The 56,013-nt window shown below is 63.9% G+C and carries 57 protein-coding genes and 1 pseudogene (1 of these 58 only partly in view); 35 read left to right on the forward strand and 23 right to left on the reverse strand.

The annotated features are described in order from the left end of the window. Positions 1-802 precede the first annotated feature (802 nt). Entirely contained in the window at positions 803-2,395 is a 1,593-nt protein-coding gene (locus JKL45_RS11750; RefSeq protein ID WP_201861321.1) for an alpha-amylase family glycosyl hydrolase, read from the forward strand. Between the two features lie 73 nt (positions 2,396-2,468). Further along, complete coding sequence (locus JKL45_RS11755; RefSeq protein WP_201861322.1) at positions 2,469-2,696, forward strand: hypothetical protein; 228 nt, start codon at positions 2,469-2,471, stop codon at positions 2,694-2,696. Between the two features lie 34 nt (positions 2,697-2,730). Here JKL45_RS11755 and JKL45_RS11760 read toward each other — a convergent pair whose 3' ends face one another. The 5 genes from JKL45_RS11760 to coxB form a co-directional block, all read right to left on the reverse strand. Further along, on the reverse strand, positions 2,731-4,371 hold the full coding sequence (locus JKL45_RS11760; protein ID WP_201861323.1) for an alpha-amylase family protein: 1,641 nt from the start codon (positions 4,369-4,371) through the stop codon (positions 2,731-2,733). Between the two features lie 10 nt (positions 4,372-4,381). Further along, positions 4,382-5,491 (reverse strand): SDR family oxidoreductase, encoded by a 1,110-nt coding sequence (locus JKL45_RS11765; RefSeq protein ID WP_201861324.1) that lies wholly within the window; start codon positions 5,489-5,491, stop codon positions 4,382-4,384. 104 nt (positions 5,492-5,595) lie between these two features. Continuing rightward, entirely contained in the window at positions 5,596-5,955 is a 360-nt protein-coding gene (locus JKL45_RS11770; protein WP_201861325.1) for a hypothetical protein, read from the reverse strand. Position 5,956: 1 nt separating this feature from the next. Then, on the reverse strand, positions 5,957-8,524 hold the full coding sequence (locus JKL45_RS11775) for a cbb3-type cytochrome c oxidase subunit I (protein WP_201861326.1): 2,568 nt from the start codon (positions 8,522-8,524) through the stop codon (positions 5,957-5,959). After that, on the reverse strand, positions 8,521-9,549 hold the full coding sequence (gene coxB, locus JKL45_RS11780) for a cytochrome c oxidase subunit II (RefSeq protein WP_201861327.1): 1,029 nt from the start codon (positions 9,547-9,549) through the stop codon (positions 8,521-8,523). The genes JKL45_RS11775 and coxB overlap by 4 nt, the downstream gene beginning before the upstream one ends. A gap of 45 nt (positions 9,550-9,594) precedes the next feature. Between coxB and JKL45_RS11785 the strand changes: the two genes are divergently transcribed. After that, positions 9,595-10,575, forward strand: coding sequence for a cytochrome c oxidase assembly protein (locus tag JKL45_RS11785; RefSeq protein ID WP_201861328.1), 981 nt, complete (start codon positions 9,595-9,597; stop codon positions 10,573-10,575). Then, positions 10,572-11,105, forward strand: coding sequence for a c-type cytochrome (locus tag JKL45_RS11790; RefSeq protein WP_201861329.1), 534 nt, complete (start codon positions 10,572-10,574; stop codon positions 11,103-11,105). Before JKL45_RS11785 ends, JKL45_RS11790 begins: the two co-directional genes overlap by 4 nt. Here JKL45_RS11790 and JKL45_RS11795 read toward each other — a convergent pair. Genes JKL45_RS11795 through JKL45_RS11820 form a run of 6 tightly spaced genes read right to left on the reverse strand, consistent with a single transcriptional unit; the run spans position 11,102 to position 17,947 of the window. Continuing rightward, complete coding sequence (locus tag JKL45_RS11795) at positions 11,102-12,052, reverse strand: hypothetical protein (protein WP_201861330.1); 951 nt, start codon at positions 12,050-12,052, stop codon at positions 11,102-11,104. The genes JKL45_RS11790 and JKL45_RS11795 overlap by 4 nt on opposite strands. Continuing rightward, entirely contained in the window at positions 12,049-12,546 is a 498-nt protein-coding gene (locus tag JKL45_RS30645; protein WP_201861331.1) for a c-type cytochrome, read from the reverse strand. Before JKL45_RS30645 ends, JKL45_RS11795 begins: the two co-directional genes overlap by 4 nt. Beyond that, positions 12,537-13,076, reverse strand: a complete 540-nt coding sequence (locus JKL45_RS11805) for a DUF3341 domain-containing protein (protein ID WP_201861332.1) — start codon at positions 13,074-13,076, stop codon at positions 12,537-12,539. The genes JKL45_RS30645 and JKL45_RS11805 overlap by 10 nt, the downstream gene beginning before the upstream one ends. Further along, positions 13,073-14,386 (reverse strand): NrfD/PsrC family molybdoenzyme membrane anchor subunit, encoded by a 1,314-nt coding sequence (nrfD, locus tag JKL45_RS11810; protein ID WP_201861333.1) that lies wholly within the window; start codon positions 14,384-14,386, stop codon positions 13,073-13,075. The genes JKL45_RS11805 and nrfD overlap by 4 nt, the downstream gene beginning before the upstream one ends. Positions 14,387-14,390: 4 nt before the next feature. Continuing rightward, the gene (locus JKL45_RS11815; protein ID WP_201861334.1) at positions 14,391-17,291 is read right to left on the reverse strand and encodes a TAT-variant-translocated molybdopterin oxidoreductase; all 2,901 of its coding nucleotides are present in this window, start codon (positions 17,289-17,291) and stop codon (positions 14,391-14,393) included. A gap of 5 nt (positions 17,292-17,296) precedes the next feature. Beyond that, a complete protein-coding gene (locus JKL45_RS11820; protein WP_201861335.1) occupies positions 17,297-17,947 on the reverse strand; it encodes a cytochrome c3 family protein in 651 nt (216 codons plus the stop codon). A gap of 511 nt (positions 17,948-18,458) precedes the next feature. Here JKL45_RS11820 and JKL45_RS11825 point away from each other — a divergent pair. After that, the gene (locus JKL45_RS11825) at positions 18,459-19,502 is read left to right on the forward strand and encodes an integrase arm-type DNA-binding domain-containing protein (protein WP_281401758.1); all 1,044 of its coding nucleotides are present in this window, start codon (positions 18,459-18,461) and stop codon (positions 19,500-19,502) included. Then, entirely contained in the window at positions 19,499-19,927 is a 429-nt protein-coding gene (locus JKL45_RS11830) for a site-specific integrase (protein WP_201861337.1), read from the forward strand. Before JKL45_RS11825 ends, JKL45_RS11830 begins: the two co-directional genes overlap by 4 nt. A 456-nt stretch (positions 19,928-20,383) precedes the next feature. On the opposite strand, the gene JKL45_RS11835 is transcribed toward JKL45_RS11830, so the two are convergent. Both JKL45_RS11835 and JKL45_RS11840 read right to left on the reverse strand, forming a co-directional pair. Beyond that, entirely contained in the window at positions 20,384-22,435 is a 2,052-nt protein-coding gene (locus JKL45_RS11835) for a CHASE domain-containing protein (protein WP_201861338.1), read from the reverse strand. Between the two features lie 173 nt (positions 22,436-22,608). Beyond that, entirely contained in the window at positions 22,609-22,767 is a 159-nt protein-coding gene (locus JKL45_RS11840; RefSeq protein WP_201861339.1) for a hypothetical protein, read from the reverse strand. 124 nt (positions 22,768-22,891) lie between these two features. On the opposite strand from JKL45_RS11840, the gene JKL45_RS11845 reads away from it, so the two are divergent. Next, positions 22,892-23,626 carry a type 1 glutamine amidotransferase domain-containing protein gene (locus JKL45_RS11845; RefSeq protein WP_201861340.1) on the forward strand — a complete coding sequence of 245 codons (735 nt, stop codon included), beginning with the start codon at positions 22,892-22,894 and terminating at the stop codon, positions 23,624-23,626. Further along, complete coding sequence (locus JKL45_RS11850) at positions 23,627-24,271, forward strand: Rossmann-fold NAD(P)-binding domain-containing protein (protein WP_201861341.1); 645 nt, start codon at positions 23,627-23,629, stop codon at positions 24,269-24,271. It abuts the gene before it with no gap. 53 nt (positions 24,272-24,324) lie between these two features. Here JKL45_RS11850 and JKL45_RS11855 read toward each other — a convergent pair whose 3' ends face one another. The 3 genes from JKL45_RS11855 to JKL45_RS11865 are packed head-to-tail and all read right to left on the reverse strand — an operon-like array spanning position 24,325 to position 27,291. Then, on the reverse strand, positions 24,325-25,164 hold the full coding sequence (locus JKL45_RS11855) for an EcsC family protein (protein WP_201861342.1): 840 nt from the start codon (positions 25,162-25,164) through the stop codon (positions 24,325-24,327). Positions 25,165-25,200: 36 nt separating this feature from the next. Next, positions 25,201-27,105 carry an ATP-dependent zinc metalloprotease FtsH gene (ftsH, locus tag JKL45_RS11860; RefSeq protein WP_201861343.1) on the reverse strand — a complete coding sequence of 635 codons (1,905 nt, stop codon included), beginning with the start codon at positions 27,103-27,105 and terminating at the stop codon, positions 25,201-25,203. Positions 27,106-27,144: 39 nt separating this feature from the next. Further along, positions 27,145-27,291 carry a hypothetical protein gene (locus JKL45_RS11865; RefSeq protein WP_201861344.1) on the reverse strand — a complete coding sequence of 49 codons (147 nt, stop codon included), beginning with the start codon at positions 27,289-27,291 and terminating at the stop codon, positions 27,145-27,147. A 229-nt stretch (positions 27,292-27,520) separates the two neighbouring features. Here JKL45_RS11865 and JKL45_RS11870 point away from each other — a divergent pair, with 229 nt between their 5' ends. The 7 genes from JKL45_RS11870 (at position 27,521) to JKL45_RS11900 (ending at position 31,065) form a co-directional block, all read left to right on the forward strand. Continuing rightward, positions 27,521-28,015, forward strand: coding sequence for an Hsp20 family protein (locus tag JKL45_RS11870; protein WP_201861345.1), 495 nt, complete (start codon positions 27,521-27,523; stop codon positions 28,013-28,015). 96 nt (positions 28,016-28,111) lie between these two features. Then, positions 28,112-28,636, forward strand: a complete 525-nt coding sequence (locus JKL45_RS11875) for an Hsp20/alpha crystallin family protein (protein ID WP_201861346.1) — start codon at positions 28,112-28,114, stop codon at positions 28,634-28,636. Positions 28,637-28,709: 73 nt separating this feature from the next. After that, positions 28,710-29,102 carry a hypothetical protein gene (locus JKL45_RS11880; RefSeq protein ID WP_201861347.1) on the forward strand — a complete coding sequence of 131 codons (393 nt, stop codon included), beginning with the start codon at positions 28,710-28,712 and terminating at the stop codon, positions 29,100-29,102. Continuing rightward, a complete protein-coding gene (locus JKL45_RS11885; RefSeq protein ID WP_201861348.1) occupies positions 29,099-29,485 on the forward strand; it encodes a hypothetical protein in 387 nt (128 codons plus the stop codon). Before JKL45_RS11880 ends, JKL45_RS11885 begins: the two co-directional genes overlap by 4 nt. A gap of 15 nt (positions 29,486-29,500) precedes the next feature. Then, entirely contained in the window at positions 29,501-29,833 is a 333-nt protein-coding gene (locus tag JKL45_RS11890; protein WP_201861349.1) for a hypothetical protein, read from the forward strand. 12 nt (positions 29,834-29,845) lie between these two features. Then, positions 29,846-30,616: an NADH dehydrogenase ubiquinone Fe-S protein 4 gene (locus JKL45_RS11895; RefSeq protein ID WP_246498496.1), complete on the forward strand. Its 771-nt coding sequence runs from the start codon at positions 29,846-29,848 to the stop codon at positions 30,614-30,616. A gap of 227 nt (positions 30,617-30,843) precedes the next feature. Further along, positions 30,844-31,065 (forward strand): DUF2934 domain-containing protein, encoded by a 222-nt coding sequence (locus tag JKL45_RS11900; protein ID WP_201861453.1) that lies wholly within the window; start codon positions 30,844-30,846, stop codon positions 31,063-31,065. Between the two features lie 519 nt (positions 31,066-31,584). On the opposite strand, the gene JKL45_RS11905 is transcribed toward JKL45_RS11900, so the two are convergent. Continuing rightward, the gene (locus tag JKL45_RS11905; RefSeq protein WP_201861350.1) at positions 31,585-33,297 is read right to left on the reverse strand and encodes an adenylate/guanylate cyclase domain-containing protein; all 1,713 of its coding nucleotides are present in this window, start codon (positions 33,295-33,297) and stop codon (positions 31,585-31,587) included. 259 nt (positions 33,298-33,556) lie between these two features. Then, on the reverse strand, positions 33,557-34,348 hold the full coding sequence (locus JKL45_RS11910) for a class I SAM-dependent methyltransferase (RefSeq protein ID WP_201861351.1): 792 nt from the start codon (positions 34,346-34,348) through the stop codon (positions 33,557-33,559). Between the two features lie 195 nt (positions 34,349-34,543). Between JKL45_RS11910 and JKL45_RS11915 the strand changes: the two genes are divergently transcribed. Further along, the gene (locus tag JKL45_RS11915; RefSeq protein WP_201861352.1) at positions 34,544-34,828 is read left to right on the forward strand and encodes a hypothetical protein; all 285 of its coding nucleotides are present in this window, start codon (positions 34,544-34,546) and stop codon (positions 34,826-34,828) included. Between the two features lie 240 nt (positions 34,829-35,068). Here JKL45_RS11915 and JKL45_RS11920 read toward each other — a convergent pair whose 3' ends face one another. Then, the gene (locus JKL45_RS11920) at positions 35,069-35,686 is read right to left on the reverse strand and encodes a L,D-transpeptidase (protein ID WP_201861353.1); all 618 of its coding nucleotides are present in this window, start codon (positions 35,684-35,686) and stop codon (positions 35,069-35,071) included. Between the two features lie 350 nt (positions 35,687-36,036). Between JKL45_RS11920 and JKL45_RS11925 the strand changes: the two genes are divergently transcribed. The 4 genes from JKL45_RS11925 (at position 36,037) to JKL45_RS30650 (ending at position 38,314) form a co-directional block, all read left to right on the forward strand. Beyond that, the gene (locus JKL45_RS11925; protein WP_201861354.1) at positions 36,037-36,768 is read left to right on the forward strand and encodes a Crp/Fnr family transcriptional regulator; all 732 of its coding nucleotides are present in this window, start codon (positions 36,037-36,039) and stop codon (positions 36,766-36,768) included. A 244-nt stretch (positions 36,769-37,012) separates the two neighbouring features. After that, a complete protein-coding gene (locus JKL45_RS11930) occupies positions 37,013-37,249 on the forward strand; it encodes a hypothetical protein (protein ID WP_201861355.1) in 237 nt (78 codons plus the stop codon). A gap of 164 nt (positions 37,250-37,413) precedes the next feature. Continuing rightward, positions 37,414-38,061 (forward strand): PAQR family membrane homeostasis protein TrhA, encoded by a 648-nt coding sequence (trhA, locus tag JKL45_RS11935; RefSeq protein WP_201861356.1) that lies wholly within the window; start codon positions 37,414-37,416, stop codon positions 38,059-38,061. 28 nt (positions 38,062-38,089) lie between these two features. Continuing rightward, a complete protein-coding gene (locus tag JKL45_RS30650) occupies positions 38,090-38,314 on the forward strand; it encodes a hypothetical protein (protein ID WP_312896950.1) in 225 nt (74 codons plus the stop codon). A 151-nt stretch (positions 38,315-38,465) separates the two neighbouring features. Here the strand turns inward: JKL45_RS30650 and JKL45_RS11945 are convergent, their stop codons facing one another. Continuing rightward, positions 38,466-38,654 (reverse strand): hypothetical protein, encoded by a 189-nt coding sequence (locus JKL45_RS11945; RefSeq protein WP_201861357.1) that lies wholly within the window; start codon positions 38,652-38,654, stop codon positions 38,466-38,468. A 146-nt stretch (positions 38,655-38,800) separates the two neighbouring features. Here JKL45_RS11945 and JKL45_RS11950 point away from each other — a divergent pair, with 146 nt between their 5' ends. Further along, complete coding sequence (locus JKL45_RS11950; protein WP_246498497.1) at positions 38,801-39,865, forward strand: MBL fold metallo-hydrolase; 1,065 nt, start codon at positions 38,801-38,803, stop codon at positions 39,863-39,865. Between the two features lie 344 nt (positions 39,866-40,209). Further along, positions 40,210-41,295, forward strand: coding sequence for an NAD(P)H-dependent flavin oxidoreductase (locus JKL45_RS11955; RefSeq protein ID WP_201861358.1), 1,086 nt, complete (start codon positions 40,210-40,212; stop codon positions 41,293-41,295). Between the two features lie 83 nt (positions 41,296-41,378). Here the strand turns inward: JKL45_RS11955 and JKL45_RS11960 are convergent, their stop codons facing one another. Beyond that, entirely contained in the window at positions 41,379-41,996 is a 618-nt protein-coding gene (locus JKL45_RS11960; RefSeq protein ID WP_201861359.1) for a TetR/AcrR family transcriptional regulator, read from the reverse strand. 94 nt (positions 41,997-42,090) lie between these two features. On the opposite strand from JKL45_RS11960, the gene JKL45_RS11965 reads away from it, so the two are divergent. Continuing rightward, positions 42,091-42,561, forward strand: coding sequence for a cupin domain-containing protein (locus JKL45_RS11965; RefSeq protein ID WP_201861360.1), 471 nt, complete (start codon positions 42,091-42,093; stop codon positions 42,559-42,561). 154 nt (positions 42,562-42,715) lie between these two features. On the opposite strand, the gene JKL45_RS11970 is transcribed toward JKL45_RS11965, so the two are convergent. Then, positions 42,716-44,455: a hypothetical protein gene (locus JKL45_RS11970; protein ID WP_201861361.1), complete on the reverse strand. Its 1,740-nt coding sequence runs from the start codon at positions 44,453-44,455 to the stop codon at positions 42,716-42,718. Positions 44,456-44,754: 299 nt separating this feature from the next. Between JKL45_RS11970 and JKL45_RS11975 the strand changes: the two genes are divergently transcribed. The 5 genes from JKL45_RS11975 (at position 44,755) to JKL45_RS11995 (ending at position 49,000) form a co-directional block, all read left to right on the forward strand. Then, complete coding sequence (locus JKL45_RS11975; protein ID WP_201861362.1) at positions 44,755-45,354, forward strand: DUF2231 domain-containing protein; 600 nt, start codon at positions 44,755-44,757, stop codon at positions 45,352-45,354. Between the two features lie 125 nt (positions 45,355-45,479). Continuing rightward, on the forward strand, positions 45,480-47,033 hold the full coding sequence (locus tag JKL45_RS30655; protein WP_201861363.1) for a sensor histidine kinase: 1,554 nt from the start codon (positions 45,480-45,482) through the stop codon (positions 47,031-47,033). Then, a complete protein-coding gene (locus JKL45_RS11985) occupies positions 47,030-47,653 on the forward strand; it encodes a response regulator transcription factor (protein WP_201861364.1) in 624 nt (207 codons plus the stop codon). The genes JKL45_RS30655 and JKL45_RS11985 overlap by 4 nt, the downstream gene beginning before the upstream one ends. A 110-nt stretch (positions 47,654-47,763) precedes the next feature. Then, entirely contained in the window at positions 47,764-48,252 is a 489-nt protein-coding gene (locus tag JKL45_RS11990; protein WP_201861365.1) for a GlcG/HbpS family heme-binding protein, read from the forward strand. A gap of 52 nt (positions 48,253-48,304) precedes the next feature. After that, positions 48,305-49,000 carry an ankyrin repeat domain-containing protein gene (locus JKL45_RS11995; RefSeq protein WP_201861366.1) on the forward strand — a complete coding sequence of 232 codons (696 nt, stop codon included), beginning with the start codon at positions 48,305-48,307 and terminating at the stop codon, positions 48,998-49,000. Positions 49,001-49,085: 85 nt separating this feature from the next. On the opposite strand, the pseudogene ctaD reads toward JKL45_RS11995, so the two are convergent. Next, positions 49,086-50,711, reverse strand: a pseudogene (ctaD, locus tag JKL45_RS12000) (cytochrome c oxidase subunit I). A 293-nt stretch (positions 50,712-51,004) separates the two neighbouring features. Between ctaD and JKL45_RS30475 the strand changes: the two are divergent. The 7 genes from JKL45_RS30475 to JKL45_RS12030 all read left to right on the forward strand — a co-directional run. Continuing rightward, on the forward strand, positions 51,005-51,130 hold the full coding sequence (locus JKL45_RS30475) for a hypothetical protein (RefSeq protein ID WP_281401757.1): 126 nt from the start codon (positions 51,005-51,007) through the stop codon (positions 51,128-51,130). 37 nt (positions 51,131-51,167) lie between these two features. Further along, a complete protein-coding gene (locus tag JKL45_RS12005) occupies positions 51,168-51,500 on the forward strand; it encodes a hypothetical protein (protein WP_201861367.1) in 333 nt (110 codons plus the stop codon). Positions 51,501-51,605: 105 nt separating this feature from the next. After that, entirely contained in the window at positions 51,606-51,938 is a 333-nt protein-coding gene (locus JKL45_RS12010; RefSeq protein WP_201861368.1) for a carboxymuconolactone decarboxylase family protein, read from the forward strand. A 155-nt stretch (positions 51,939-52,093) separates the two neighbouring features. Continuing rightward, entirely contained in the window at positions 52,094-52,786 is a 693-nt protein-coding gene (locus JKL45_RS12015) for a CBS domain-containing protein (RefSeq protein WP_201861369.1), read from the forward strand. Positions 52,787-53,050: 264 nt separating this feature from the next. After that, the gene (locus JKL45_RS12020) at positions 53,051-53,383 is read left to right on the forward strand and encodes a hypothetical protein (RefSeq protein ID WP_201861370.1); all 333 of its coding nucleotides are present in this window, start codon (positions 53,051-53,053) and stop codon (positions 53,381-53,383) included. A 30-nt stretch (positions 53,384-53,413) separates the two neighbouring features. Next, positions 53,414-55,900: a vitamin K epoxide reductase family protein gene (locus JKL45_RS12025; RefSeq protein ID WP_201861371.1), complete on the forward strand. Its 2,487-nt coding sequence runs from the start codon at positions 53,414-53,416 to the stop codon at positions 55,898-55,900. A 112-nt stretch (positions 55,901-56,012) separates the two neighbouring features. Further along, a protein-coding gene (locus tag JKL45_RS12030) for a DUF5602 domain-containing protein (RefSeq protein ID WP_201861372.1) crosses the window boundary here: on the forward strand, position 56,013 shows a 1-nt sliver of it. It continues 419 nt past the right edge of the window; a 1-nt sliver of its 420-nt coding sequence is all that appears in the window; the start codon is cut by the window's right edge — 1 of its three bases falls inside, at position 56,013; its stop codon lies off the right edge, out of view.

Genomic DNA, 56,013 nt, shown 5'->3' on the forward strand with positions numbered 1-56,013 from the left:
ACAGCGATTGTCTCCAATCGCCCGCAAGGACACCGCCGCCTACGCTTCTCTTCCCCTCTCAACAATGTCAAAGAGCATGCATCCCGAAAGACACAGAAGAACCCCTGCCGCCCAAACCACCCTTGCGGGCAACCCAGGATCGCGGGGCCTCCAAACCGGCGCCACATCAGTGCCGCCGTCGATGAAGATGTTCTATCCGAACCCCTTCCTTAGGTCAACATCTTTTTCGAAGATTTTTCGAAATCGATGCTGTCCGGCGCCGCTACTCAGTATTTAGGCAAGCTTCAGCATTCGCAGAGAACGCAATTGTCTCTGCGTTTACTTGATCCAGATCAATGACATCGATCCGAAATCTTCTCGCTTTTCGTCAGAGGAGCCATTGAGGACCGCCATGTACTGGCTCTCTTGGCTCATGCCGCAGATCGGAACTTTGAGAAGCCCTCGATCAAGACCCGAACGAATGGTGAGATCCGGAGACCTCGGCAGCGTCGGTATCGCTTGAGATTGAAGCTCGCCCGAACTGAATTCCGGCGGGGCTGCGGATATGTCGATTCCCGTCTGCTTTGTCAACACCCGTCAGTGGCGCCCCAAAGGCTTTTCTCCCCCGCTCGACCGGTAAGGTAAATGTAAGTGCTCTGCTGCTGACTTTCTGGCCTCGGGCAGGGCAGCCGAGAGACCTGACAATAGCAGCTGGGGAGCTTCACCCCCCTTTCTATCTCGAGCAGCGGAACTCAGATGGAGGCTACCGAATTCGCCTACCGTTCCCCTTCGGCCCGATCCTTCCAACAGCGGAGCGACCTTTATGCCTGAGACCACATGGTGGAAGCGCGGGATTGTCTATCAGATCTATCCTCGCTCGTTTCAGGACAGCAATGGCGACGGCATCGGTGATCTGAACGGGATTCGTCAGCGGCTGGACTATCTCGCCTGGCTCGGCGTCCATGCAATCTGGATTTCGCCGATCTACACCTCGCCCATGGCCGATTTCGGCTATGACGTGGCCGATTACTGCGGGATCGATCCGCTCTTCGGCACCTTGGAGCACTTCGAGCGCCTTGTTGCGGAAGCGCACGCCAGAGGCCTCAAGGTCATCCTCGACTTCGTCCCCAACCACACGTCCGATCAACATCCCTGGTTCAAGGAGAGCCGCTCATCACGCACCAACCCGAAGCGGGATTGGTATATCTGGCGCGATGCCAAGCCGGACGGATCTCCCCCCAACAACTGGATCAGCAATTTCGGCGGGCCTGCCTGGGCGTGGGACGAAGCCACGGGGCAGTATTACTACCATGCCTTCCTGAAGGAGCAGCCTGATCTCAACTGGCGCAACGCGGAGGTGCGCAAGGCTATGTACGATGCCTTGCGGTTCTGGCTCGATCGCGGCGTCGACGGCTTCCGGGTCGATGTGATCTGGCACCTGATCAAGGATGCCGAATTCCGGGACAACCCGCCGAACCCTGCGTTCCAGGCCAATCAGGCAGAGATCAACCGTTTCATCCAGGTGTATTCCGCCGACCAGCCCGAGGTGCATGAGGTGGTGAGCGAGATGCGCCGCGTCCTGGAGGAGTATCGCGAGCGGGTGCTCATCGGAGAGATCTACCTGCCGCTGGAGCGTCTCGTCACTTACTACGGCAAGGATCTGTCCGGCGCCCATCTGCCCTTCAACTTCCAGCTCATTCAGACGGCCTGGAACGCCCGGACGATCGCAGCGCTCATCAACGAATACGAGGCCGCACTGCCCGAAGGCGGTTGGCCCAACTGGGTGCTCGGCAACCATGACCAGCCGCGCATCGGCGCCCGGATCGGCCCGCAGCAGGCGCGCGTGGCCGCCATGCTGCTTCTGACGCTCAGGGGCACCCCCACCATGTATTACGGCGACGAGATCGGGATCGGCAAAGTCGAGATCCCGCCGGAGGCGGCTCAGGATCCCTGGGAAAGGAACGAGCCGGGCTTAGGCCTCGGGCGCGACCCTGAGCGCACGCCCATGCACTGGGACGGTTCCGCCCAAGGCGGGTTCACGAGCGGCGAGCCCTGGCTGCCCCTCGATCCGCAGTTCCGATCCAGTCATGTGGAAGGATTGCGGAACGATCTGGATTCCATCCTGACGCTCTATCGGCGCCTGATCGAGCTGCGGCGCCAGCACCTGGCCCTGAGCGTCGGCGGCTACACGCAGGTCACGGCTGAAGGAGATGTTCTGGCTTATGAACGGCAGCATGGGCCGGAGCGCTTCCTGGTGGCTTTGAACCTGGGGCACGAGCCGCACACCCTCCCCCTCCCCTATGGAACGAGAGGACGCGTGATGCTCTCGACGCTCTCGGGGCGGAGCGAGGAAAGTGTCGGACCGCAGGTTGTCCTGCAGGCCGATGAGGGCCTCATCATTGCGCTTGAGGTGTGAAGGCCGGCCTTGAGGCGGAACCCGCCGGTGTGAGGGGGATTGCCCCTACAAGACAACGTGGAGCGTTCCCCGCATGCCGATCCCTCTGCCGAACCAGCCCTATCCGGATCCAACCCCGGCCGACCCCAATCCGGCGCCGGTCAGCCCGCCCACGCCTCCCGAGACGCCGCAGCCGGAACCAATCGGCGTGCCTCCAGCGACACCGGGCGATATTCCGCCTCCGGGAGAACCCGTGGGCGTGCCTCCGACGACCCCGCAGGAGATTCCCGCCACGCCGACAACACCGCAGCCGACTGCATGAGATGCATCACGGGAGGAGCGGCGCTTCCTCCCGTCTATCGCCGCTCGCCTTGCGCCCGGAACCAGCGATAGCCGTAGGCATTGAGGGAAATCGGATCGGAGGCATCGCGCATGGCCCGATCATCCTGATCGCAGGAGAGCGGCCGCAATCGGTCGATCCCGTCGAGCGACATCTTCACGTCGACGGCTTGATCGGCAAGATTGTGAAGGATCAGGATGGTCTCTCCCTGCCAGTCGTATCGCAGAGCGAGAACACCGGTTTCACCAGTCTCAACAACCTCACACCGGCCCCAGCCGACCTCCGGGCAGGCGCGTCGTGTCCGAACCAGCCGCTGCAGCGTGCTCATCAGCGAGCCATCGAGATCGCGCTGGGCCGCAACGTTGACGCGCCTGTAGTCGAACGCTCCTTTTGAGACGACGGGCCGCACGAGACGCTCGGCAGGACCAGCCGAGAACCCCGCATTGGGCTCATCCGCCCATTGCATCGGTGTTCTGACCGAGTTGCGCTCCTTGAGGGAAAGATCCTCTCCCATGCCGATCTCATCGCCGTACCAGAGCACCGGGGTTCCGGGCAGGGCGAACATGAGGCTGAAGGCCAGTTTGATCTTTCGCTCATCGCCATCGAGCATGGGAGCCAGGCGTCGTCGGATGCCGCGCTCATAAGCCTGCATTTCAGGCGTGGGACCAAAGGCGGCGAAAACCTCGCCGCGCTCTGCATCCGACAATCGACCAAGATCGAGTTCGTCGTGATTGCGCAGGAAGCTCGCCCATTGGCTTTTGGGAGGTATGGCCGGCGTCTTCGCCATCACACGGCGGATCGGCTCGGCGTCGTTGCGGGAGAGCGCCAGGAACAGGTGCTGGTTCAGCATGAAGTTGAAGATCATATGGAGCCGGTCCCCCGAAGGCCCGAAATACTCGTCCACCTGATCCATGGTGATGTTGGCCTCGGCCAGGAGCATGGCCTCTGCGCGACGCCATGACAGGAAGTCACGCATTCTGGCGAGATGCTCGTGCGGGTCTTCCTTCGGCCGCTCCTCGGCGGGAACCCCGCGATACTCGATCAGGAACGGAACCGCATCGAGCCGGAACCCCGAGACGCCGAGTTGCAGCCAGAAGCCCATCACTTTCTCAAGCTCCTCGCGCACCTCCGGATTTGCGATGTTGAGATCCGCCTGATGCTTGTAGAAGCGGTGCATGTACCAGGCCTGCGCGACCTCATCGTAAGTCCAGGTCGTGTCCTGCACGCCGGGAAAGACAACACCCTCATGGATGTTCTCGGGCTTCTCCTTCGACCACACATACCAGTCGCGATACCGCGAGTTCGGATCCTGCCGTGCCGCCTGAAACCAGGGATGATCGATTGACGTGTGGTTTGCCACGAGGTCGATGATGACCCGCAGGCCCCGGTCATGGGCCGCATGGGTGAAGGCGACGAAATCACCGAGCGTGCCAAGCCGCGGGTCGACGCCATAGAAGTCGGTTACGTCATAGCCGTTGTCGCGGTTCGGCGTCGGGTAGAACGGCAGAAGCCAGATGCAGGTTGCGCCGAGCGCTTCGATATGATCGAGCCGGTCGGCAAGCCCACCGAAATCACCGACTCCGTCGCCGTTCGAATCCATGAAGGTTTCGACATCGACGCAGTAGATGACAGCGTTCTTGTACCAGAGGTCGAGCATTGAACCTTACCTAGCTGATCATACGGGCAGCACGCTCCCTGTCCGACAGTCGACCGCGCTTCGTCACGGTGCCATTCGCTCCCAAACGCCACGCCGCCGCGACCGCTCCGGCCACGCAACCGAGAGCAACCACCGCCAGCACACCACGGGCCGTTGTCCCGGAGACCGAGACAACGCGTTGTCGGGATCGGGATCCGAAGCGTCCGTGTGCTCCGGGATCGCCGGCCGGGGCCTCGAAGAGGTTGCCCTCGCGAGGTTTCTCAGGCGCTCCCGTCATCTGGCCCTCCCAGGCCCGCCGCGCCATCATGCGGTCAAGAAGACCTGGGGCCACCATGGTGCCGAGGATCGCCTGGATCGTGGGGCTGCCGATCCACAGCTCGCGGGGCGCCGTTCGGGTTGCCCGCACGATGGCCTCCGCCACAGCCTCCGGCGCATGGATCGGCGGGACGGGCTGCAACTCCTCCGGGAGATGACTGCGCGCCCAATCGAATTGCGGTGTATCGACGGCGGGCAGCTGCACCATCGTGAGCCTGATGCGGCTGCCCTCATGATGCAGCTCGCTGCGCAGCGAATCCGTGAAGCCGCGCACGGCGAACTTCGCTGCGCAATAGGCGGATTGCAGGGGGATGGACCGGTAGCTCAAAGCCGATCCGATCTGGACAATCGTTCCTTCATTCCTCTTCCGCATATGGTGCAGAGCCGCCAGAGTGCCGTGAACCTGTCCCAGATAGGTGACTTCCGTGACCCGGCGGACTTCATCGGGCCTCATGGATGTGACGGGGCCAAAAACGGTCGCCATGGCATTGTTGATCCAGACGTCGATGCGTCCCCATGCGGCGGTCACCTGCGCGGCCGCAGCGTCGATTGCGCCTGCATCGGCAACATCGGCCGGAAGCACCAGGGCGCTGCCGCCCGCCTCTTCCACCTCACGAGCAGCACTCTCGAGCCGTTCGCGGCCACGGGCAATCAAGGCCACGTGCCAGCCTTCCCGCCCGAATGCCACGGCAACCGCTCGACCGACGCCGGCCGATGCTCCCGTGACCACAACGACCTGGGAGCCGAACTCTCTGTCCTGTGCCCCGGCATCAGCCCGACGTTTTTCGCTACGATTTCCAGTCACGTCGGGCCCTTTTGCAACGGTTAGAGGACAACTCCTACAGATAAGAACCGCCAGCTAGGCCGGTTCCCGGCCGTGATCATGTCCTGGAGCCTGCGCCATCCGCTCTACGCGCAGGCTGGCAGGATGAAGGCCGGGACGCCATTCCAGAGGATCGCGATCAGTGAGAGGCCGTTGATGAGCACACCTGTCTGGCTCAAGAAGGCGTCCGCCGTCGAAGATGGTTGATCCCGCCATCGCCGCTCTTCACGAAACGAGACGATCAGCAGGATGGCAGCAGCCACGAGCGTTACGAGGGTGGTTGAGAGGATCGCGAATGGAACGACCCCGATGGCGAGAAGCGTCGCATCCGCCCATCCACGGCCGCACAGGGTCGATGTCGCCCCGTAGATGAGCGCGAACTGCACCGCCCATGCGAACATGCCGCCAAGTGCCAGAAGAACCTGCGCCGTCCGCCGCCCCGTCACGCTAGATCCCCCCTGTCAGGCGCGGGAAGCCGTGCACCACCAGGAGGCCGACCAATCCCTGGCCCACGGTGTAGAACCAGAACAGCATGGTGTTGTCGAAGGTCGTCCGGCGCACGCTGTCGAGCTTGCCGGCAAGCCAGCGAGCGATGGTGTAGGGACCCATGATGAGCGTTGTCAGCACGAAGAAGATCTGCAGGGACACGATGGCGTAGACGGCCGCTCCATAGGCATGAGCCGACGGGCTCAGAGCCGTCTGCCATTGCGCCCAGAGATCCACCGCCGACGCCCCGCTCACGAGCAGGAGCGCCACGCCGATCAGGATCGGTACCGAGCGTGGCTTGCGTCGATCCTCGCCGCGCAAGTGCCGGCTCGCCACAGCGATCAAGGCCGCGCTGGCGCAATAAAGGAAGCCGGAAAGCGCGGGCCAGATCCAGTCGGGGATCCGAACCGCTTGCGGCGGCCATGCGCCAGGGTTCACGAGCCAGAGGAAGAGGTAGGAGAAGATCAGGCATGTGAAGATCATGCCGCACACCACCATGAGGACGATCATCGCCCACCAGGAATGGTTCACCGGGCCCGTGGCATAGACCGGGACCACGATGCCGCCGCCGATATCGGCGGGAGGCCGCACCGGTCCGGGATCGGTCTCCCAGAGCCACCAGATCACGAATCCAACGGCGAGAACCCCGCAGATGATCGACGTAAAGATGAATTTGACAGTCAGAAGCAAGAAGAACGCCGCCGTGAACACCGCGGCGAGCACCGGCTGCCAGCCGGGGCCTGGAACCTGCAGAATATATTGGGGCCGCGCATCGAAGGGGCTCGTCACCAGCGCCTCGCGCCCGCCGGTGGCGGTTCCGGGCAGATAATAGCGGCCGTCCTCCACGTCCTTCGACAGATTGGGCTGATCCCAGAGGGGATCGCGGCTGACCACGATGGGAATGCTGCGCGTGTTGTAGTTGCCGTTCGGCAACCATTCGAGCGTGCTGGCATTCCAGACGTTTCCGGCATTGTTCTCACCCGCAAACCTGAAGTTTCGGGCGAAATCGAGCAGGAAGAGTGCGACGCCGGCGGCAATCATGAAGGCACCGATGGTAGACACGAGATTGAGCGCGTCCCACCCCATGCCGACCGGATAGGTATAGACCCGCCGGGGCATGCCGATGAGCCCGGTGATGTGCATCGGCAGGAACGTCACGTTGACCCCGAGGAACATGAGGCCGAACACCCAGCGCCCGACGCGCTCGGAGAGCGTTCGTTTGCTCGCTACGGGAACCCAGTAATAGATGGCGGCGAAGAGTGGGAACACCATGCCGCCGATCAGCACGTAGTGCAGGTGCGCCACGATGAAGTAGCTGTCATGCGCCTGCCAGTCGAAGGGCGCCATGGCGACCATCACGCCGGTGAGACCGCCGAGGGTGAAGATGAACAGGAAGCCGATGACGAACAGCGACGGCGTGGTCAGCTTCATGCGCCCGGACGCGATGGTGGCGATCCAGGCGAAGACCTGGATGCCGCTCGGCACCGCCACCGCCGTGCTGGCGGCCGAAAAGAAGCTCAGGGACATCTTCGGCAGGCCGGTGGCGAACATGTGGTGCACCCACAGGCCGAAGGAGAGAAAGCCCGTCGCGATGAGGGCGAGCACCACGAGCCGGTATCCCACGAGCGGCGTCTGCGCCATGGTCGGCACGATCATCGACACCATGCCGGTGGCCGGCAGGAAGATGATGTAGACCTCCGGGTGGCCGAAGAACCAGAACAGGTGCTGCCACAGGAGCGGGTCCCCTCCCCTTTCGGCGATGAAGAACGGCCAGTCGAAAGCACGCTCCATCTCGAGCAGCAACGTGCCAAGGATGATCGCCGGAAAGCCGATCACGATCATGACGGCAAAGACCAGCATGGCCCAGGAATAGACCGGCAGCTTATCGAGGCTCATGCCGACCGCGCGGGTCTTCATGACGCCGACGATAATCTCGATAGCACCGGCGATTGCCGAAATCTCGATGAAGCCGATGCCGAGGAGCCACCAATCGGCATTTTCGGCGGGCGAGTATTTGGTGCTGGTGAGCGGCGGATACATGAACCAGCCGCCATCCGGCGACAGGCCGAAGAAGATCGTGCCGAAGAACACGAGGCCGCCGACGAAGTAGGCCCAGAACGCATAGGCCGACAGGCGCGGGAACGGCAGGTCCCGCGCGGCCTGCATGTTCGGCAGGAGATAGACGCTTGCCGCCTCCACGGCCGGCACCGCGAAGAGGAACATCATCACCGTGCCGTGCATGGTGAAGAGCTGGTTGTAGAGATTGTGGCTGACGAGATCGTTCTCCGGCACTGCCAGCTGAGTGCGCATGATTAGCGAGAGAATCCCGGCCAGGATGAAGAACAGGAAGGCCGTGCCCACATACCACAGGCCCACATAGGTGTTGTTGACGGCCGTGACGAAGCTGATCCAGCGCGGCGGCTCCCAGGCCTTCTTGAGGGCATCGAACTCCCCCTCCGGTCGCGGCAGCGGGTTGGGGAGCTCGGCCTCCCGGCGCTCGAAGGATTTCGGGAGCTCGGGTGCGTTCATTTCAAGCTCTCCAGATATCCGGCTATCGCCCGCAGGTCCTCGCCGGTGAGCGAACCATAGGAGGGCATCTTCGCTCCCGGCTTGATCTGTTGCACGTTGGCGATCCAGCCCGCCAGCGTGCCGACATTGTTCGGGAACTGCCCAGCCCCGATGGTGCGCCGGCTGCCCACATGGGTCAGATCCGGGCCGAGCTGCCCGTTGGCTTCGGTGCCGCGTACCACATGGCAGGAGCCGCAGCCCCCGCTGCGGAACAGGTCGCGGCCCCTGGCCAGGAACGGAATCGCCGGCTCCGGAGCAGGCTGCGCCTGTGTTCTTCGCCAAGCGTCGAACTCGGCGGGCTCCAGCGCCATCACGTCGAAGGCCATGCGCGCATGCTGGGCGCCGCAGAACTCGGCGCAGATGCCGCGATAGATGCCGGGCCGTTCCGCCGTGAAGTTGAAGCGGTTGATCCGACCCGGGATCATGTCGATCTTGCCGCCGAAATTCGGGATCCAGAAGCTGTGGATCACGTCGGCCGCCGTCACCGACACGGTGATCGGCCTGCCTATGGGAATGACGAGCTCGTTTGCGGTCGAGAACTCCGCCTGCTCACCCTCGGCCGGGTAGCGCACCCGCCACCAGTACTGCTCACCGATCACCTCGATCTGCAGCGCGCCGGGCTGCGGGGCATCCACATCCCGCATGACGATGAGACCATAGGGAAGAAGCAGCGAGAGGGTCACGATGGGAAAGGCCAGACCGCCATAGACAATGGTTCTGCGGGTTCCGAGCCAGGCGCGACGCTCCGGCGGCGCAAAGACGGCGTAGAGCAGAAGGGCCGTCACGAAGACGAAGATGAGGGTTGCCCCCACCGTCATGACGATGGTGAGCCAGTAGAGGTCCCACGCATCGCCCCCGGCCGGATCGAGGGCCGACTGCACGCCGCTGCAGCCTGCAAGCGGAAACGCCCACAGAAGCCCGCCCCCGCACCTCAGGACGGGGTCAATCCGCCCTCGGAGGCGCGTCAGGGTCGTTTCAAAGTCCATCCGCCCTAGATCGTTTCTGCATGCATTGAACGGAAAAGCTTGGCCGTGAGACTTGGTTCCCGAAAGGCATTCCCGAGAAGGTCCCTCAGGACCGAACTAGGTCTCGCGGCGGGATTCGCCACCATCCTGTGCGACTTCCCGGCCCTGGCTCATGGGGCGGCACTGCACGACGCCGGCAATCTCTGGCATGCATGGCATGCGGATCCGCTGATCTCGGTGCCGTTGCTCGCATCGTGCCTGCTCTTCATCCGAGGCGTCCGACATCTGCGGCGGGACCTGGGGCGGTTTCCTCCCGGCTTCGGCCCACGGCAGATCGCTTGCTTCGCCTCGGGAGCGATCCTGCTCGTCATCGCGCTGCTCTCGCCGCTCGAGGCGCTGTCCTCGGCCCTGCTCTCGGCTCACATGGTGCAGCACATCCTGCTGATCGCCATCGCTCCACCGCTTCTCGTTCTCGGCAAGCCGGAAGTTGCGTGGCTCTGGGCGCTGCCGGTGCACTGGCGGCGCGGCGTGGCGCGCCACGGCCCGCTGCGGTCCCTGCTCGCGATCCTGTCGCCCTGCGCAAGGCCCATTCCGGCGGCCCTGATCCACATGGCGACCCTGTGGGTCTGGCACAGCCCCATGCTGTTCGATGCAGCGGTTGCCTCGGACAGGCTGCACTGGCTGGAGCATGTCATGTTCTTCGGCACGGCGCTGCTGTTCTGGCGGGCCGTGATCAAGGCCCATTCCGGCCGGGAAGCCGCCGCTGCCGCGCTGATCGCCAGCTTTATTACCCTGCTTCAGAGCGGCCTCCTGAGCGCCCTTCTCAGCTTCGCCCGCGAAGCCCTGTATCATGCGCCGGACACGATGGACTGGGGTTTGACAGCTCTGGAAGATCAACAACTGGCAGGAGCCATCATGTCCCTTCCCATGTGCGCGATCTATCTTGCGGCAGGGCTCATCATGGCGCTCCGGCTCCTGACGCCCGGAACGGAACGGACACGACGCTCGCCGGTTGCCCCGACAGACGTCCTGAAGCCGAGCCGATGATCCCTCGCCCGATCTTCCTAACCCTGATGGTCCTGACGGGACTTGCCGCCTGCAGCGACTCGCAGGATCCCTCCTCGCGCCTCGCGATTGCAGGCGGCGAGCCCGAGCAGGGGCATGCCCTCATTCAGGCCTATGGCTGCGGCACCTGTCATACGATCGAGAACGTCCGTGGCGCGCGGGGCAAGGTGGGACCGCGCCTGGAGCAGTATGCGCAGCAGCATCTCCTCGCCGGCTTCCTGCCGAACACGCCGCAGAACCTGATCGCCTGGCTGATGGACCCTGTGGCCTTGAAACCCGCAACCGGCATGCCTGCGCAGGGTGTGAGCGAGGCAGAGGCCCGGCACATGGCCGCTTATCTCTATTCATTGGGTCGCGATGAGATGCAGGTCTACCCGCCCGATCCGCCTCTCCCGCTCCGTGCCGAGGATAAGGTGGCAGCGGACATCCCGAACCCTCCGGGCGTTCCCTTAGAAACCGATGTTCGGACGCGCCGGATCGTGCCGAAGCCCGATGCAGCACCCAAGAGCTAAGGCTCCTCCGTTGCCTCCTCGATGTAGGTCGGGCGAACACGCATGACGGCCGCATAGACGCCGACCCAGAGAGCGGCAACCATGAGGATCAGCCCGAGCGCAAACCAGGAAAGGCCTCCGCGCGGCTGCAGCACCCAGAGCATGTGCGTGATGTGATGCAGGAGCGCCAGAACGCTGCCGATCAGCATCGCCATGCGGCTCACACCGGAGGGCACGAGGATGACGATGGCGGCAATCATCAGCCCATAGGACGTTCCGAGAAGGGACAGATTGCCATCGTCGGATCGCTCCAGATACCACGCGACCTCATGCGGCACGTTGGCGAGCCAGACGATCAGGAACTGGGCGAACCACGTCCAGGCTGTTAGCAACAGCAGGGTCAGCAATGCACGCTCGAGGCTCGCCATGCGCTGGGGAGAGGCAGGTTCCTTCTTGAGGAGCGTGATCAGGATGGCGCTCGCAAGGGCCGCGAGAACCTGCCCCAAACCAAAGGCAAAGCCGAACAGGCTCGACCACCATTGGGGATCCCGCGAGAGCACCCAATCGTAGGCCGAGAAGGTCATGACCGGCGTCAGAAACGCAAGACCGATGGCGCTGGCGCGCCGCAGGTGACGGGTGTGCGTCAGCCAAAAGGCAAACCCTATGCAGATCAGAAGATAAGCGGCGCTCCGGATCATGAAGAAGCCGGGGCTTAGATAAGTCGCCCGCGCGGAAGGCAGATCGAGCGGATACGCAGCCCAAGGGAAAAGCTCACCGAGACCGAAGGCCAGCACGAGGCCCAGCAGCAGAAGCACGGGAAGCGTCAGGGCGGCAGCCTCCGCCTCGGCACGCACCGGCGCGAGCCAGTCCTCGTTCATGAGATGCCCGATCATCAGCACCACGAGGCTTCCCATTGCGATCCCTGCGAGGGCCACGAAAACGACGTAGAGGGCTTCCATGGCGCTCATGGTCGGGCGCCCTCCTGCCCTGACGCAGCCCCGATGCCGCGGGCCTGCAGCTCCTTCACGTAATGCGCAATCGCCCAACGGTCTTCAGGGGGAACTCGGTCGGCATAGGGGAACATTCGTCCCCTGCCCTGGGTGATCACCTGCACGATCTGCTCGGGCGCTAGCGCCTGGAGGCGCTCCTCATGGTAGGAGGGGGGCGGCGCGAAACCTTTTGAGACAACCGGGCCGTCGCCGCGGCCGCTCACGCCGTGACAGGGGGTGCAGAAAACCTTGAACCGCTCCTCACCCCGGGCGAGCAGAGCCGGCGTGCGCTCCGGCCCTGGAGGTGCGAGGGCGGCAGCCTGCGCGGACGCTCCTCGCGCGACGGTGCCGGGAGGCACGGGCACGTAGCCCCGCTGGACCGTGCGCGTCGAGGCTACGGCATCCCGCTCCTCCGTACCGGTATCGCAGGCGGCCAGCAGAACGAGGATCGCGATGGCCGCCGCTAGCCGCACGCCGGAACCTCCCGGATGGCAAGAGGCGAGAGCGCTGCGAAGAACTCGTGAACGGCTTCGTTCTCGAACATCGGATCGTCCCGCATGATGCAGAGGAAGAACCTGTCTTCCGAGGCACGCTCAAAGCCCGGGAACGCGAAGACCGGATGATGCAGGCGCGGCAGCCGCAGGATCAGGAGCAGTCCGATCAGGGTTGCGGCACCGGCCCAGAGGATGGCGACGATCAACGAGGCGGGAATGAAGGCCGGCCAGCTGTGAAGGGGCCGCCCGCCCACGTTCAACGGATAATTGACGGCATTCATCCAGTATTGCGAGCCATACTGAATAACCGCCCCGATCAGCCCAGCGGCAAACGCAATCCACGGGATCACGCTTGTGCGGACGCCGAGCTCCTTGGCGAGATCCGACAACGGGAATGGGCTGAATGCGTCGAGCTTTGTAAAGCCCGCGCGCTTGGCCGCTCTGACAGCCTCCATGAGGGTTTCGGGCGTCTTGAACTCCGCCATGATGCCGTAGGGCTGCTGCGTCATGAGGATTTTTCCTCATGTTCGTCATGGCGCGTCTCGAACATGGAGATCACGGGCAGGAAGCGCACGAAGAGCAGCAGGAGAGCCGTGAACAATCCGACCGTTCCCAGGAACAGGCCCGTTTCCGATAATGTGGGGCTGTAGCTGCGCCCGATGGATGGAAGATAATCGGTCTGGAGGCCGCCGACGATGATGGAGAAGCGGTCGAACCAGATGCCGACGCCGATGGAGACACCGACAAAGACCCCACCCACGGTGCTCAACCGGGCGCTCCTGAACCAGAACAGCTGCGGGATCAGGACAGAATAGACAATCGCGGTCCAGTAGAGCCCCGCATAATCGCCTGTCATGCGCGTGAAGGTCGCCTCCTGCGTCAGCCCGCCCGACAGGAGGGCCGCGGCGATCTCGTCGATGTAGAGATAGCCGGAGACCAGGGCGCTCGCGAGAACCAGCTTGCCCAACAGGTCGATGTCTCCCTCGTCGATGTAGCGCCCGAGCCGCAGGCCCCAGCGCAGGAGCACCGCGACGAGGAGCACGATGGACAGGCCTTGTGCCAAGCCCGTCGCCACGAAGTGGAGCGGCTGGCGCGTTTCGTGCCAATCGGGCACCAGGGTCACGGCGAATTCGAAAGCGACGGTGCTCTGCATGATGAGGATCAGGGGTAGTACCAGGATGGCAACCAAGCGGTAGGCGCGCTGGTGATAGGCCCAGTGCCGCACGGAGCCGCGCCAGCCGAGCGCGAAGACGCCGTAGATCCGCTGCACCATCGGGCGTTTGGCGCGGTCCCGCAGCGTCGCGAGATCCGGGATCAGGCCCACATACCACAAGAGGCTCGTGACGATCACATGGGTGCTGATGGCCCAGAAATCCCAGGTCAGGGTGCTGCGGAATTGCGGCCAGACCTGGAAGGTCGCCGGATAGGGGAAGGTCCAGTAGAACAGCCACGGGCGTCCGAGATGGATGATGGGGAAGATTCCGGCGCAGATGACCGCAAACAGCGCGACGCCTTCCGCAAAACGATTGACCGCCGTGCGCAGATCGTGCCGGCGCAGGACCAAGGTGGCGGCAAAGAGGCTCGCGCCGTTGGCGATGCCGATCCACCAGGCATAGTTGATGAGATCGAAGCCCCAAACATAGGGGATGTTCACCCCCCAGACGCCGACGCCAACGATCGTGACGGAAAGCAGCGTATAGCCGAGAAGCGCGACGAGCCCGCCGGAAGCCAGGATCGCGAGCCACCACGCCCAGCCAAAGTGGGGAGAGAGTGGAACATCGGCCACCCGGCTCGTTGCTGCATGGGCGTCGCTGCTCATTCGCCTATCCGTTCTCCTTCGGGTCTTCGATACGCGCCAGGTAGGTCGTGCGCGGCCGGGTGTTCAGCGCTCCCAGAAGCGCGTAGTTGCGCGGGCTCCCTTTGAGGCGACTGACAGAGCTGTTCGGGTCGTTGATGTCGCCGAACACGATGGCCTGCGTCGGGCAGGCCTGCTGGCAGGCGGTCATCACCTCGCCGTCGGCCACGCGCCGGTCCTCGACACGGGCATTCGCGCGGGCAGCCCCAATGCGCTGGACGCAGAAGGTGCATTTCTCCATCACGCCGCGGTCGCGAACCGTCACCTGCGGGTTCATGGCCTCGGATGGAGCCGAGACATCGGTGCCCTGATAATCGATGAAGTTGAAGCGGCGCACCTTGTAGGGACAGTTGTTCGAGCAGGTCCGCGTGCCGACGCAACGGTTGTAGACCATGTCGTTGAGGCCTTCGGAGGAATGCACCGTCGCGTTCACGGGGCAGACGACCTCGCACGGCGCCTTCTCGCAATGCATACAAGGGACCGGCTGGAAATAGGTGTCGGGCGCCGCAGGATCTCCGGCGTAGTACCGGTCCACGCGCAGCCAATGCATCTCGCGCCCCTTCGCCACCTCCTCGGGGCCGACGACGGCAATGTTGTTCTCGGCCTGACAGGCGATCACGCAGGCATTGCAGCCGATGCAGGCATCGAGATCGATGGCCATGCCCCACGCATGTTCCTTGTAGGGCCAGTCAGGATAAATGGACGGATGCACGGGTTCCGGAGGCACGGCCTCTCCGGGCGCGACCACGCGCACGATGTCGCGCCCCTGCATAGAATGGTGCTGCTGCGTGGAGATGACGGGCAGCTTCTCGCCCACGCGTCGGATTTCTCCCGATGCTACCCAGGGCGCCTCTGAGGAGCGGACGGCATAGGCGTTGAAGCCGATTCCGTTACCGATCCTGCCAGCCGATTGACGGCCGTAGCCGAGGGGTAGGGTCACGGCGCCGGGAGCATGGCCAGGCAGCAGCCATACAGGTGCACGCACCACGCGTCCGTTGATGGACAGGTCGACGGCGTCACCCGATGCGAGCCCGAATACCTCCGCCGTTTCCGGAGCGATCAGGACCGCATTGCCCCAAACCTGCTTCGTGAGAGGCTTAGGGAGTTCCTGCAGCCAGCCGTTGTTGGCATACGACCCATCCCAGACCGATGAATCGGGCGCGAACAGAACATCGATTCCTGCGGATGAGGCTGGCGCGGCAGGCTCCAATCTCCAGTCTGGCTGGATAGCCACATCGACCGTAGGCGCCGCCGAGCCTTCTATCACTCCATCTTCCAGGGATCGCGCCCAGCGCTCGTCGAAGGCGTCGCCCCAGGCCTCGCGCCATGCGGCTAGGACCAGTCCGCGCCCATCCGTGTTCTGGCCTGCCATGAGGCCGAGAAACTCCTCTGCGCTCAGTCCCGGCTTCAGCCGCATCGTCGCCGGCTGGCGCAGCCCCACCGTTCCGTCAAAGGCTCGCAGGTCGCCCCAGCTTTCGAGCGGATGGCTCTCGGGGATATGCCAGGTGCAGAGTGCCGCCGTTTCGTCCCGATGCTGGCCGAGGTGAAGGGACAACGGCACGCGCCGCACGAGCGTGCCGAGATGGATATCGGCCGGCGCGGTGTACACCGGATTGCCGCCGAGGATGATGAGCCGCGAGACTTGTCCGGCACTGATTGCCTCTGCCAGATCACCGAGCGACCGGGCTTCGCCACTTAGGGTGCGCAGGGGCTCGATGGCACGGATCGTCGTGCCGAAAGCGCCGAGCCGCGCATTGATGGCGAGGGCCAGCGCGTGAACGCGGGCGTGTTGCTCGCGACCTGCCACAACAAGACTACGGGCTCCGGCAGTGCGCAGCGCATCGGCCAAACGGGGAATGACGGGATGGGAGCCGGACGGCACAGACCCAGTCTTGAGAGCCGTGGCGAGCGCCTCGACGAAGGCTTCGAAATCCCTAGGGCGAAGCGGGACGCGCTCGTCCGCTCTGGCACCAACAAGGGTCGTGCGCGTCTCGACGGCGATAAGTCGGGGAAGTTCGCGATCCGGCGCTCGTCGTCGCGCCTGGTAGTCGGCCGCGTAGCGGAGATGCCCCGGCTCCTCGGCGAAGAGATCGCCCCCTAAGGTCACGATGGCATCGGCCTGCGTCAGATCGTAGACGAGGTCCACATCGCGTCCGAAGACGGCCATGGCGGCGGCTTGCCGGCTGCCGTCGTCGACCGGTGAGAACGCATGCCACTGTGCATACGGAAAAAGCTGGCGCGCCTGCCCGATCAGCCTGTGCAGGGTTGGCGAGGTGGTCGGCGGCATCAGGACGTGGAGCCCCCTGCCCTCATCGAACACAAACTCGTTGCGCACGGGACGGATGAAGTTCGTCAGTTCCTCCCAAGACCTTCGCACACCATTCTGGAGCGGAGCATCGGACCGGTCTGGATCGTAGAGGGACAGGATCTCCGCCTGCGCGAACACGTCGGTGGCGCCGAGGCTCGCGGGATGAAGCCGGTTTCCTTCGATCTTGATCGGGCGCCCTTCCTGCGCCTTAACGAGCACGCCCCTGCCATAGCCGTTCAAGGCCATGGAAGTGGCGATCGTCACTGGCACACCCGGCACGGTGCCCGGCATGTTGCGACTCTGCGACATGAGCGGAGAATTCTTCCCGCTGTCGCTGCAGGCCGCCAGCCCTCCCAAGGCCAGGGAGGCGCTCATCAGCCTCAGCAGGGTGCGGCGGTCGATCTGCGACGCCTGCACAATGTCGGGGAACTCGGCCTCGATATGCCGGCGCACCTCCGGCACGTCCGCAAGCTCTTCCAGGCTGCGCCAGAGACGCGGCCCCTCCTCGGTTGCGAGGCGGGCCCTCAGGGCTTCGAGATCGATTGCCGTTTTCTCGCCCATCGACCCTACCGGTGACACGTGTTGCAGCTGGTGAGCCGCCGGGAAGCCTCCCGGTAGAACGCGCGGATATCCTCAGGCAGCTCATCGCCATGAGGCTCGTAGCCCATGGCGAACACCGCCTCGCGCGGGCGAAGGTTCGGCGCCGGATCGCGATGGCAGTCCAGACACCAGCCCATGGAGAGGGTCTGGGCTTTCACCGTCTTCGGCATCTGGTCCACGCGGCCGTGGCAGGTCTCGCAGGCGACCCCCTTCGTCACATGGGCCGCGTGATGGAAATAGGCATAATCCGGCAGGCGGTGAACGGAGGTCCATTGGATCGGCTGCCCGAGCGCGAAGCTCGAACGGACGGGCTCAAGGACGCTCGCCCCCACCCACACCTGAGAATGGCAGGACATGCAGGTCTGGGCTGACGGCATGCCGGCATCGGCCGCGCGTTCGACCGTGGAATGGCAGTAGCGGCAGTCGATGTTGAGTTGCCCCGTGTGGAGATCGTGCCGAAATGGAACCGGCTGCGGCGCGGGCTTTCCCACGTTCCAGGTGCTGTCCGCGCGAGCCCACAGATAGGCCGTTGCCCCGGCGCCCACAATTCCCAGGCCCGTCAACACGATGGCCGCCCGAAACAGGGTGGTTGCCGCCGGTGTGAAAAGCTGCGCCATCGCCCGTGCCGCGCACCCTTGGTTGTGTCAGGCTCCGCGCCCGAGGAGAAGCTTCGCTGTTGGACAATCGGTTCGGCGTCGGATCGTTCCCTGACGCGGCAGGACCTCCGGTCTGCGGAAGCCACGGATGTCTCCATCCAGGCGCAAGGAGCAGCCTATGAGCACAACAGACAATGCGGGATGATTGGCAGAACGTCGGAAAGTCTTACCATCCAAAGAGTTGGATGGAGCGGGCGACGGGAATCGAACCCACGACATTCAGCTTGGGAAGCTGATTTTTGCATAAAGCACAACCGGACCATCACCGCCATTCGGAGGAGTTAATCTACTTTAATCATCGGTTTAGGCCGACGAAAAGGAAAGATCCCACTTGTGAGCCTCCAAAATGGCCTGTTGTATAGATGTTGTACAGGGCTCTGATCCAACAGGATTGAGGTGAGCGATGTCAAAGCGAGACTATATCCGTGATCACCTGCGCTTGACCTCCGAGCACGTAAGGCGCGCTCAGACCATGATCTCGGCAGGGAAGGTCGGAGACTCCGTCATTGAATGGAGAGATGAGCGATGCATGGGTCTCGTCCTGCGGATCACCCCCAAGGCTGGCATTTGGTACCTTCGCCGCCGCGACCGGACCATCCGTTTGGGCTCTATTGACACGCTGAGTGTTGATGACGCTCGCTTCCAAGCCGACGAGGCGCGACTTGCCCTCAAGCGGGGCAAAGATCCTAGGGCGAAGGCTCGGCTGTACGAAAGCGTGTTAGCCCAATCAGGAGACGAGGGTCTTGCCTGGGAGCTTTCGTTTGCCGCTGAAACCACTCCCTGTGATGACAGCACAAGGCTCGCCACCGGTCCGTGGCGCTGGCGGGAAATGCGGGATGCATTTTTGGCCATGAAAAAGAAAAAGCTGAAGGCCAATTACTTCTCCCTCTATGCCCGATACCTCGAACATGAGGCCTTCAAAACCATCGAGGGCAAACTTGTGTCCACACTCACCCGCGGGGATCTGGAGGGTGTGCGAAATCAAATCCTAGCAGTCAACGCTCCCTCTGCAGCCTATCGGGCGGTCCATCAAGGCCGGGAGATGCTAGACTGGGCGTACAAACACCACAGTGGCATCTCAGGCTTGGAGAAATTCCAGCATCCTTGGTGGCAAATGTGGTCCGTCGAGTACGAGACAGGTACCCGAGACCACGTGCCTACACTTGAGGAGCTGGCTCGTACTCTTGTCATTGCTGAGCACCATCGGACCTTGTCCGAGAAAGAGCACGAGACTTCCCCGGGTACTCTCGCCGCACTTTGGGGTACGATCCTGACAGCCCAACGGACGGGTGCGCTCGTCGTCCTGTCTCGTGATCGCCTGTTCAATCACAAAGACTACCCGGGGTGGAAGATCGCTAATTGGACAGGGGAGGAGATGAAGGGTGGACGCTCCGGGGGAAGACCTCACTCGCTCCCCCTCCCCCGGCAGTATTGGCGAAGTTTTCTGCCTTTTGGGACGAGCATGGCGAGGAAACGCCGCATGTTTTTCCCAGTGGTAAGGGTCATGGTCATGTGACCCAGTCAGCATTGAACCGCCTACTCTATCGTCTGGAGGGGAAAGTATTTCGACAGAGGGTTCGCCGAAAGCCAGATCGGCCAGGTAAACCGGGCCCAAAGCCGAAGAAGCCCCTAAACCATCGTGAAAATTTGCTGGCGCGGTATGGCATTCGCCCTTGGACGCTGCACGATGTGCGGCGAACGTTAGCTACCTTCCTGGATGACAACCGTCTTGGGGGCGCCGGTTCAGCCATCCTTGCTCACAAAACTTCGAAGGGAGAGGATGAGAAGGAGAAAAAGGCAGATGTCACCCACATACATTATAGCAAGTCACAACGAATTCCACTCAAGGTAGAGGGTATGCAATTGTGGGTCGAGGCGGTTCTAGACGCCTATGAGAAAGAAAAGGCTAACCTCGAAGCTAAATGGCGTGATGCAGCCTGAACTTGATTGTGCCAGGGGCTCTAGGAGGTCATTCCATCCTAATTAGGAAGTAAAACCACTGACACTCCTCATGGGCATAGGTCCCTGGTAAGCTCGTGTGCCATCCGGAACTGCCTTGTACTCCAAGGAACCGCCATGTCGTTAAGTTCTGGGCCGAGTGGAGCTTCCCCTCAGCCCCACCAAGCCTTCGCATGTCTAAAATTCTCTTTTTAATTCAAAACTTGTTCGGACACCCCAATCCATCGAGTACTCAGCCTGAAGAGCGCTTGCACCACCGGCCAAGGGTATTTGCAGGATCAGCAGCCGCATCCTTTACGCCAAGCGACCCCTGCGCCGGGGATCGAAACAGCGCGTGGCTATCGGATCTGACGGCCAGAAGGACGAACGCGTGGCCGCGCCTGAACAAGGTCCAGCCCCGCCACGCAGGTCTCGGGCCCGAGCCCAGAGGATGGTCAATCAGCCAATGGGTGCATCAACCGTGCATCGAATCCCTTCGGGACGGAACTCCAGCGTCGCCCGCCCACCCAGCTCCATGGCAAAGCTGCGCTCGATCAGACGGCTTCCGAACCCGCGGCGGACTGGGGGATGAACGGCTGGCCCGCCAGTCTCCTCCCACAGCAGCAAGAGGCGCCGACTGGCCGCCGCACCCGCAACCTCCCATGTGATGCGCACCACACCCGTGGCATTCGACAACGAGCCATATTTGATCGCGTTTGTCGCCAGCTCCTGCAAGGCAAGTGCGACAGCCAGTGCTAATCGAGGAGAAAGGCGGGTATCCTGTCCCGCAATATGGAAGCGGTCGTTCTCATGCCGTCGGTATGGCTCTATCGCCTGCTCAATCACCTCGCGCAGGTTGGCCCCCTCCCAACTCTCCCGCGTTAGCACATCATGAACCCGCGACAGGGCAAACAGCCGTCCCTCAAGGTCTTCGCGCACATGCTCCACTGATGAGGCGTTGCGCAGGGTCTGGCCTGCAATAGATTGCACGGTGGCCAGCGTGTTCTTCACCCGGTGGTTCAGCTCGTTGATCAGGAGCACTTGATGCTCCTCCCAGCGCTTGCGGTCCGTAATGTCCTGATGAATGCCGACCACCCACTGCGGGGTGCCGGTCTTGTCACGATGCACGACCGCCTGCGAGCTGACCCAGCGCTCCCTGCCGTCGCTGGCCAGAACCCGGAACTCCGCCCGATAGAGCGCCCTGCCCTCCAGCGCCTCCTGGAACGCTGAGGTGACCCGCGCCCTGTCGTCGGGATGGATCACTGCTTGCCACGTCTCACGGTCTAGGAGTTCGTCGGCCGGAACCCCGAAGATCTCCGCCGACCGGGGGGACAGCAGGCGGTGGTTGGAGCCGATGTCCAGCTCCCAGGTGCCGAGCCTGCCGGCCTCCAAGGCCAGCAGCAGCCGCTCCTCGCTCTCCCGCAGCTCCTCTTCCGCCCGGCGCCGCTCCTCCAGATCGCGCTGAGCCTCCTGGCTCTTCTGATCAGCGGCCAGTCGCGCCTTGATCTGGGCCCAGAGCACGCCGGAGACCAGGAGCGTGGCGATCAGCCCGCCCGCGAAGAAGAGCGGGATGAGGGACCGGGTCGAGTTCTGTTCCAGTTGCGGGCTGCTGAGATACACCACGGTCCACCGGCGACCCGCGATGTCGAGCGTACGGGTGTCGGTGTAGCGGGCAGCCCGTTCGCTTCCTCCATCAGGCTGCTGGGGGCCAGACCGGTGCAGAAGGTTTGAGGGAGTCGGCGGGCCATCATAGACCCGCAGTTCCAGACCGGGATTGCGCCCGCCCTGGAAAATAGCTGTGAAAAGATCATCGGCGCGGAAGGGACTGTAGACGAACCCGGCGAGCGCATCCTGCCGCTCCTGAGTTGTCTTAGGCGTGGCGCCACCGCGATACACCGGCACATAAATCAGGAACCCGGCCTGCCTAGCTTGGTCGATCTCCTGAACCAGCTCAACTCTTCCGCTGACTGTCGGCTGCCCCGTATCCCGGGCCTGCTCCATGGCTGCCCTGCGGATCGGCTCCGAGAACATGTCGTAGCCGATGGCCGCCCCATTGCGACGATCCAGCGGCTCTAGGTAGATGATGCTATGGAACTCCGGGCGGGGATGCTCCGGCCAGATCCTGAACGCCGGCATGCCCTGCTCGCGTTGCGCCATGACAAAGGCTTCCCGTTCCTCGGGCCTCACGCGAGCGGTGTACCCAAGGCCTTGGATGCCCGGGTAATCCTTGTTCAGGCGCAGCCCGGCCGCGAAAGCCTGGAACACCCCCCTGTCAACATTGAGATAGGTGGCATTGAACAGGCCGGCACCGGCCCGCAGCAGGGTGATGTAGGTGTCGAGGCGGTCCCGGATCGCGTCCTGGGCCTGATCCACCCGACGCTCGAAGCTGAGGCGGTCGCGGGCGTCAACGATGGTCCACAGGCTCGCCGCCACGAGCACCGATGCTGTCAGCCCACCCAGCAGGGTCGCGAGAGGGATAAGCAAACGCCAGCGGCGTGGCTGTTGGAGCATCGATAATCCACAGGGCCGCGAGCGGCGCGTGAGCAGGAAAAACTCCACTCCGGCATGGGCGAGAAGAGTTAGGGGAACTCCCGACGATATAGCCGGCCTTGTCCGCCGTGCAAACGCTCTCCTGCCGCGACCTTCCGCTCCTGCTAGAGGTTTTGCTAGATCTGATCCTCGGCCTACCGGGAGCGAAAAGGGATCACCGTCCTTCCCGCGGCGATCTTCATGCTCGCGGCGATGGCGCCCGCGAGGTCTTCCTGCTGGAAGGGCTTGGCGAGCCTGACGATGGCCGGATCTGGATCGGGCGCCAGCTTGGCATAGCCGGAGGCAAGTATCACCGGCATCGCCGGCCAGTGTCGGTCAGCTGCAGTCGCGTGCGCCCGAGGGACTTTTCTCCGGCTGGCCAGAACCTCCCCCACGGCTTCGAGTTGACGACTTAGCGCGCTCACCCGGAGAAAAACCATGCCCGCTCCCAAAGTGCTCGTCGTCGCCACTTCGCATGACCAGATGGGATCCACAGGCCACCGCACCGGCGTCTGGCTGGAGGAGCTGGCCACGCCCTACTACGTCCTGCTCGACGGCGGCGCGGAGGTCACGCTCGTGTCGATCAAGGGCGGCGCCATCCCCTGGGACCCGCGCAGCCTGCCGGCGGAGGCGGGCGAAGGCCCGGGTGAGAAGCCGGAGGAGCAGCAGGAGGTCCCGGCCTCGGTTCACCGCTTCATGGCCGACGAGAAGACCATGCAGACGGCCCGCAACTCCCCTGCCCTCGGCAGCGTGGATCCGGGCTCGTTCGACGCGGTTTTCCTGCCCGGCGGGCACGGGCCGATGTGCGACGCGGCCAATGACGAGACGCTGGCCCGCATTGTTGGATCGATGTTCGATCAGGGCAAGGTTGTCGCCGCCGTCTGTCATGGCCCGGCCGGGCTGGTGAAGGCCACGCGCCAGGCTGGGCGACCCATCGTCGATGGTCGCCGGATCAGCGCCTTCACCAACACCGAGGAGGAAGCGGTCGGCCTGACGAAGGTGGTGCCCTTCCTGCTGGAGGACCGGCTCAAGGAGTTGGGAGGCCGCTTCGAGCGTGGACCGGACTGGCAGCCCTTCGCGATCCAGGACGGTAACCTGATCACGGGGCAAAACCCGCAATCCTCCGAGCTCGTCGCCCGGCACGTGCTGGCGGCCCTCGGCAGGACCGCCTGAATGGCGACCCTGATGCTCGTCGGAGCGACAGGCCTGGTTGGCGGAGCCGTCCTGCGGCAGGCGCAGGATAATGCACACGTCACCCGGATCGTCGCGCCGACCCGGCGCGAGCTGCCATCCCATCCTAAGCTCGAAAACCCTTTGGTCGACTTCGAGCACTTACCGGCTGACGCACCGTGGTGGGCCGTGGACTGCGTGGTCTGCACCCTTGGCACCACGATCCGAAAGGCAGGCTCGCAGGAGGCCTTCCGCCGGGTCGACCACGACTACCCGCTGACTGTGGCGCGGCTCGCCCGGCAGCACGGCGCCGGTGCGTTTGCGCTCAACTCCGCGACGGGCGCCGATCCCCGGTCGCGCTTCTTCTACAACCGGGTCAAAGGCGAAGTAGAGGAGGCAGTTCAGGCTGTGGGATTTCCATCCTTCACCGTCGTGCGCCCTGCCCTGATCGGCGGTGACCGGAAGGAGTTCCGGCCCGCGGAGTTCGTGGCCATGCGGCTCCTGCGGCTGGCCGAGCCGCTTCTGCCCCGCCGCTACCGGGTCGTGCCGCACGAGCGCATCGCCAGGGTTCTGCTGGAGGCGGCGGTCACGGCTCCGAGCGGTGAGCACATCATCACGTCCGACGCCATCGTCAGAGGCACGACGTAGGCAAGGCTTCCCTGTTCGCCGAGGCCTTGGCCACCTTCCGAAAGGCTTTTGGCTCACAGACCTTCTTGGGCTCGGACCTGCTCGTAGGCAAGGCGAACCGTTCCCCTGCCGTAGACCCGTTCGAGCCGGCGCACTGTGAAGTGCCCGCGCGCCAGCGTTTGGAAGTGATCGATGAAGGCGGTGTTGACCGCAGCACCGCCAAGCGCACCCAGCACCGGCACGGCCTGCGCGGCCACCTTTTGCGACACCACCACCCCGAAGCGGGAGCCGATCTGGCTCAGCAGGCGAACGATGGCCGAGGCGCCCTCGTCGATCATACCGCGTTCCGCGACCTGGCGAACTGCGCCTGACACGGACCTTGCCAAGGCTGCCCGCACGGCAAAGTAGCCGCTCTCATGAAGGTGTTCGGAGCCGGAGCGTCCGCCGAGGGCGAAGACCTCGATGCAGGCCAAGGCTGTTTCCGGGTCGGACAGGTCCTCGCCTTCGCTCTGGGCAATGCGGGCAATCGCCCGCAGCATGATCGTCGTGGAGATCGGCAGCTCGACCAGGACGGCAGACAACCCGAGGGCACCACCCATCGCGCCGGACAGGGCCGCTAGAGCCCGGTGGACGCGCGTCTCCGGCCCAGCGGCATCCTTCGGGATGGTCTTCAGCGCATAGCGCAGCGCTCGGGTGAGTGCTGCCTGGGTCGCCCGGGAGATTGCCGCAGAGGCAGCCTGCGGCAGCGCCTGCCCGAGCAGTGCGATGGGCCGGCCTGCCAGGCGCGAGAAGCGGCCGACATAGCTCGATCCCTCCAGCGCCTGCACGGCTTTCCTGAGCGCCTCGCGGTCGTCGTCCGACAGAGTGGGAGCAGGAGGCGTGCCTCCTCTCTCCCGTGGCATGATTTCAGGCATGGCCTCCATGCCTCCCGCTGCCCCTCACTGCTTCGGTCACGTGTGATCGGATCCCGAAGTGGCGCGTCCGCCGCGCACGCGATGGTCCCGGTCGATCTCGACGACGGCACCCGAGTGTTCGGTCGTCACAGCGCCGGCAAGCTGCTGAAGCTCGGCCTCATCGAGAGTTTCCTTCTCCAGCAGGCGCCGGGCTGTCCGCTCCAGGACATCCCGCCTCTCCCGCAGGAGCGCAACGGTCTGCTCGAACACCCGGTCCACAATAGCCCGCACCTCGCCGTCAATCGCGGACGCCGTCTCGTCCGAGTACGAGCGCTCCTGAGCGCCGTTGGCGAGCGGGTTCGGGCTCAGGAACGAACGGCTGTCCTTTTCCAGCGCCACGTTCCCGAGCTTTTCCGACATGCCGTAGCGGGTCACCATCGAGCGGGCGATGTCGGTCACGCGGACCAGATCATCCGATGCGCCAGTGGAGAGATGATTGAAGACGATCAGCTCGGCGGCGCGCCCGCCGAGCAGCACCGCCATCTTGTTCTCCAGCTCCTCGCGGGTCATCAGGAAGCGGTCTTCGGTCGGCCGCTGGATCGTGTAGCCCAATGCCCCGACACCCCGCGGGATGATCGAGACCTTGTGCACCGGATCGACGCCGGGGAGTGCCAGGGCGACGAGCGCATGGCCCATCTCATGGTACGCCACCACCTCGCGCTCCTTCGGGTTCAGGAGCCGGTTGCGCTTTTCCAGCCCAGCGACGATGCGCTCGATGGCGTTGTTGAAGTCGCTCATGGTGACCGCGTCTGCTCCGCGCCGGGTGGCCAGCAGGGCCGCCTCGTTGACGAGATTGGCGAGATCCGCACCCGTGAACCCCGGGGTAAGGGCCGCGACCTTCTCTGCGTCTACATCAGGAGCCAGCTTCGCCTTGCGCATGTGCACCTGCAGGATCTGGACGCGGCCCTTCTTGTCGGGCCGGTCCACCAGCACCTGGCGGTCGAAGCGCCCGGCGCGCAGCAGGGCCGGATCCAGGATCTCGGGCCGGTTGGTGGCGGCAAGCAGCACCAGTCCCGTGCGAGAGTCGAAGCCATCGAGTTCGACGAGAAGTTGGTTGAGCGTCTGCTCCTTCTCGTCGTGGCCTCCGGCCAGGCCGCCCATGCCGCGGGCGCGACCAAGGGCATCAAGCTCGTCGATGAAGATGATGGCCGGCGCCTTCTCGCGCGCCTGCTGGAAGAGGTCGCGGACGCGGGCGGCGCCGACGCCGACGAACATCTCGACGAACTCGGAGCCGGAGATGGAGAAGAACGGTACCTTGGCCTCGCCGGCCACGGCCTTGGCGAGCAGGGTCTTGCCGGTGCCGGGGGGGCCGACGAGCAGCACGCCTTTGGGCATGCGCCCGCCGAGGCGGCCGTACTGCTCCGGGTTTCTGAGGAACTCGACGACCTCCCGCAACTCGTCCTTGGCTTCATCGACACCGGCGACGTCCTCGAAGCGCACTCCTGTATCCGCCTCGACATAAATCTTGGCCTTGCTCTTACCGATCTGCATCAGGCCGCCGCCCAGTCCGCCCTTCCCGACCATCCGGCGCATGAGGAAGGCCCAAACGCCGAAGAAGAGCAACACCGGCAGGATCCAGGACAGGATATCCCGGAGGAACGTGCTTTCGATCTGACCCGTGTAAGTGACCCCATACGGCTGGAGTTCCTGAGCGAAGGCCGGATCAACCCGCGTGGTCGCAAAGCGGGTCTGGCCGCTGGGGAGGGGCTCCTTCAGCCTTCCCTGGATGAAGTTCTCCGAGATCCCGATCTCGGCAACCTTGCCGCCCCGGAGCAGCTCTTGGAACTGGCTATAGGGAATAGGCGCAATCTGCTGGGCCGTGCTGAAGACGTACTGGATCAGCAGGATGCCCAGGATGGCCGCGACCCAATACCAGGTGTTGAAGCGCTTGGCATTGTCCATCGAGGTCCCCTGCAGCGGCTCGACTTCCGGGACGAGCCCTCAGACCGGAACAACGTGGGGCGGCAGTCCTGGTTCGATCAGAGCCGCGCCGGTGAGGCCCCGCGTCTCGGTCCCTGCCGCCTGCATCACCCCAAGGCTCAAGATGGCCATCAGCGTTGCATCATCGGCAGGGCCGACGGGGCCCATGTCTCCTCGTGTGTCGGTCGTTCTATCATGGTGGCGCTTGGTTGCGCTGTCTTGAAAGCCCTCTGCCAAGCAGGTCCTTAACAGTGGGATCAAGAGCACTCGGCAGGTCTTGACGACGCAAAATCCCGTTCCTAACTTGATGGGCGCCAAGGCTTAGACGAGCTTGGCACACGGGCGCCGGCGGTGTCCGGCGCTCTCGGATCCATGTTGCTCTCAAGAGGATGTGGCTATGAGAACCTTCGACATTTCTCCCCTGTACCGCTCTACAGTCGGCTTCGACCGCCTGTTCGACATGCTCGACCAGACTGCTCGGGTTGAGCCGATGACCAACTGGCCGCCCTACAACATCGAAAAGGCCGGCGACGACCAGTACCGGATCACCATGGCGGTGGCGGGCTTCTCCCCTGACGAGATCGAGCTCACCCAGCACGAGAGCACCTTGCTCGTGACCGGCAACAAGCATTCCGAGTCTGAGAGGACGCAGATCCTGCATCGCGGCATCGCGACCCGCGCCTTCAAGCAGACCTTCAGCCTTGCCGATCATGTGAAGGTAAAGGGTGCAAGCCTGGAGAACGGGCTGCTAATGATCGAGCTCGTGCGCGAGGTGCCTGAGGAGCTCAAGCCCCGCCGCATCGAGATCTCAACCGGCAGTCAGCCCAAGGCTCTGGCGCAGGACAACGCCAAGCAGATCGAACACGAGGCGAAGACCAGCAAAGCCGCGTAACGCCAAGGACGTGCGGAGGCACGGTGGTGCCGAGGATTCCTCGGCACCAGAGATGATCGCGTGCTTCCGCTCCAGCCGAGCAGACAGGAGGTATCGATGAACATGCGTGATCTCATTCCCTGGGGCCGCAATGAGCGGTCCTCTTCGGTGCCCGGTGCTTACCGCGGTGACGAGGTCAGCCCGTTCCTCACGCTTCACCGCGAGATGAACCGGCTGTTCGACGACGTGTTCAACCGCTTTGACAGCACCCTGCCATCCGTCTTCAACCAGATGCCCGCGTGGCCAAGTGTGGAGGTGATCGAAACGGACAAAGACGTCCGGATTGCGGCGGAGCTGCCGGGCATGGACGAGAAGGATGTCGAGGTGAGCGTCAGCGACGACATCCTGATTATCCGTGGCGAGAAGAAGGCCGAGATTGACGACAGGGAGCGCCACTTCAGCGAGCGCTACTACGGCCGCTTCGAACGTCGCATCCCGCTTCCCTTCGAGGTGGAGGACGACCGGGCTGAGGCCTCGTTTCAGAACGGGGTCCTGATGGTAACCTTGCCGAAGTCGCCCAAAGCGGAAGCCAAGACGAAGCGCATTGCCATCAGCGGCAAGGCCAAGGACAGGAAACACTGATCTCACGCTGTGGCTCCAGGCAGGTCCTCCGTGACTGCCCGGAGCTACCTTCGCTCACCTGAGGGAGGTCAACATGGAGATTGCAATCCAGAACACCGTTAAGCGCCCAGTGGCTCGTCTCCGAGATGAGGGCCAATCCACCCCTTCATTTATCGAGGCGCTTGTCGATCCCGTGAACGTCTTCGATCACCCGCGCGAGGTCGTGGAGCATCCTGGGTTCACGCACGAGGAGAAGCGCACGGTCCTGCTCTCCTGGGCACGCGATGAGCTTGTGGCGGAGCAGGTCACGTCCCGCCTTGCACCGGAGCTGGGGATACGGTCGCGCATCGACGCCGTGGCGGAGGCGCTCGCCACGTTCGATGCCGCCGCCGCTGCCGAGTACACCTCCGCGGTGGCGCTGATCCGCACCAGGCGCAGCAAGCGTCGTCTTGCACGCCGCGGCGAAAGCCAGGAGGTGCTGTCATGACCCAACAGGCTGCTGGTCATCCAACCGGTTTATGTCCTGAGCCGCTCCCACCGGGTCTCTGGCCTTGGGAGGTCCCTCTAGGGACAAGTCAGGTCTTTGTGCATCCGCACGACGTCGTCACCGCACCTGATCTGAGCCGGGAGGACAAGCGCGCCATCCTTGCCGCTTGGGCATCCGACGTATGGGCGGTTGAGTCTGCGCCTGGGCTGCGGCGCTGCCCCGGATTGGCTGATCGCACCGTGCCCGTCGATGCTGTGCTCGACGCACTTCGATCCCTCGATCCTGAGGCCCCCGACGAGGCCTGTGAGCGGCCAGTTTTGGCACGCCGCAGGCGGAAGGCGGGCGTTCGCTGGCTGACCCCAAGGCTGTCGCGGGTCACCTGAGAGCTGGAGGCTGCGATGGCCGTCTTCGATCCGAATGACTGGTGGGCGGGTGGGTCCTGGTTCAAGCCTGCAGATCAGGATCGCCGCCGCCCGGAGGAGATCAATCGCGAGGTGGTGTCGCGCTGGCTGGCCGCAGTCGCGCTCTGCCTGTGCTTTGCGGCACTCGCGCCCATGGAGCAGCTCCATCGGGTCTTTGCGGTCCTGCTGCTCGGGGCGGGCGTGGCATCGGCTGGGTTGGCGCTGATCCGCCGGGAAGCCTTTTACAATCCTCGTCATCTCACAGCCTGGGATGAAGCGATGCTGTCGCTGGCGGTAGGGCTCGCGCTCTTTCTTTGGAATGGCTCATAGAAGAGGACTGAAATGAACGAACGGTTTGCAGGGATTGGGCACAACAACCCGCCGCAGCCGGTGGGTCCGCTGTGGCTTGCGGACGCCGAGGCGCGCATTGCCCAGCGCGAGCGGGCGGTCGCGACCTCAGGCCGGACACGCGCGCATCAATGGGTGCTGCGCTTTGAGCGCCGCTCACTGCCTGTGATTGAGCCGCTGATGGGCTGGACCGGTGGTGACGACACGCTCGCGACCCAGGTCGAGTTGATGTTCGATACGTTGGATGAGGCTTTAGACTACGCAGAGCGGCAGGGTCTGTCCTATCGCGTTCACAACGGGCCCTTGCGAGGAACGCCGCGGCAGAAAGACATCGTCGGTGGTCGTGAAACGAACGACAACTCTTCACCCATCGAGCAAGAGGTCGGAGCCATTATCTGGCTTACCGCGCAGCAACCGGGCTACGGGTGCTGCGATCTGTCGAGCATACCGGATCTGGAGAAGGCGCTGGTCCATCCGGCAGCCGTGTTCGCAGATCCGGATGATGTTGTGCGCCATCCTTTGCTATCACTCGATTGCAAGCGCGAGATCCTCTGGCGCTGGGCCTGGGACGAGTACCTCGTTGACCTTGCCGCCGCTGAGGGGATGATCAACGGTCCGCCCTCCCGCCTGGACGAGGTCAGGACTGCCTTGGTTCGTCTCGGCCATGACTGGCGCCCCATCCGGCGGCCCCCGCAGCGTTTGTGGTTCACTTTGAAGCCCAAGAGGATGCTTTGGTACGGTCTGGAACAGCAAGGCGTATCGTGATGCCAGTGCGATTTATCTGGTCAGGTGAAGAGTGATATTGAACTAATACAGATAACTCATCAATAAAAGCGTATTATTTGATAATTTTTCCATGAGTAATATATATGTTTTTATTAACAATGATAGATAAAAATACTCCTAGTAATATTTGAAATACTTCAGGCATGCCCTCAATAAGCCACCGTGCGAATGGTATCCTCCTGGAGGCACACGAAGGAGGGACAATGATGGAACAGCATGCCAATGAAACACAGGACCGGGTAAGACAGCGCGCCTACGAGCTCTGGGAGCAACACGGCCGGCTTGAGGGTCATGAGGCGGAGTTTTGGCACCAGGCCGAGCGTGAGCTCAAGGGTGAAGCGAGCAGTAGCGACACCAGCAGAGGCGTCACCGCGAACGCTCCCTCCGCCAGGAGCGGCTCCGGATCGGATGGCCCAGGAAAGGTGTGATTTCGGGAGAAGCGGCAGGTTGGGTTTGACAATTCCTTCTTGATAGGTCGCCTCTATGGAAAAGGCTTTAGATCGGTGGCGATCCCGAACAGGATCCCGGTCCGCTCGCGGAACTAGAGGCTGCGGAGCCGGAAGCGGTCAACCGGACCGCTCGACGGCATGGACACTTGGTTGATACGCGGCGCCCAGATCCTTAGTCGGAATTGGGAATAGGGCCATGCCACGGCCAACGAAGGCGGTGCCCATGGCGAATTCCCTTGGGACGCGCCCAAGTCCGAGATCGACAAGCATCCCCGATACGAGGTGGTCGCCGCCGAAACGACCGACCGCCGCAAAGCCCGGCGAAACAAGGAGTAAGTCTGCAATCCTTCGCCACAACCGCCGGCTAACGAGCAATACGCCTCCCCTGGAATCTGTCGGCCCTGCACCGGGAGATCGGCGTTTCCCTGCCTGCCGAGCCCCTGGACTTCAACGTCCTGGCCTGCGCGGTAAGGCATGTGTCACGGAACCACATACCGATCACGGAGGCAGCCCCGCCTCCTCCAGCCGCTGCCGCAACTGCCGCCGCAGCGCCGGATCACGAAAGCGCTCCTGGAAGAGGAACCGCGACACGCTGAAGTCCGGCTTGCCCGCGATTGCCTCCTTCACGAGCCTGCAAGCCTCCTCCGCTTGGTCGAGCGCCATCAGGGCCGCCGCCCGGTACAGCCGCGAGCGGAAGGTCTGGAACACCAGTCGACCCAGGGCCTCAAGAGCCTCATCGTAGCGGCCCATCGCATAGTAGGCGACGCCGCGCTCCTCGATGCACCACACCGGCAAAAGCGGATCGAGCGCCTCCGCCTCGTCGAGCAGCCTCAGCGCCTCCTCGGGCTCGCCGATGAAGGTCATGACGGCCGCGCATCTGGCCCTGATGTAGGCGTCCGACGGGTTCAGCTCCATCGCCCGCCGCATCAGCGTCACCGCCTGATCATGATTGCCCTTGAGCAGCTCGAAGAAGGAAGCGATCCGGTTGGCCTCGGCATCGCATGGGTCCAGCTCCAGCGCCCGGCGGATGTCCGGCTCGCCCTCGGGGAAGCTGAACTCCGGGAGGTCCGAAGCGGCGCAGACCCGCCAGGCGTAGGCCGCCCCGTAGGTCGGATCCTGCTCGATGGCGCGGGTGAACCATTTCACCGCCTCGCGGGAGTGCTCCTCCAGGACGCCGCCGAGACGATGGTGCTCGATCCCGCGCAGCAGGCACTCGAAGGCTGACATGGTCTCGGGCGGCTTGCGCCGGGCCGTGATCATGCTGGCGTCCTCGACGCGGCCGAACACAGTGGCGGCGATCCTGGCCGCCGTGGTGTCGAGCAGGTCCAGGAGTTCGGCGAAGGGACGCGAGATCTTGTCGCTCCACACCACCGAGCCCTTCTCCGTTTCGGTCAGCGTGAGGCCGATCCGCACATGATCGCCGACCCTCCGGACTTGCCCCTCCAGGACGTACTGGACACCCAAGGCGTCGCCGACCTTGACCGGGTCGGTGCCCGCCAGGGCAAAGCTGGCGCTGCGGGAGCTGACAAAGAGGCGGCGGAAGCGGGCCAGTTCGACGATGAGCTCGTCCGTCAGGCCTTCCGCCAGGAACCGCTGGTCCTCGTCCCCGCCCATGACGCGGAAGGGCAGGACCGCGAGGGACAGCGGACGCTTCTCTCCGACGGACGGAGCCCGCGTTGGCGCGGATTGCAGCCTGTGCCGCGCCATCTCCTCCCGCAGCCGGTAGATGCGGATCGGCTCCACCATGTTCTTGAGGCGCCGCTCGCCAAGATCCTCGAAGGCGAAGGGCGAGTTGCGCCGGATGTTGTCGAAGAAGGTCCCGCTGACGCAGATGCTGTCGGGCTCCGCCTCCTGCTGGATCCGGGTGGCGACGTTCACCCCGTCGCCGATGAGGTCGCCGCCGCGAACTACGACGTCGGCGAGATGAAGCCCGAACCGCAGCCTGAGCGGATTATCCTCCGCGCCCCCTCCACCGGCCAATGCGCTGCGGATCTCGGCCGCGCAGCGCAGCGCGTTGATCGGGCTGGCAAACTCCGCCAGCCAAGCGTCGCCGGCGGTGTTGAAGACACGGCCACCGAGAGCGGCGACCGTACCCCGGACCAGCTCCTGGCAGTGGACGAGCCGGTCAGCCGTCCGCTCCTCAGCCTCCTCCATCAGGGATGAATAGCCGACGATGTCGGTCACCAGGATCGCGGCCAGGCGGCGCTGCATGCCAAACTCCCGCGCGTGCAACTCCCTGTGTGACACCACGTCGGCTCAATCCGGCCGCGGTGCGACGGCGGGAGCTGATGCTGCCGGTCCAATCTACGCCTTGAGGGGGCGGAGATCGAGCCTCCTGTTGATGTTCGTCCTTGAGCCCGACTGAAGGCTCAAGGCCGCCGCACAGCCCCCGCAGTCATCGATGGCCAGATGTGATACGCGCGGCTCATCCTGCCGGAGACTGCTTGCCAGAGGTGCCAAACCGGATCTCTCATGCTGTCTTGCAACCTTTGACGGCGCTCGCGCGCGCCCTGTAGGTGACGCGTCCATCGGCCGTGAGCGGCACTTGCTGTTCGAGGACGCTCCGCAACTGCGCCTGGCCGTCCGGTGGCATCGCAGCTATCGCCGTTCCGGCGGGCCCGACCGGCATCGTCATCGACTGCCAAAAGTCCTCGAAATCAGCAAACTCGACCGCAATGTCGATGGCTCGCGTGCCGGTCTGCTCGAAGCCGGCGGCTCGCCAGAGTTCCTCAAGGGCCTGCAACGAGGTCACTTGCGGGCTCAGCGGAGCGGGTGATTGGAGGCCCATTGCCCTCATCGCGGCCGCGAGGGGCGCCGTCGGCGATCCAGCGTTCTTGTAATCCCACACGTAGGCTGCGGCAGTGCCGCCGGGCCGGAGGGTGCGCCACATCTCCGCGACCGACTTGGCCGGATCAGGCACAAAGTGGATGACCAACGCCATGACTGCGATGTCGAAGCTGTTGTCCGCGAACGGCAGGTCCTGCGCATCGCCAACAATGAACTCCACCTTGCTCCATTCGCCCCGTCCGCGGGCAAAAGCCAGTTGCTCGGGGGATGGGTCGATTCCAACCACCGCTGCGGGAGAGCATCCTCGGATCACCTGCTCGGTGAACACGCCGGTACCGCACCCAATATCCAGCCATCGAAGATCTCTCGGAGCTTCGATCCAGTCGATGAACACATCACCGACGCGGCGGCTCCAGCGACCCATGAGCCTCTCATAAGCGGCTCCATCCGTGAACAGTTGGTCAGTCGGGGACATGCGGTGCCTCGAAGATTGCCGCCCGGTTCGGCTGCCCAACGGCAGGTGAACGAGCGGGCCGTCATTATCGCGTGGCAGTATCTCTCCGCGCAAGCGTGATCAGCCGAGTGGAAAGCCCAGCCCCGATGCCGCCCTGGGGAGACAGTCTTAAAGCATGGCCGTGTCGCGCCCTACGCCGGGATGGAGCACCGTGCCGTGAAGGCGCTTTCCGACCAGCAGATTGCTGATCTCCGCGCCGGCCGCGGCATGGGCCTGGCGCTGCCGGCGGAGTTGAATGGCTACCCGGGGCCGATCCATGTCTTGGAACTCGGCGACCGGCTCGGCCTAACGGCGGAGCAGCGCAACCAGGAGCAGGAACTCCTTGCGGCCATGAAAGCGGAGACGATCCCACTCGGTGAACGCCTGATCGCGCAAGAGACCGACCTCGACCGGCAGTTCGCCTCCAAGGCTGTCACTCTAGGGAGTCTGCAGGCTGCCTAGGCTGACATCGGGGCGACGCAAGGTAAGCTCCGCGGAGTTCACCTGCGCTATCACCTCTCCACCCTGGAAGTTCTCACGCGCGAGCAGGTCAGCCGGTACAATGAACTTCGCGGCTATCGGACCCCGGGCGGCCACGGACACGGCCCGGCGAGCCATCACTGACCGCGTACGCCTGCATCACGACCGCTCGCGCCAGGATCGTGGACTGCTTCCGTCTAGGGCTGGGAGGGCGAACACGGTTCATTGCCAATCGAAAATGGCCTGAGTGTTCAGCGGGCTTGCGTATCCATAGGCTTGCGCGGGGCGTAGTGTCTCGGAGCGCTGCGGCTGACGGGCGGCATAACCTGCTCCGACCGATGACGGTTCATCATACTGGGCTTTGGCCTGTTCCCGCTTCACCGTCCGTGCGGAGGGTTTCCTCGGCTCGTCTCCCTGGATCACGATCCTCGTGTTCCGCATCCCCTCACTCCGGACCAGGGCAAACAGCTTCGCCGCGTTCGCCGGCGCGAGGCGGACGCAGCCGTGCGAAGCGGTCCGCCCCAGACTGCCGGTGGCGTTGCTGCCATGGATTGCATGGCCCCGGTGCGTGAAGAAGATCGAGTGCGGCATGGGCGAGTTGTCCCACTCCTTGGAGGCATGGTCCTTCACCAAGCGAGATGGTGTGAAGCTGCCAACCGGCGTCTCATGCCCTGCCTTTCCCGTCGACACCGACCAGGCGTAGCGCGGCTGGCCATCAACGGAGACCGACATGCGCTGGGTGGTCTTGTCGACCGTGATCAGGACATCTGCCTTGGCCCAGCCAGCTCCGAGGGCGAGAGCGCTCAGCAGAGACGCGGCAAACAGACCAACATGATGCATAGAGAAATGTCCTCTGGGTAGGAATACAAGGCGACATTCCTACAGACGTCCAGTAAGGACCACGGTTCCGCTGGGCCGTTCGACCTCACGGAACTGTGTGGGCTCAGTTTAAGGGAGAGTGACGATAGAGAAATCGGTTGAAATTTCCTATTCTTGCTACTTAAAGTTTAAAAAGGTTTAGAATGTATTCGGAAGACGGCCTCCAGGCCCCTGGGTCGGCCATGTAAACGGCTTGTAAACCCGCCTCTCCAAAACAGCCGGCAATATTTCTGTCATCGTTAGTCTAGGTTGAAGGTCCGAGCGAAGGTTCCCATACTGTGTGGCCCCTCGAATGGGATCTGAAGGCTGTCATGACGTCCTCAACGTCGAAGGCCGATCATCGCAAAAACTGGCTCCTGGCTGCCCTGGAGCCCGAGGATCTGGCGCACCTTGAACCGCACCTGGAGACCGTGATCCTGCCCAAAGGCACGATCCTCTATGAGGCCGGTGATCCGATCCGCTACACCTACTTCCCGCATGACGCCATTGTCGGCCTGATCAATGTCATGGAGGAGGGGCAGTTCGTCGAGGTGGCGTCCTTCGGGCGCGAGGGGCTGTTCGGGCTGATCAGCGCCATCGTCTCCCGCGAGGCCTTCGGGCGCTACAAGGTCCAGGTGCCTGGCACCGCCTCCCGGATCGCCCTCGACCGGATGCAGAAGGCGATGCAGGTCCGTCCCAAGCTGCGGCGCCTGATCCTCGGCTACAGCGAGGCTCTGCTGGCCCAGACCTTCCAGACGGTCTCCTGCAACGCGATCCATACGGTCGAGGCCCGCTGCTGCAACTGGCTCCTGAGCACACGGGACCGGATCGACGAGGATCTCCTGCCCCTAACCCACGCCGATATGGCCGAGCTTCTAGGGGTGCAGCGCTCCACGGTCAGCACGGTGCTGCGCACGTTCCAGACACAGGGCCTCATCACCCAGCAGCGCGGCGGCATCATCATCACGGACCGTAGTGGCCTGGAGGAGATCACCTGCGAGTGCTACGGCAGGATCCGCCACACCTTCGCACGCTTGCTGCCCGTGCCGCTGTCCTGGACCTGACCAGGATCCTCAATTCCGACTAGGGTCCCCCGCACCAGCGGCCAACCGAAGCAACTCTTCGGCTGCAGCCTAGTCTGAAGGTCACTATCCTTTTGCCTGCCCACGAATGCTGGTCTGGTACGGTGCTGTCCCTGCGCTACTGCGCCGTTAATTTACCGGGCCAGAGTCGCTGATCGGCGGGAGTTCGTCCCCGGACGGCGGCAGCGCCTATCGGCTGGCGAAGACCTAACAGGACTGTACACGTTTGGTTCAGACGCCTTGGCCTAAACACCTGCATCCGCTGACGAACCACGTCAACATGCTGCTCTGGTCCGCTCTTGCCGCGGCCCTGCTATCGGGCCTGACGCTTGGTCTGCTGTCGAACAGTGCACCTGAATGGGCCACCCAGACCGTGGAGTTGGTCACGGTCGTGGTCGTCTTCGTACTGGTCTGCCTTGCTGAAACCACCGGGTCGCGCTCGGCCAAGCCAAGTTCCCGCTAGGACCAGGAATACCAAGACCTGTATCTAAACACCTCGACATCCCGCCACCAAGTCGCAGGAACCCGTGGTCTGGTGGCAGGTTCTCCTGAAGCCAAGCTTGTAGCTCCAGAAGCAGGAGGCCCCTGCGCCAGCGGCTGGGCTACCTTCAACGACGTGGGGGGACGATGATCAGGTGGGAGTACGACAGGCACGAGATTCTGCCCGATAGGATCGTCCATGCCCTCGGGGTCATTGGCGGACTTTTCGCCGTGATCGTCCTATTGGTTCTCGCCGCACCAGCCGTCGGTCCCTGGGAGCTGACCCCGGTAGCGATCTTTGGCGGAGGCCTGCTGGCCGTGCTCGTCATCTCAGCGGCCTACAATCTGTGGCCGGTTTCTCCAGTCAAATGGCTCCTGAGGCGGTTCGACCACTCGGCCATCTATCTCCTGATCGCCGGCACCTACACGCCATTCATCATGCAGATGAGAAGCGAGATCACGGCCGTTGTTCTGCTGGTCGGCGTCTGGGCCGGCTCCTTGGCCGGCATGGCCCTGAAGCTGTGCCTGCCGGGCCGATTTGATCGTCTCGCAATCTTGCTCTACCTACTCCTCGGCTGGAGCGGCGTCATGGCGTACGAGGCCGTGCTCGGCGCCCTGCCGGGCTCGACCCTCACCCTCCTGGCCGCCGGTGGCCTTCTCTACACGGTGGGCGTGGTCTTCCACGTCTGGGAAAGCCTGGGCTTTCAGAACGCAATCTGGCATGCCTTTGTGCTTGTGGCCGCGGCATGGCATTACCGGGCGGTGCTGGACTGCTTGGTGTTGGCGCGGGTGTGATCACCAACACCGCTTGGACACGCGGCGCATGAGAGTACCGTCTGTTGTAGTTCTTCGCCTGGGGCAAGAGCTTGTCGAAGACAGCCTCAATGTTCGAGATCGCGTTTCTGCCGGCGATGACGTTGATCATACCTTCCGGCTGATGAAGCCCGAACCTGTAAGAACGAAGCGCCACGGCATCTCTGCGGCGCGGGTGATGCCGATCCGCACACCTGTCGTGATGTCGACGGGGTTCTCTCTGTTAAAAACCTGAAAGGGTACCTGATCCAAAGGCCGTACCACCCGATCTGGACGATGGTGGCCTCCGTCACCCTGGTCGCAGGCGGGGTGATCCTGCTGGCCGCCGGGTTTCCGCTCCTTGCTTTGGCGCTGGCACTGTATGGCGCCGGCAATGGGATTGGCCGTCACGAGTGCCTGCCCTTGTCGGTGGCGAGGTCGGCCCGCAGCGCCGCGATCTCGGCCCGCAGGGCGGCCAGATCGGCGCTGCTCGATGTCTCCGTCTCGGGTGAGGCGGCATCACGCTCGACAAAGAAGGAGGCGAAGCTCGCGGTGATGTAGCCGAAGACGCCGAAACCATACAGCGACAGCAGCAAGCACAGGATAGCGGCCCCTATCCCGGAGTTTCCCCTCCTTCCGGGACGTGCCAGAGCGGACGCTGGACCGCCGCTACCGCGGGCACGGGCGTTGTGGCAAAATCGGTAAGGCATTTTCAGGTGTGCCGGAGAGGCCATCGCATCGGATGGCCGCGCGAGTTCAACACCTGCAAGCGACCAACGAAGCTGGCTGCGGCACCCCAACTGAATGGAGTGGCCCTATTCACCTTCAGGAGGCTGCGTCCATGAGAGCCGTCGACAAGGCAGAGGTCATCTTTCTGGTCGATAATGCGACCGACAGCCTTTCCTCGAACCCTGACTTCGTCGAGACAGAGTTCGCGAGCCACCGCCGTCGCGGCATGCCATGGCTGTCCGGAAAATGCCTGTGCTGCGCTGCGCATGGGCTTTCCTGTTTGATCACCACCCGGACGGGATCCGCCAGCCGCACACTTCTGTTCGATACCGGGCCGGAGGAATGGGTGTTTGAGCGCAACGTGGTCAGGCTCGGCCTTGATCTCGGGCAGGTCGGCGCGGTGGTGCTCTCACATGGTCACTGGGATCATGGAGGTGCGATGCCGCGCGCTCTGCAAATGATCACCATGGGCAATGGCGGGCACCCTGTCCCGACCTACATGCATCCCGATATGTTCGCCTTGCGCGCGACCAAATCCGCCGATGGGTCACTTCGTCCGATGGAGTCGGTGCCGAACGTGGAAACGCTGTCCGGCAACGGCGCCGATGTCATCGTCACCCGAGATGAACAGACTCTCCTGGACCAGATGTTCTATCTGAGTGGTGAAATCCCTCGCGTGAGCCACTTCGAACGCGGACTTCCCGGCCAGTGTCGCCAGACTCCGGCTGGCACTTGGGAACCGGATGAGTTGATGCCAGACGAGCGCTTCGTGGCGGTCAACGTGGCCGGTAAGGGGCAGGTCGTCTTCACTGCGTGCTCGCATGCCGGTTTGATCAACGTTCTAACGCACGCTCAGGCACGGTTTCCGGATGTCCCGCTCTACGGGGTGTTTGGCGGATTCCACCTCTCCGGGGTCACTGAGACTGTCATCCCGGAGACTGTTGAAGCGTTGGCGCGGTTTGACCTGCGATTGATATCACCTGGGCACTGCACAGGCTGGCGCGCTGTCAACGCCCTGGTCGCCGCCTACGGCGATAGGGTCGTTCCATCAGCGGTCGGCAAGACTTTCATGCTTTGAGGCCTCTGCGAGACGGAGCTGGTCGCCCAACGCTGTTCCAACCTTGTGGTGGTCGCATCCTCGATCAGGATGTCGCCACCTCGTCCGGCTTGGGTCGAAGTGTAGCGTTGGTTGGACAAACGAAGGTCCGCTTCACTCTTCTCCTGCGGACGTTCGGCTTAGGCCTGCCCCATGCCAACCAGCGACATCCCGGTGTGTTGCCACACTTCGATCAGGAACGATCCCCCTGTCCCGCTGAGCCAATGTGGGACCGCCGAAAGCCGGCTGTTCCCCCGCCCTGTTTCCCTATACACCTTATCGTCGTGACAGCACATTGTCGTGGTTGTTGGGCAAGGGATGGACGCATGTGGATGGACCGTCGCATTCAGGATCTCTTCGGGATCGAACTGCCGATCATTCAGGCGCCGATGGCTGGCTCAGTCGGATCCGAGATGGTGATCGCGGTCTCCGAGGCAGGCGGGCTCGGATCCCTTCCCTGCGCGATGCTCAGCCCTGAGCAGATGCGGACCGAACTCGGGATTATTCGGCAGCGCACCTTGCGCCCGATCAACCTCAACTTCTTCTGTCACAACCCGCCACAGGCCGATCCGGCCCGTGAGGCGGCTTGGAAGCGGCACCTGGAGAGCTACTACACTGAACTCGGCCTCGATCCCCAGGCGCCTGCTCCCGCTGCGGCTCGTGCTCCGTTCGACAGCACGATGTGCGCCCTCGTTGAGGAGTTTGCGCCGGAGGTCGTCAGCTTCCATTTCGGCTTGCCTGAGCGAATCCTTCTGGAGCAGGTCCGGGCAACCGGCGCGAAGATCATCTCTTCGGCCACCACGGCGGACGAAGCACGATGGCTTGAGGACAGAGGCTGCGATGCCGTCATTGCCCAGGGCTATGAGGCCGGCGGACATCGTGGCCTGTTCCTGACCGAGGATATCAGCACTCAGGCGGGCACGATGGCGTTGGTGCCGCAGGTGGTGGATGCCGTAAAGGTCCCGGTGATCGCCGCAGGGGGCATCGCTGACGCGCGGGGCATTGCCGCCGCCTTCGCTCTGGGAGCCTCGGCGGTCCAGATCGGCACCGCGTACCTGTTCTGTCCCGAGGCCAAGGTCAGTCCACTCCACCGAGAGGCACTCAAACACGTCAAGGACGACGGCACTGTGCTGACCAACGTCTTCACAGGCCGGCCGGCCCGGGGGATTACTAACCGTATCGTGCGCGAGGTCGGCCCGATGTCGGAGCACGCACCGGAATTTCCGCTGGCCGCGGGCGCCGTCACTCCCCTCAGGGCCAAGGCGGAGCAAGCTGGATCGGGAGACTTCTCGCCGCTCTGGTCAGGGCAGGCTGGCGCTCTCGGCAGAGAGGTCCCTGCGGGCGAGCTGACACGCCAGCTTGCCGCGGAAACGCTTTCGAGGTTGTCCAGGATGGGCGGCGGCGGCGCATGACCATCCGCTCTCCTCAAGGTCGCCACCGATCACATTGCGCCCCGCTGCGGAGATAGCGGGAGCTTCGACGGCCTGATGCGAGCTTATGGTCTGGTCTCGTTCAGCGCCGGGGGCAGGAGCCTGTCGAGGATGGCCTCGATGTTCGACGCCGCGATCCTGTCCGCCATGGCGTCGTCGACCCGGCAAACATCCTTCAGAGCCAGATAGCTCTCCATTCCGGAAGCGGCAGACAGGGACAGCACCAGGAACTGGAACTGCTTCCGGGACAGGCGCGACCGCACGGGAGCGAGCGCATGCTCATACATCGGCAGGCGGCGCCCACCTCGTATCTCACGGCTGGCCTCCCCACGATCAGAAACGGATGCATCCAGCGCCCGCGCTAGGAACAGCCGGAACTTGGTCTCAGATGCACGGGTGAGCGTGAACAGATACCGTTGCACCCGGAGCACTCTCTCCCGCACGTCCTGGGCGTCTCCGACAATCTCCTCAGGGGTGGCGACCTTCGCGTCGAGAGCGGCCTCCAGGACCAAGGTCTCCGACGTGGAGAAGTAGCGGTAGGCCGTCGCCTTGGAGATGCCCGCCTCCTGGGCCGCAGCCGGGACCGTGGCTGGCTCCCCGCGCTCCATCACCTGTCGTGCCGCCGCCAGGAGAGCCTGCCGGGTGCGTGCCTTCTGGCTGCTTCGTCCGGTATCGAGACGCAAAAGGAGAAACTTTCTTGAGACGCAAGTCTCATTATGATACCATGGCCTCACGTTCTGGGCAACTGACGCTCAACGTAGAAAGGGAGAGAACGTCATGGCTACTCCCCAGACCGACACCTACCACCTCCTCGGCAACCTCCTGCGGTTTCATGCCCGCAGTCCGGACACGGGCGGGGCTTACTGCCTCGTGGAGACGTTGACGGCGCCTGGGGCTGGTGCCCCGCCGAACCGGCATCCCTCTGACGACGAAGCCTTCTACGTGCTCGACGGCACCTTCGAGTTCATGATCGAGGGCGAGACCGTCACGGCAACCAGCGGCAGCTTCGTGAAGGTGCCGAACGGAGCCATTCACGCCTTCAAGAATGTGGGCCAGGCGCCGGGGCGGCTCCTGATCATCAACTCGCCCGGCAGGGCTCATGACGGCTTCTTTAGCGAGGCAGGCGACCCCATGCCGGCCGGCACCCGCGAACTTCCAGCGCCATCAGGCGAGCCTGACATCCCGCGCGTCCTGGAGATCGGCAGGCGGAACGGCCTGGAGTTCCTCCTTCCTCCAGCGGAAGGTTAGCTCGCCTTGCATCCAGCCCCAGTGGCGGAGGCTTGATGGGCCTGTTCCATGCGCCCGAAAATCCCGCCGTCACCGCACAGGCAGTGCAATTGGACCAGTGCCACCTCTTCCTTGGCGGGCCATACATGCTCCGGCTTGCACGTGGGTGCGCCCTTCAGATCGAGAGTTCCGCGATGCTCCGTGGCTCCTTGGCAGGGCGGCCATTCTCCTGGCGGCGTGCATTGCCCCGGACCTCATATGCCTTCAGCCGGGCGCGCATGATCGAGCCGAGCGGGCGGTGGGCGGCAAGGCTGTGCGAGGGACAGAACAGCAACTCCTCGTCCAGGGCCTGGCGTCTGGCGTCAAAGGCTTCCTGCGGTGGCAGGATCAGGCGGGCGACCGGCCGATACGGGCTCTCGTCCTCCGGCCACTCGGTATTGGCATTCTCCACCGGCATGCGCTCCAGGTCGGTGCAGAGCTGAATGCCAACCTCGTATTCGGCCGGGTTGTCGCGGAAGTAATCTACGACGGCCGTGCGCAGCCCGTCCTCGTCGGCGGGTGTGAAGCCGGCTTGCAGCAGTTCATGCAGGCGGGGCATGTCAGGCCTGACCCGTAGCTTGGCGATGTAGTCGCCATAGAGGAACGGGCATTGGCTGTAATAGGCCTCCGCCAACGGATGGTTGAACGGATGGCCATAGAAATCGAGGTTGGCGCTGTTCAGTCCCACGGCGTTGAGAGCCGCGTTGGCCGTGCGTGATGTTGCGGAGACGGCTTGCTTCACCCCCTCCGGCAGCGGCATCGCCATCTCGGTTGCGGTGATCTGGGCCAGAAAGACCTTGGCGGTGGGTGCGATGAACACCTTGCCGGTGTCGAGCACCCAGTCCTGTGTCACCTCCCCCTGATGACCGGGCAGCATCTCGCCTTCAACACCGATGATCTTGAGGGACATGCCGCGCGGTGTGGACACCCGGCGGTCATCCAGGAACTCGCCAGGCACATGGGAAAGGCGCGCGACGACCGGGTAGGTCCGCGCCTCGGCAAACAGCCCCTGGCGCAACTCGGGAGGCAGATTCTCCAGAACCCGCAGTTCACCCTTGAGGATGCCATGCGCCTTGGCGTGGGATGTTCGTACGGAACGGCCGTAGCGCTCCCGCGTGATCCGGCCGCCACCTGCCATCACCTCGATGATCCTGTCGAAGGTCTCCTGCTCGTCGGGCTCGACCTCCTCCACATCGTCGCGGTAGCGGACGAGGGAGGGCTTTGCCTTGGGCTGGCCTGAGGCAAAGCCTTTTCCAGCGGGCGACCGCGCGTCGCGAATGCCGGAGGTTTCACTGACAGCCCGGCAGAGGGTGTCGGTCACAAGCCCATAGGCCAAATGGGCGACAAGGCCGCGGGCATGGGCGGTCCAGGGATAATCCTGCGGGCGGCCGGACAGCCCCAGAGCGGCGTTCATCCCCTCGTCCTTGATCAGGAACAGACCCAACCCGAAGAGGCTGCCCCTGCCTGCATCAAGGTAGGCAACGCGCCCGCGCAGGGCACCATACAGTGCCGCCGGCACCATCCCCAACCCGTAATGCACAATGAGACCAGCTGTATCGAGCTGGCGCCGGGTCAGGGCAAGTCCAGCTTGTTCTGCCGCTTCTGCGGCCAGAACTTGGGCCGGATCCATGCCGCCGGGGCGAGCCTGCCGGGTCTGCTGGCGTGTCCGCCTGTTGTCGAGGCCGCGCCGGAAATTGAACCAGTCGATGCGGTCCATCACCCAGACGGCCGCCACGCCTGCCGCCGCGCCTGCCAAAGCATCCAGAACGATGTCTGCCGATGAATGCCGCGAATGCCGGCCGGAGCGCCTCCCGGTCCATGCCGCAGATCCGGCGGAAGTTGCGTTGGCGGCTCTGTCGCGTGCGGGCTGTGGCATGGCAAATCCTTACCGTGACGGTGCGGGTGTTGCTGAGGGCCACCCGTGGGCCTTGCGCTCTAACGTCCAATCGGAAGACACACCGACTGTTCCAGCTTGACTATTCAGTAGGAGGTTCGCTCGCGCTGCATGTGGTGTCGGAACCTGTGCTGCGGCGGGCAATTGACGTCTCAGGCAGCCTCCGGACCACATTCCGGACACACGGTCCCGGATCAATGCCACATCCGCCTGTCCAGAGGAGAGGCAATGACCGTCATCCTCCTGAGGAAGAGGCGATCTCTCTGACTGTGAGGTTTGCGATGCCGATGCGCGTTCACGAAGTCCATCCCGCCCTTGCCCACTTCCCGGTGGCTCTGCTGCCGACCGCGGTGGCCGCCGATCTCATCGGCACGCTCACCGACAACGACTCGTTGATGGAAATGGGGCGCCAGCTGATGCCGGTGGCCGCCGCAAGCGTGGCCGCGACGGGGATCGCAGGCTTTGCCGCGCAGGAGGCGGTCAGGACCAGCGATGCCTCTCATGATCTCCTCGTCACTCATCGCACGCTCAACATCGGCCTGCTGGCATTGTCGGTGGGCTTGGCAGCGATCCGTGCCCGCAGCCGACGGCCCAGCGCTGGCTATCTGCTGGCAGGTCTCGCCGGGGCCGCCCTTGTCACGTATTCGGGCTATCTTGGCGGCCGGATGGTTTATACGCATGGCGTCGGCGTGACTCCTGCCGACGGGATCGAGCCGGAGCGGACGCCCGAGATGCCTCACGACGGGTTCGGGAGGGCCGCACGCGCATCCGTGTCCAACGTCGGCCATGCGCTCAGACACACCGTCCAGGAGATGGCCGAAGGGCAGATCGCCCCGAGGCTGCAGGAGCGCCCGACGGCTGGAGAACCGGCCGCAGGATAGGCCGGGTCCGTGCGCATTGGGCCTGCCCAGGGTCGGCACCCATCGCTGAAACAGCCACGCCGGGCAGTCGACGGGCGGCTGTCACGACGCTAGTCTCGTGACCATGCTTTCCCTGTTCCCCGCCCGTGAATAGTCGTGCCGCAGGAGCTCTCGGTGCCTGGCTCGCGCTGACGATCATCGCGGCGGTCGCCGTCGCGTCCGTCAACTTCGTCCGCGTCCGCGACAGCTTTGAGGCCGAAGCGCGTACCCTGCACCGTGTTGTCTCACAACGGGCAGATCAGCATGACGCGCACTTGACGAGCCTTGCCGCCGTGCTGGCCAGCCCCGACCGCTCGGTCACGACCTTGGGTGCTCTCGCCGAGGCCATCCTGCGCTTCTATCCCCGGATCACCGGCATCGATGTCATCAGTGTCGGGCCTGCTCCAGACCTGGTGTTCACCACCCGCGGGGACCAGCCTAAGAGTCCCAGAATGAGCGAGTTTGCGGCAGCTGCTGCCAAACTCTCCCCGGGACAAGCGGTTGTGATAGCTGAGCCCAACGGCGCCGAAGCCTATCACCTGATCAAACGACTCCCCGAGACCACGTCTCTAGCTGGTGTTCTGGTCATGACAGTCGATGCGCGGCGACTGATGGAGCCCGAGGGCGACCTGCCGGCGGGGACCGACCTTGCCCTCCGCGACCCGTCGGGGCGCGATCTCACTCAGGCGGGAGAGGTAATCTCATCCGGTGGGCTCCTCCCGAACTTCATCTTTGAGAAAGCGCTCGGCAGCCGGTCCCAGCCGCTCCTCCTGCGGGTGGCCCGTCAGCCCGGATTCGGTGAGCTCCTGCCACCGCTCGCAGTTGCACTTGTAACGGCCATCACCGGGATTGGGGTGCTTCTCGCAGGTTTCGTGCTGCGCGAGCGTCGGTCTGCCCGGGAGGCCCGCGAGCGGGCGAGCTTTCACGAGCACCAGGCCAGGCTCGCTCATGCGATGCGGGTCAACACCGTAGGCGAGATGGCTTCCGGCATCGCCCATGAGCTCACCCAGCCCCTGACCGCCATCCTCAGCCGCAGTCAGGCGGGCCTTCGCCTCGCCCGTGCCCCTTCCCCCGATTGGGATGAAATCATTGGCGCACTCGACGCGAACGTTCGTCTCGCCAAGCGGGCCGGCGACATCCTTGCGCGCCTGCGCGCCTACGTGTCGAACAGCGGGCCCGCACCCGAACCCACGAGCCTCAACCGCCTGATTAATAACGTTGCGGAGCTGATGCAGGGCGATCTGGAGCGCCGCGGCATCGCTCTGGAACTCGATCTTGACCCAGGCGATCCTGTCTGCTTGGTGGATCGGGTGTCTGTCGAGCAGGTCGTGCACAATCTCGTGCGCAACGCCGCGGACGCAATCGAGGTCCTGTCGCAGGAGCGGCGGACGGTGACGGTCACAACAACCGTTGGCGGTGGATCGGCTGCGATTGTGGTCCGAGACCAGGGCCCCGGGATCCCTGCTGCGGACCTGCCGCGCCTGTTTGAGCCGTTCTTCACCACCAAGCCCGACGGCATGGGCCTTGGCCTGCCACTGTGCGAACGCATCGTCGAGGCCTTCGGCGGGCGGATCACGGCGGCGAATGCTCCGGAGGGTGGTGCCGTGTTCACGATCCGCCTGCCGCTGCTCGTTGAACGCCGGAAGGAGGCGGCCGAGTGAACTTCTCCCGCACCGTATTCCTTATCGACGATGATGATGACGTTCGCGACGCGCTCCGGATGCTCCTGCGAGCGGCTGGGTTCGCGGTCGAGGCCTTTCCAAGCGCCCTCGCCTTTCTGGAGCGGCGGGACCAGAAGGCTGTAGGATGCATCGTCGCCGACGTGCGGATGCCCGGCCTCTCAGGCCTTCAGCTCCTGGAGCGGCTTGCCGCCGATGGTGAGCGCATACCGGTGGTGGTCATCACCGGCCATGGCGACATCAATGCCTGCCGGCGCGCCTTCAAGGGCGGCGCCGTCGACTTCCTGACAAAACCGGTCGACGAGCAGGTGCTGATCGAAGCCATCGAGGCGGGTTTCACGCGGCTTGAGGCGCAGCGCCGTGAAGCCAGCGAGGTCGATGAGGCGGTGGCGCTTCTCTCCCGTCTCACGCAGCGCGAGAACGAGATCCTCGACATGGTGGCCCGCGGCTGGATGACAAAGGAGATCGCCCGGGCCGTGGGGGTTTCACCGCGTACGGTTGAAACTCACCGCGCCAATCTCGCCGAAAAGCTTGGCACGACGTCGGTCGCCGAGATGGTGCGCCTCGTGCTCCTGGCTCGCCCGACCCATACTTCTCCGTAGAACTACGTAGATTGCTCCGGTGCCGCACCGATAACCCGCCGGGCGTTGGTTGGCTAAAGTCCAGGTGTCGAACAAGCCGGGGTCTAAACGATCCCCACCGGAGAAGTGCCATGTCGAAAATTCGCAATGCCGTTGTCGCGGCTCTCACCCTGGCTCCTGCGGCCGCCGGCGCCCAAGTCCTTCAGGAGCGCAACATGCCGCTGGCCATTGCCCAGGAGCTGGCCCAAGCCACGGTCGAGGCCTGCGCCGTCAAGAACTTCAACGTGACGGCAACGGTGGTGGATCGTGCCGGGCTCGTGCGCGCGGTGCTCCGGGCCGACCGGGCTGGTCCCCATACTGTCGAGGCGAGCCGAGCAAAGGCCTACACGGCGGCGTCCGCCCGCAACAACACCACCGCCATCATGGAAAACGCCGACAAGAACCCGGCCGCCCGCCACCTGGCGGCCATCGAGGGCTTTCTCCTGCTCGGCGGCGGCGTGCCGGTGAAAGCGGGCGACGAGGTCATCGGGGCTGTGGGCGTTGGTGGCGCTCCGGGCGGCCACCTTGATGAGGAATGCGCGAACGCTGGTCTTGCCAAGGTGCAAGCGAAACTGAAGTAACCGATAGCGGTGGCCTGCAACGGTGGGCCACCGCACCAGAGGGGGACGGACCATGACCAACCCGTTTGTGCTCATCGGATTGATCGGAATCCTGGCACTGTCCGGGGGCGCGGCCTCTGCGCAAACCCCTCCCACACCAGCTGAGCTCTCGGCCTATCGTGGGCTGCACGCGGCCGCAGCCCAAGGCTCCGTCGACGACATCCGGCGGCTGGCCCAAACAGGCGCCGACCTGAATGCCCATGACGGCAACGGCCGCACGCCGCTGCACGTGGCAGCGTTCCAGGGGCACGGGACGGCGGCACGGGCCCTGATCGCCGCCGGGGCCGATCCCGGTTTGCTCGACAACCAGCGCTATGACGCTGTGACCATCGCGGCGGTCAGAGATGACGTGCCGACGTTGAAGGCGCTGCTCGCGGCCGGCGCGAGCGCAAAGCTGGTCACCAGCATCTACGACGGCACGGCCCTGATCGCCGCGGCCCATCTCGGCCACGACGGCATTGTGCGCGAGCTTATCCGCGCCGGCGCGCCGCTTGACCACGTCAACAACCTGGGCTGGACCGCGTTGATCGAGGCGGTGGTCCTCGGCGACGGTGGTGCCCGTCATACAGAGACAGTGCGTACGCTCCTCGAAGCCGGTGCCGACCCCCGGATTTCCGACCGGAACGGGTCGACGCCCCTGCAGCTCGCGCAGGCTCGCGGGTACACCGGCATGGTGTCCCTGTTGCACAGCGCCATGCGCCGGCGTTGACCTTGGGATCCATTTCCGCGCAATGAAACCGAGAGGGCAGGCTGGCGTTGCCGCAAAGAAAGTTGGGGCGTCGCCCCGCGCCTGCTCAATGATGGGTGTCGATGATCCGCGGCAGTGTGTTGAACTGGTGGTACGGAGGCGGAGAGGACAGGGTCCATTCCAGGGTCGTCGCACCTTCACCCCACGGGTTCGCGGCAGCCTTTTCCTTGCGGATGAAGGCATAGACCACGCCGAACATGAAGATGAACAGGCCGGCGAAGAACACGTAGGCGCCGATGGACGACACCATGTTCCAGCCCGCAAACGCGTCGGGGTAGTCCGCATAGCGGCGCGGCATGCCGGAGAGGCCGAGGAAGTGCATCGGGAAGAACAGCACGTTGGAGCCGATGAAGGCGACCCAGAAGTGCAGCTTGCCGATCCACTCGGGCATCACGTAGCCGGTGATCTTCGGGAACCAGTAGTACATGCCGGCGAAGATCACGAAGACCGCGCCGAGCGACAGCACGTAGTGGAAGTGGGCCACCACGTAGTAGGTGTCGTGCATGTAGCGGTCGACAGGAGCATTCGCCAGAACCACGCCGGTGACGCCGCCGACCGTGAAGACGAAGATGAAGCCGATGGCTCATTGCATGGCCGCCGTGAAGCGGATGGAGCCGCCCCACATGGTGGCGATCCACGAGAAGATCTTCACGCCGGTGGGGACCGCGATCACCATGGTGGCGAACACGAAATAGGCCTGGGTCTGGAGCGAGAGGCCGACGGTGTACATGTGGTGCGCCCACACGACGAAGCCGACCACGCCGATGGCCACCATGGCGTAGGCCATGCCGAGATAGCCGAAGATCGGCTTCTTGGAGAAGGTCGAGACGATGTGGCTGATGATGCCGAAGGCCGGCAGGACCATGATGTACACTTCGGGGTGGCCGAAGAACCAGAACAGGTGCTGGTAGAGCACCGGGTCGCCACCGCCCGACGGATCGAAGAAGGTGGTGCCGAAGTTGCGGTCGGTGAGCAGCATCGTGATCGCGCCGGCGAGAACCGGCAGCGACAGGAGCAGCAGGAACGCGGTCACCAGCATGGACCAGGCGAACAGCGGCATCTTGTGCAGCGTCATGCCCGGAGCGCGCATGTTGAGGATCGTGGTGATGAAGTTGATCGCACCCAGGATCGAGGAGGCGCCTGAAAGATGAATTGAGAGGATCGCAAAATCGAAGGCTGGTCCTGGGTGCCCCACGGTCGAGAGCGGCGGATAGGCGGTCCAGCCGCCGCCGAAGCCCGTTGAGCCCGGCGCACCCTCGGTGAAGAGCGAGCAGAGCATCAGGGCAAACGCCGCCACGAGGAGCCAGAACGAGATGTTGTTCATCCGCGGGAAGGCCATGTCGGGCGCGCCGATCATCAGCGGCACGAACCAGTTGCCGAAGCCGCCGATCAGAGTAGGCATCACAACAAAGAAAATCATGATGAGGCCGTGGCTCGTCACAAAGACGTTGTAGGCCTGCGGATTGGAGAACCACTGCAGACCCGGCTCCTGGAGCTCCAAGCGCATGCCGATGGAGAGGAGGCCGCCGATGATGCCGGCCGTGAAGCCGAAGATCAGATAGAGCGTGCCGATGTCCTTGTGGTTTGTCGAGTAGAACCACCGGCGCCAGAAGGTCGGGTAGTCACCATGTCCGCCACTGTGCTGCGTGCCCTGGTCAACTCTCTCGTCCATGCCGTCAGCCTCCGATCCGTGACAGGTTCGATCAAGGTCCGGGCTGTGGCAAACGCATTTTATTGCTGCATGGCGGCAAGATTTTTGCGGGTTGCGTCGGCCAGCGAGCCGGTGCCCCGAACCGTCGCGGCGAAAGCCTGACTTCAATTCTTTTGCTTGCTGGCGGCAAACAATTTCGCTTGTCGCGGCCGTTGGGCGGGCCGAGGATTGTTGCACCATTTCGCCGGATCGCCCCTCGTCCGGATGGGGACGGCGGCGGAACAGGTCAGCCCACGGTACGATGGAGGGTGATCATGCAGCACGCGAAGCCCACTCGGTCCATGGCCGTCGCCGCCAACCATACAGGCGAACGATGGTGGGCCCTCAGCCTTTTGTCCGGCTCTTTGGCCCTGCTCGCCTGGTGCGTCGTCGCGCTTTAGGCGAGAGGAAGGATCAGCAGAACGGGAGGGCCCAAACATGTGCAATTACAATCTGTTCCGCCACGCCGACCGCGCGGAGCTCATCTGCGCGGTTCCGGAGGTCCGGCCTGTGCCGGCCTTCATCACGGGTCCGCCATGGAGCTTCGTCGGACGCGTGCGGGATTGTGCCGCCGGCTCGCCAGGGTTCAATCACCAGGCTGCGGAGGAGAGCGTCCACTTCAACGGCTTTTACCTGTTCCAGTTGATCAATACATCGGATCTCAGGTCCTGGATCGATCAGGACCGCCGGCGGCAGCCCGGCGGGGAAGCTCCACTCTGCGGCAGGGAATGGCCAGGCGAGTTCCCGCTACGCCGGATGATGGCCGGTTGAGACGAGGAGGACTGAGGGTCGCGTGAGGGGAGCCCTGCGGCACGGCCAAGGCTCGAATCCCGCGCGGCTCTTCGAAATACACCGCGGCTCTGTCAGGAGGTGAACATGTCTGGCCCGCTTTACCCTGAGCCATCGCCCGAGCTGGCGCGCAGCCGCCGCGAACTCGCCCCTGACGTGCAGGCCGCCTTCGACGCATTCAGCCGCCAGGTGTTCGCCGCCGGTGCTTTGGACACTAAGACGAAGCAGTTGATTGCCGTCGCGGTCGCCCATGTCACCCAATGCCCCTATTGCATCCAGGGCCACACGAAGGCGGCTCAGCGCGCCGGAGCGACGGCGCAGGAGCTGATGGAAGCCGTCTGGGTGGCCGCCGAGATGCGGGCCGGCGGAGCATTTGCTCACGCCAGCCTTATGATCGCTTCCTTGTCCGAAGATCGGTAGACAATCAAAGTGCAAAGAAAGTGATTTGAACCTGCAAATCTATTCGTTTGTCACGTACCCTGTCCGCACATACCCTCTTTCCTGTCGACCGATGGCGCCGATGACCGGCATACCTTCACAGGCCTCTCGTCAGCGCAGACCCAGAGGAGGCAGGGATGCTCACCGCCGCGGACGTCATGACGAGAGCGGTCATCACGGTCAGGCCCGAGACGTCAATCCACGAGATCGCCAAGTTGCTCTGCGACCATCATATCAGCGGCGTTCCGGTTATCGATGACGAGGAGCGGCTGCTCGGTATTGTCAGCGAAGGCGATCTCATCGGGCATGCCCAATTGGCCGGCGAACAACGCCGGTCCTGGTGGCAGACTTTCCTCAATGGCCCCACGGTGCTGGCTCAGCACTACGCCAAATCACATGGCCGGACCGCCAGCGACGTCATGACGGACGAGGTGGTCGCGGTCCTGGAGACCACGTCGGTTGCCGACACGGCCCGCACCCTGGAGCAACATCGGATCAAGCGTGTTCCGGTGCTGCGGAACGGAAGGCTCGTCGGCATCGTGACTAGAAGCAACCTGCTTCAGGTGCTGGCGACCACCGACGTGTCGAAGCCGATGAACGTTGCCGACCGCATCATTCGGGAGCGGCTGAACGACGAGCTTGAGGGTCAGCCCTGGGCCTATCTCCTGTCGAAGAACATCGTCATCGAGAATGGCGTCGTTCACCTGTTCGGCATCGTCCAGTCAGACGAGGAGCGACACGCGCTCCGCCTTGCTGCGGAGAACCAGGCCGGCGTGAAGGCGGTGGAGGATCACCTTTCGGTGGTACCGCCCGTCTCTTATGTCTTCTAAGGAGCTCACGCTGAATCAGTTCAACGCTGGAGAAATGTGGAACGCCAAACTGGCTGCCCGAGCGACCCCACGAGGTCACACGAGCAGGCAAGATTTGTTCTGCCCCACCTCTCGAAGCGGCCGGATTTGTCATGGAGCTGCTGTTGTTGAGATTGCCGTCCTCCATGTTCATCCGCCTTGGACCGTGTCGGTCCTTTCAGGTGCTCGGCCCTTGTGGCTCGATGCTTCAGCATAATCGGGCTTCCAGAACGTGATGGTGTAGACATGATACCGACCCGGGGTGAAACGGCGCCAGCACCGAACTTCAAAGCGGTTCTGTACGGCATTGTGCTCACGGCACTTGCCAGGGCCTCTCTTGTGCTCGCCGTTTGCATCATCATGGATGCGTCCGGCGGCCAGGGGCTCGGACCGAGTCTGCGGACAGCGGTCCTCGCTTTCGGCCTCCTCGGGGGAGCCGCGCTTGGCCGCGGGTGGCGAGCGGAGCGGGTTTCAGAACCTGATCAGGCAAGCCGTTTCTACGCCGTCGCCCTTGTGAACTACTTCATCTGCTATGCCGCGCTTCTGGCTGGCAGTTTATTGAGCGCCGGTGAGAATTGAGGAGCGCAGGCTTTGCATGGCAGCCCTTTCTTGACCTTATCCACCGATCAAAGGCCCATCGTCCTCATCACCGGCGCAACCGGCAATCTGGGCCGCTCGCTGGGAAAGGTGTTCGGCCGCGACTACCGCACCGTCGGTCTCGACCGTGTTGCGGAAGGGGCCGACTTTCCGGTCATCGCGGTTGACTTCACGTCCGACGCATCAATGGAGTTGGCGTTCCGCAAATTCCGCGACACCTTCGGGTCACGCATCGCCAGCGTCATCCACCTCGTCGCCTACTTCGATTTTACGGGTGACGATCACCCTCTCTATCAATCCGTCACGGTCGAGGGCACCCGGCGCCTGTTGCGCGCCCTGCAGGGGTTCGAAGTCGAGCAGTTCGTCTATGCGAGCACGATGCTGGTGCATGCGCCATGCCGCCCCGGCGAGCGGATTGACGAACGGCAGCCGATTGATCCGCGCTGGGCCTACCCCAGGTCGAAGGCCGCAGCCGAGGAGGTGATCCGGGCCGAGCACGGGCCGATCCCCTATGCCATCCTGAGGCTGGCCGGCGTCTATGACGAGCACACGACCGTGCCCACGATGGCCCAGCAGATGGCGAGGGTGTACGAACGGAACTTCCAAAGCCACTTCTACTCCGGCAGCACGCTCGTTGGTCAATCCATGTTGCACCGGGCGGACATGCTCGATGCCTTCCACCGTACGGTCGACCGCCGCGCCGCATTGCCACCCAACGCCGAGATCCTGATCGGCGAACCCGACGCCATGGGATACGAGGCGCTCCAGGACGAGCTCGGCCGGCTCCTGCACGGCGAGGACAACTGGCCGACGCTGCGTCTGCCTAAGATAGTGGCCGCCGCCGGAGCCTGGGCGCAGGACGAGCTTGAACCGGTCATCCCTGACCTGATTGACGGAGGCGAGGAGCCGTTCATCAAGCCTTTCATGGTTGCCATGGCCGATGACCACTACGCCCTCGACGTCCGACGGGCTCGCGAGCTCCTCGGATGGGAGCCCCGGCACCGGCTGAAGGACGAACTGCCTCGGCTCGCAGCAGCCCTCAAGGCGGACCCAGCCGGATGGTACAAGGCGAATGGGGTCACACCCCCGGCCTGGCTGAGCGAGGCGGCCGATCTGGGGAAAAACCCGGAGGAGCTGAACGCCCGGCACACCGCCAGGACCAAATCCGAGCATCGCGCCAACCGCTGGGCGCATTTCGCCAACATGGGCCTTGGCACCTGGCTCATCACCCAGCCGCTGCTGATCGATGTCCCGGAGCCTCTCCTGCGCTGGAGCGAAATCGTCCTGGGCTGTGCCGTCATGGTGTTCGCGGCTGCGGCCCTGTCCTGGCGGGCGCAATGGGTCCGCTGGATATGCGCCGTAATCGGCGCGCTGGTGATGGCGGCGCCCTTCCTGTTCTCGACGCAAAGCGCGGCCGCCTATCTCTCCGACACGCTTGTCGGCTTCCTGATCTTCGCCTTTGCCGTTTGCACGAAGCCCGAGCCCGGCTCCTCGGCCGTCGCCGCGCTTACCGGGCCAGTCGTGCCGCCGGGCTGGAGCTACAACCCGTCCAGCTGGGTGCAGCGCCTGCCGATCATCATCCTGGCGCTCGTCGGCCTCTACGTCTCGCGCTACCTGGCGGCCTACCAGCTCGGTCACATCCCGGATGTCTGGGATCCGTTCTTCTCCGGCTCGCCATCCGATCCCCAGAATGGAACGGAGGAGATCATCACCTCGTCGGTGTCGAAGGCATGGCCGGTGTCCGATGCCGCTGTGGGCGGCTACACCTACCTGCTGGAGATCCTCACTGGTCTGGTCGGCTCGCGGGCCCGCTGGCGCACCATGCCCTGGCTGGTGATCCTCTTCGGCCTGATGATCGCGCCTCTGGGTGTCGTCTCGATTGTGTTCATCATCATCCAGCCGATAGTCATCGGCACCTGGAGCATCATCGCCCTGATCGGCGCCGCCGCGATCCTGGTGCAGATTCCCTATTCCCTCGATGAGATGATCGCGACGTTCCAGTTCATGCGCCGCCGGATAAAGAGGGGTCGGAACGCGCTCCGCGTGTTCCTCCTGGGCGACACCGATGACGTGGACGAGGCGCGAGACTCCAATCCGAAGGCCGACGAATTCGACAGGCCACCTGGCGCCGTGATCAAGGATATGGTGGGCGGCGGCGTCAGTCTGCCGTGGAACCTTGCTCTCTCGGGACTGGTTGGCTTGTCCCTGCTGTTCACGCGGGTCACGCTCGGGGCGGAAGGCAGCATGGCTAACTCCGATCATCTGATCGGCTCTCTTGTCCTGACGGTGGTCTCACTGGCCGCCGCGGAAGTGGCAAGGCCATTGCGGTTTCTCAACATCCCGCTCGGGCTGGCGCTCTTTGCCACCCCGTTCATCCATGGGGCCAGCATGACGGCGACCGTGGCCAGCATCGCCTGCGGCGCCGCGCTTGTGGCACTCAGTATCCGCCGTGGCCCGATCCGTGAGCAGTACGGATCCTGGAGCCGGGTGGTGGTGTAGCAAAATGACTGCCTCACGGCGCCGTCATCCCGGCCGGGAACCTTTTGGGATTGCTTCCATCCAATGGGGATGCGCGGGCACAGATGGACCCGGCGCGTCATCGGAGGATGCTA

The organism is Microvirga soli, assembly GCF_016734765.1.
GTDB lineage: Bacteria > Pseudomonadota > Alphaproteobacteria > Rhizobiales > Beijerinckiaceae > Microvirga > Microvirga soli.

Excerpts from the sequence above, each read along its gene's own strand:
- JKL45_RS11750 (WP_201861321.1), top strand. The coding sequence starts at position 803 with ATGCCTGAGACCACATGGTGGAAGCGCGGGATTGTCTATCAGATCTAT.
- JKL45_RS11755 (WP_201861322.1), top strand. The coding sequence starts at position 2,469 with ATGCCGATCCCTCTGCCGAACCAGCCCTATCCGGATCCAACCCCGGCC.
- JKL45_RS11760 (WP_201861323.1), bottom strand. The coding sequence starts at position 4,371 with ATGCTCGACCTCTGGTACAAGAACGCTGTCATCTACTGCGTCGATGTC.
- JKL45_RS11775 (WP_201861326.1), bottom strand. The coding sequence starts at position 8,524 with ATGAACGCACCCGAGCTCCCGAAATCCTTCGAGCGCCGGGAGGCCGAG.
- coxB (WP_201861327.1), bottom strand. The coding sequence starts at position 9,549 with ATGGACTTTGAAACGACCCTGACGCGCCTCCGAGGGCGGATTGACCCC.
- JKL45_RS11790 (WP_201861329.1), top strand. The coding sequence starts at position 10,572 with ATGATCCCTCGCCCGATCTTCCTAACCCTGATGGTCCTGACGGGACTT.
- JKL45_RS11795 (WP_201861330.1), bottom strand. The coding sequence starts at position 12,052 with ATGAGCGCCATGGAAGCCCTCTACGTCGTTTTCGTGGCCCTCGCAGGG.
- JKL45_RS11805 (WP_201861332.1), bottom strand. The coding sequence starts at position 13,076 with ATGACGCAGCAGCCCTACGGCATCATGGCGGAGTTCAAGACGCCCGAA.
- nrfD (WP_201861333.1), bottom strand. The coding sequence starts at position 14,386 with ATGAGCAGCGACGCCCATGCAGCAACGAGCCGGGTGGCCGATGTTCCA.
- JKL45_RS11815 (WP_201861334.1), bottom strand. The coding sequence starts at position 17,291 with ATGGGCGAGAAAACGGCAATCGATCTCGAAGCCCTGAGGGCCCGCCTC.
- JKL45_RS11820 (WP_201861335.1), bottom strand. The coding sequence starts at position 17,947 with ATGGCGCAGCTTTTCACACCGGCGGCAACCACCCTGTTTCGGGCGGCC.
- JKL45_RS11825 (WP_281401758.1), top strand. The coding sequence starts at position 18,459 with ATGATCTCGGCAGGGAAGGTCGGAGACTCCGTCATTGAATGGAGAGAT.
- JKL45_RS11835 (WP_201861338.1), bottom strand. The coding sequence starts at position 22,435 with ATGCTCCAACAGCCACGCCGCTGGCGTTTGCTTATCCCTCTCGCGACC.
- JKL45_RS11845 (WP_201861340.1), top strand. The coding sequence starts at position 22,892 with ATGCCCGCTCCCAAAGTGCTCGTCGTCGCCACTTCGCATGACCAGATG.
- JKL45_RS11850 (WP_201861341.1), top strand. The coding sequence starts at position 23,627 with ATGGCGACCCTGATGCTCGTCGGAGCGACAGGCCTGGTTGGCGGAGCC.
- JKL45_RS11855 (WP_201861342.1), bottom strand. The coding sequence starts at position 25,164 with ATGCCTGAAATCATGCCACGGGAGAGAGGAGGCACGCCTCCTGCTCCC.
- ftsH (WP_201861343.1), bottom strand. The coding sequence starts at position 27,105 with ATGGACAATGCCAAGCGCTTCAACACCTGGTATTGGGTCGCGGCCATC.
- JKL45_RS11865 (WP_201861344.1), bottom strand. The coding sequence starts at position 27,291 with ATGGGCCCCGTCGGCCCTGCCGATGATGCAACGCTGATGGCCATCTTG.
- JKL45_RS11870 (WP_201861345.1), top strand. The coding sequence starts at position 27,521 with ATGAGAACCTTCGACATTTCTCCCCTGTACCGCTCTACAGTCGGCTTC.
- JKL45_RS11875 (WP_201861346.1), top strand. The coding sequence starts at position 28,112 with ATGAACATGCGTGATCTCATTCCCTGGGGCCGCAATGAGCGGTCCTCT.
- JKL45_RS11880 (WP_201861347.1), top strand. The coding sequence starts at position 28,710 with ATGGAGATTGCAATCCAGAACACCGTTAAGCGCCCAGTGGCTCGTCTC.
- JKL45_RS11885 (WP_201861348.1), top strand. The coding sequence starts at position 29,099 with ATGACCCAACAGGCTGCTGGTCATCCAACCGGTTTATGTCCTGAGCCG.
- JKL45_RS11890 (WP_201861349.1), top strand. The coding sequence starts at position 29,501 with ATGGCCGTCTTCGATCCGAATGACTGGTGGGCGGGTGGGTCCTGGTTC.
- JKL45_RS11895 (WP_246498496.1), top strand. The coding sequence starts at position 29,846 with ATGAACGAACGGTTTGCAGGGATTGGGCACAACAACCCGCCGCAGCCG.
- JKL45_RS11900 (WP_201861453.1), top strand. The coding sequence starts at position 30,844 with ATGGAACAGCATGCCAATGAAACACAGGACCGGGTAAGACAGCGCGCC.
- JKL45_RS11905 (WP_201861350.1), bottom strand. The coding sequence starts at position 33,297 with ATGCAGCGCCGCCTGGCCGCGATCCTGGTGACCGACATCGTCGGCTAT.
- JKL45_RS11910 (WP_201861351.1), bottom strand. The coding sequence starts at position 34,348 with ATGTCCCCGACTGACCAACTGTTCACGGATGGAGCCGCTTATGAGAGG.
- JKL45_RS11920 (WP_201861353.1), bottom strand. The coding sequence starts at position 35,686 with ATGCATCATGTTGGTCTGTTTGCCGCGTCTCTGCTGAGCGCTCTCGCC.
- JKL45_RS11925 (WP_201861354.1), top strand. The coding sequence starts at position 36,037 with ATGACGTCCTCAACGTCGAAGGCCGATCATCGCAAAAACTGGCTCCTG.
- trhA (WP_201861356.1), top strand. The coding sequence starts at position 37,414 with ATGATCAGGTGGGAGTACGACAGGCACGAGATTCTGCCCGATAGGATC.
- JKL45_RS30650 (WP_312896950.1), top strand. The coding sequence starts at position 38,090 with ATGAGAGTACCGTCTGTTGTAGTTCTTCGCCTGGGGCAAGAGCTTGTC.
- JKL45_RS11950 (WP_246498497.1), top strand. The coding sequence starts at position 38,801 with ATGGCCGCGCGAGTTCAACACCTGCAAGCGACCAACGAAGCTGGCTGC.
- JKL45_RS11955 (WP_201861358.1), top strand. The coding sequence starts at position 40,210 with ATGTGGATGGACCGTCGCATTCAGGATCTCTTCGGGATCGAACTGCCG.
- JKL45_RS11965 (WP_201861360.1), top strand. The coding sequence starts at position 42,091 with ATGGCTACTCCCCAGACCGACACCTACCACCTCCTCGGCAACCTCCTG.
- JKL45_RS11970 (WP_201861361.1), bottom strand. The coding sequence starts at position 44,455 with ATGCCACAGCCCGCACGCGACAGAGCCGCCAACGCAACTTCCGCCGGA.
- JKL45_RS11975 (WP_201861362.1), top strand. The coding sequence starts at position 44,755 with ATGCCGATGCGCGTTCACGAAGTCCATCCCGCCCTTGCCCACTTCCCG.
- JKL45_RS11990 (WP_201861365.1), top strand. The coding sequence starts at position 47,764 with ATGTCGAAAATTCGCAATGCCGTTGTCGCGGCTCTCACCCTGGCTCCT.
- JKL45_RS11995 (WP_201861366.1), top strand. The coding sequence starts at position 48,305 with ATGACCAACCCGTTTGTGCTCATCGGATTGATCGGAATCCTGGCACTG.
- JKL45_RS30475 (WP_281401757.1), top strand. The coding sequence starts at position 51,005 with ATGCAGCACGCGAAGCCCACTCGGTCCATGGCCGTCGCCGCCAACCAT.
- JKL45_RS12005 (WP_201861367.1), top strand. The coding sequence starts at position 51,168 with ATGTGCAATTACAATCTGTTCCGCCACGCCGACCGCGCGGAGCTCATC.
- JKL45_RS12010 (WP_201861368.1), top strand. The coding sequence starts at position 51,606 with ATGTCTGGCCCGCTTTACCCTGAGCCATCGCCCGAGCTGGCGCGCAGC.
- JKL45_RS12015 (WP_201861369.1), top strand. The coding sequence starts at position 52,094 with ATGCTCACCGCCGCGGACGTCATGACGAGAGCGGTCATCACGGTCAGG.
- JKL45_RS12020 (WP_201861370.1), top strand. The coding sequence starts at position 53,051 with ATGATACCGACCCGGGGTGAAACGGCGCCAGCACCGAACTTCAAAGCG.